General features: G+C 62.0%; 46 protein-coding genes (2 of these 46 running past the window's edge). 23 read left to right on the top strand and 23 right to left on the bottom strand.

All coding sequences use genetic code 11. The features are described from left to right. The 14 genes from QWZ03_RS14010 to QWZ03_RS13945 form a co-directional block, all read left to right on the top strand. Nucleotides 1-1270: the end of an aminotransferase class III-fold pyridoxal phosphate-dependent enzyme gene (locus QWZ03_RS14010; RefSeq protein ID WP_290333290.1), read on the top strand. Its footprint begins 1568 nt before the window's first position; 1270 of the gene's 2838 nt are visible here — the last part of the coding sequence; its start codon lies off the left edge, out of view; the stop codon is at nucleotides 1268-1270. Between the two features lie 14 nt (nucleotides 1271-1284). Next, nucleotides 1285-2421: a nitroreductase family protein gene (locus QWZ03_RS14005; RefSeq protein ID WP_290333289.1), complete on the top strand. Its 1137-nt coding sequence runs from the start codon at nucleotides 1285-1287 to the stop codon at nucleotides 2419-2421. Between the two features lie 65 nt (nucleotides 2422-2486). Then, complete coding sequence (locus QWZ03_RS14000; protein ID WP_290333288.1) at nucleotides 2487-3281, top strand: outer membrane lipoprotein-sorting protein; 795 nt, start codon at nucleotides 2487-2489, stop codon at nucleotides 3279-3281. Nucleotides 3282-3291: 10 nt separating this feature from the next. Beyond that, nucleotides 3292-4716 (top strand): ABC transporter permease, encoded by a 1425-nt coding sequence (locus QWZ03_RS13995; RefSeq protein ID WP_290333287.1) that lies wholly within the window; start codon nucleotides 3292-3294, stop codon nucleotides 4714-4716. Then, nucleotides 4713-5981, top strand: a complete 1269-nt coding sequence (locus QWZ03_RS13990) for an ABC transporter permease (RefSeq protein ID WP_290333286.1) — start codon at nucleotides 4713-4715, stop codon at nucleotides 5979-5981. The genes QWZ03_RS13995 and QWZ03_RS13990 overlap by 4 nt, the downstream gene beginning before the upstream one ends. Nucleotides 5982-6051: 70 nt before the next feature. Beyond that, nucleotides 6052-6768, top strand: a complete 717-nt coding sequence (locus QWZ03_RS13985) for an ABC transporter ATP-binding protein (protein ID WP_290333285.1) — start codon at nucleotides 6052-6054, stop codon at nucleotides 6766-6768. Further along, the gene (locus tag QWZ03_RS13980) at nucleotides 6758-7990 is read left to right on the top strand and encodes a hypothetical protein (RefSeq protein WP_290333284.1); all 1233 of its coding nucleotides are present in this window, start codon (nucleotides 6758-6760) and stop codon (nucleotides 7988-7990) included. The genes QWZ03_RS13985 and QWZ03_RS13980 overlap by 11 nt, the downstream gene beginning before the upstream one ends. A gap of 65 nt (nucleotides 7991-8055) precedes the next feature. Then, a complete protein-coding gene (locus tag QWZ03_RS13975; protein ID WP_290333283.1) occupies nucleotides 8056-9084 on the top strand; it encodes an SAM-dependent methyltransferase in 1029 nt (342 codons plus the stop codon). A 50-nt stretch (nucleotides 9085-9134) separates the two neighbouring features. Next, nucleotides 9135-11873 carry a PEP/pyruvate-binding domain-containing protein gene (locus tag QWZ03_RS13970; RefSeq protein ID WP_290333282.1) on the top strand — a complete coding sequence of 913 codons (2739 nt, stop codon included), beginning with the start codon at nucleotides 9135-9137 and terminating at the stop codon, nucleotides 11871-11873. Beyond that, nucleotides 11867-12175 (top strand): RedY/HapK family protein, encoded by a 309-nt coding sequence (locus QWZ03_RS13965; protein ID WP_290333281.1) that lies wholly within the window; start codon nucleotides 11867-11869, stop codon nucleotides 12173-12175. Before QWZ03_RS13970 ends, QWZ03_RS13965 begins: the two co-directional genes overlap by 7 nt. After that, the gene (locus tag QWZ03_RS13960; RefSeq protein ID WP_290333280.1) at nucleotides 12142-12945 is read left to right on the top strand and encodes a 4'-phosphopantetheinyl transferase family protein; all 804 of its coding nucleotides are present in this window, start codon (nucleotides 12142-12144) and stop codon (nucleotides 12943-12945) included. Before QWZ03_RS13965 ends, QWZ03_RS13960 begins: the two co-directional genes overlap by 34 nt. Before the next feature lie 4 nt (nucleotides 12946-12949). Continuing rightward, nucleotides 12950-14674, top strand: coding sequence for an acyl-CoA dehydrogenase family protein (locus QWZ03_RS13955; protein ID WP_290333279.1), 1725 nt, complete (start codon nucleotides 12950-12952; stop codon nucleotides 14672-14674). Nucleotides 14675-14778: 104 nt separating this feature from the next. After that, complete coding sequence (locus QWZ03_RS13950; RefSeq protein WP_290333278.1) at nucleotides 14779-15333, top strand: hypothetical protein; 555 nt, start codon at nucleotides 14779-14781, stop codon at nucleotides 15331-15333. Nucleotides 15334-15335: 2 nt separating this feature from the next. Beyond that, the gene (locus QWZ03_RS13945) at nucleotides 15336-16007 is read left to right on the top strand and encodes a GNAT family N-acetyltransferase (RefSeq protein WP_290333276.1); all 672 of its coding nucleotides are present in this window, start codon (nucleotides 15336-15338) and stop codon (nucleotides 16005-16007) included. Nucleotides 16008-16178: 171 nt separating this feature from the next. Here QWZ03_RS13945 and QWZ03_RS13940 read toward each other — a convergent pair whose 3' ends face one another. The 11 genes from QWZ03_RS13940 to QWZ03_RS13890 all read right to left on the bottom strand — a co-directional run bounded on the left by QWZ03_RS13940 (nucleotide 16179) and on the right by QWZ03_RS13890 (nucleotide 30796). Further along, nucleotides 16179-16622, bottom strand: coding sequence for a DUF2214 family protein (locus tag QWZ03_RS13940; protein ID WP_290333275.1), 444 nt, complete (start codon nucleotides 16620-16622; stop codon nucleotides 16179-16181). Continuing rightward, nucleotides 16619-17833: a heme biosynthesis HemY N-terminal domain-containing protein gene (locus tag QWZ03_RS13935; protein ID WP_290333274.1), complete on the bottom strand. Its 1215-nt coding sequence runs from the start codon at nucleotides 17831-17833 to the stop codon at nucleotides 16619-16621. The genes QWZ03_RS13940 and QWZ03_RS13935 overlap by 4 nt, the downstream gene beginning before the upstream one ends. After that, on the bottom strand, nucleotides 17830-19629 hold the full coding sequence (locus QWZ03_RS13930; RefSeq protein ID WP_290333273.1) for a uroporphyrinogen-III C-methyltransferase: 1800 nt from the start codon (nucleotides 19627-19629) through the stop codon (nucleotides 17830-17832). Before QWZ03_RS13930 ends, QWZ03_RS13935 begins: the two co-directional genes overlap by 4 nt. Nucleotides 19630-19634: 5 nt before the next feature. Beyond that, nucleotides 19635-20564, bottom strand: coding sequence for a hydroxymethylbilane synthase (gene hemC / locus QWZ03_RS13925; protein WP_290333271.1), 930 nt, complete (start codon nucleotides 20562-20564; stop codon nucleotides 19635-19637). Between the two features lie 106 nt (nucleotides 20565-20670). Continuing rightward, nucleotides 20671-21171: a DUF2199 domain-containing protein gene (locus tag QWZ03_RS13920; protein ID WP_290333270.1), complete on the bottom strand. Its 501-nt coding sequence runs from the start codon at nucleotides 21169-21171 to the stop codon at nucleotides 20671-20673. After that, nucleotides 21171-22505, bottom strand: a complete 1335-nt coding sequence (locus tag QWZ03_RS13915) for a deoxyguanosinetriphosphate triphosphohydrolase (protein WP_290333269.1) — start codon at nucleotides 22503-22505, stop codon at nucleotides 21171-21173. Before QWZ03_RS13915 ends, QWZ03_RS13920 begins: the two co-directional genes overlap by 1 nt. Before the next feature lie 141 nt (nucleotides 22506-22646). Then, nucleotides 22647-24275: an isovaleryl-CoA dehydrogenase gene (locus QWZ03_RS13910; protein ID WP_290333268.1), complete on the bottom strand. Its 1629-nt coding sequence runs from the start codon at nucleotides 24273-24275 to the stop codon at nucleotides 22647-22649. Between the two features lie 234 nt (nucleotides 24276-24509). Continuing rightward, on the bottom strand, nucleotides 24510-24680 hold the full coding sequence (locus tag QWZ03_RS13905; RefSeq protein ID WP_284194891.1) for a YodC family protein: 171 nt from the start codon (nucleotides 24678-24680) through the stop codon (nucleotides 24510-24512). A 212-nt stretch (nucleotides 24681-24892) separates the two neighbouring features. After that, on the bottom strand, nucleotides 24893-29530 hold the full coding sequence (locus QWZ03_RS13900) for a beta strand repeat-containing protein (protein ID WP_290333267.1): 4638 nt from the start codon (nucleotides 29528-29530) through the stop codon (nucleotides 24893-24895). A gap of 234 nt (nucleotides 29531-29764) precedes the next feature. After that, nucleotides 29765-30079, bottom strand: coding sequence for a DUF6916 family protein (locus QWZ03_RS13895; RefSeq protein WP_290333266.1), 315 nt, complete (start codon nucleotides 30077-30079; stop codon nucleotides 29765-29767). A gap of 60 nt (nucleotides 30080-30139) precedes the next feature. After that, the gene (locus QWZ03_RS13890; RefSeq protein ID WP_290333265.1) at nucleotides 30140-30796 is read right to left on the bottom strand and encodes a phage tail protein; all 657 of its coding nucleotides are present in this window, start codon (nucleotides 30794-30796) and stop codon (nucleotides 30140-30142) included. Nucleotides 30797-31273: 477 nt separating this feature from the next. Between QWZ03_RS13890 and QWZ03_RS13885 the strand changes: the two genes are divergently transcribed. Next, the gene (locus tag QWZ03_RS13885; protein ID WP_290333264.1) at nucleotides 31274-32047 is read left to right on the top strand and encodes a substrate-binding periplasmic protein; all 774 of its coding nucleotides are present in this window, start codon (nucleotides 31274-31276) and stop codon (nucleotides 32045-32047) included. Nucleotides 32048-32348: 301 nt separating this feature from the next. Here QWZ03_RS13885 and ftsX read toward each other — a convergent pair whose 3' ends face one another. From ftsX to ftsY, 3 genes are all read right to left on the bottom strand, one after another. Beyond that, entirely contained in the window at nucleotides 32349-33254 is a 906-nt protein-coding gene (gene ftsX / locus QWZ03_RS13880) for a permease-like cell division protein FtsX (protein WP_290333262.1), read from the bottom strand. A 13-nt stretch (nucleotides 33255-33267) separates the two neighbouring features. After that, nucleotides 33268-33921: a cell division ATP-binding protein FtsE gene (gene ftsE, locus QWZ03_RS13875; protein ID WP_284194885.1), complete on the bottom strand. Its 654-nt coding sequence runs from the start codon at nucleotides 33919-33921 to the stop codon at nucleotides 33268-33270. A 93-nt stretch (nucleotides 33922-34014) separates the two neighbouring features. Then, a complete protein-coding gene (gene ftsY, locus QWZ03_RS13870; RefSeq protein ID WP_290333261.1) occupies nucleotides 34015-35238 on the bottom strand; it encodes a signal recognition particle-docking protein FtsY in 1224 nt (407 codons plus the stop codon). A 252-nt stretch (nucleotides 35239-35490) separates the two neighbouring features. On the opposite strand from ftsY, the gene rsmD reads away from it, so the two are divergent. After that, complete coding sequence (rsmD, locus tag QWZ03_RS13865) at nucleotides 35491-36081, top strand: 16S rRNA (guanine(966)-N(2))-methyltransferase RsmD (RefSeq protein WP_290333260.1); 591 nt, start codon at nucleotides 35491-35493, stop codon at nucleotides 36079-36081. Nucleotides 36082-36181: 100 nt separating this feature from the next. Then, complete coding sequence (gene ppnP, locus QWZ03_RS13860; protein WP_290333259.1) at nucleotides 36182-36463, top strand: pyrimidine/purine nucleoside phosphorylase; 282 nt, start codon at nucleotides 36182-36184, stop codon at nucleotides 36461-36463. Between the two features lie 549 nt (nucleotides 36464-37012). Here the strand turns inward: ppnP and QWZ03_RS13855 are convergent. The 5 genes from QWZ03_RS13855 to queG form a co-directional block, all read right to left on the bottom strand. Beyond that, nucleotides 37013-38518 carry a YdgA family protein gene (locus QWZ03_RS13855; RefSeq protein WP_290333258.1) on the bottom strand — a complete coding sequence of 502 codons (1506 nt, stop codon included), beginning with the start codon at nucleotides 38516-38518 and terminating at the stop codon, nucleotides 37013-37015. Nucleotides 38519-38587: 69 nt separating this feature from the next. Then, a complete protein-coding gene (purB, locus tag QWZ03_RS13850; RefSeq protein ID WP_290333257.1) occupies nucleotides 38588-39955 on the bottom strand; it encodes an adenylosuccinate lyase in 1368 nt (455 codons plus the stop codon). 134 nt (nucleotides 39956-40089) lie between these two features. After that, nucleotides 40090-40638: a hypothetical protein gene (locus QWZ03_RS13845; protein WP_290333256.1), complete on the bottom strand. Its 549-nt coding sequence runs from the start codon at nucleotides 40636-40638 to the stop codon at nucleotides 40090-40092. 99 nt (nucleotides 40639-40737) lie between these two features. Beyond that, on the bottom strand, nucleotides 40738-41547 hold the full coding sequence (murI, locus tag QWZ03_RS13840; RefSeq protein ID WP_284194878.1) for a glutamate racemase: 810 nt from the start codon (nucleotides 41545-41547) through the stop codon (nucleotides 40738-40740). 66 nt (nucleotides 41548-41613) lie between these two features. After that, nucleotides 41614-42714, bottom strand: a complete 1101-nt coding sequence (queG, locus tag QWZ03_RS13835; protein ID WP_290333255.1) for a tRNA epoxyqueuosine(34) reductase QueG — start codon at nucleotides 42712-42714, stop codon at nucleotides 41614-41616. Between queG and tsaE the strand changes: the two genes are divergently transcribed. Both tsaE and QWZ03_RS13825 read left to right on the top strand, forming a co-directional pair. Then, the gene (tsaE, locus tag QWZ03_RS13830) at nucleotides 42709-43206 is read left to right on the top strand and encodes a tRNA (adenosine(37)-N6)-threonylcarbamoyltransferase complex ATPase subunit type 1 TsaE (protein WP_284194876.1); all 498 of its coding nucleotides are present in this window, start codon (nucleotides 42709-42711) and stop codon (nucleotides 43204-43206) included. The two genes, queG and tsaE, sit on opposite strands and share 6 nt — an antisense overlap. Continuing rightward, the gene (locus QWZ03_RS13825) at nucleotides 43158-44441 is read left to right on the top strand and encodes an N-acetylmuramoyl-L-alanine amidase (protein WP_290333254.1); all 1284 of its coding nucleotides are present in this window, start codon (nucleotides 43158-43160) and stop codon (nucleotides 44439-44441) included. Before tsaE ends, QWZ03_RS13825 begins: the two co-directional genes overlap by 49 nt. 184 nt (nucleotides 44442-44625) lie before the next feature. On the opposite strand, the gene QWZ03_RS13820 is transcribed toward QWZ03_RS13825, so the two are convergent. Then, nucleotides 44626-45003 (bottom strand): response regulator, encoded by a 378-nt coding sequence (locus QWZ03_RS13820; RefSeq protein ID WP_290333253.1) that lies wholly within the window; start codon nucleotides 45001-45003, stop codon nucleotides 44626-44628. Nucleotides 45004-45071: 68 nt separating this feature from the next. Between QWZ03_RS13820 and mutL the strand changes: the two genes are divergently transcribed. Genes mutL through miaA form a run of 3 tightly spaced genes read left to right on the top strand, consistent with a single transcriptional unit; the run spans nucleotide 45072 to nucleotide 48611 of the window. Further along, nucleotides 45072-46910 carry a DNA mismatch repair endonuclease MutL gene (gene mutL, locus QWZ03_RS13815; RefSeq protein WP_290333252.1) on the top strand — a complete coding sequence of 613 codons (1839 nt, stop codon included), beginning with the start codon at nucleotides 45072-45074 and terminating at the stop codon, nucleotides 46908-46910. Between the two features lies 1 nt (nucleotide 46911). Further along, entirely contained in the window at nucleotides 46912-47682 is a 771-nt protein-coding gene (locus QWZ03_RS13810) for a hypothetical protein (RefSeq protein ID WP_290333251.1), read from the top strand. Beyond that, nucleotides 47679-48611 carry a tRNA (adenosine(37)-N6)-dimethylallyltransferase MiaA gene (gene miaA, locus QWZ03_RS13805; protein ID WP_290333250.1) on the top strand — a complete coding sequence of 311 codons (933 nt, stop codon included), beginning with the start codon at nucleotides 47679-47681 and terminating at the stop codon, nucleotides 48609-48611. The genes QWZ03_RS13810 and miaA overlap by 4 nt, the downstream gene beginning before the upstream one ends. Before the next feature lie 135 nt (nucleotides 48612-48746). Here the strand turns inward: miaA and QWZ03_RS13800 are convergent, their stop codons facing one another. The 3 genes from QWZ03_RS13800 to QWZ03_RS13790 form a co-directional block, all read right to left on the bottom strand. Continuing rightward, nucleotides 48747-50699, bottom strand: a complete 1953-nt coding sequence (locus QWZ03_RS13800; RefSeq protein WP_290333249.1) for an alpha/beta hydrolase family protein — start codon at nucleotides 50697-50699, stop codon at nucleotides 48747-48749. 108 nt (nucleotides 50700-50807) lie between these two features. Continuing rightward, a complete protein-coding gene (locus QWZ03_RS13795; RefSeq protein ID WP_290333248.1) occupies nucleotides 50808-53534 on the bottom strand; it encodes a TonB-dependent receptor in 2727 nt (908 codons plus the stop codon). A 378-nt stretch (nucleotides 53535-53912) separates the two neighbouring features. Beyond that, nucleotides 53913-56729 (bottom strand): TonB-dependent receptor domain-containing protein, encoded by a 2817-nt coding sequence (locus tag QWZ03_RS13790; protein ID WP_290333247.1) that lies wholly within the window; start codon nucleotides 56727-56729, stop codon nucleotides 53913-53915. 695 nt (nucleotides 56730-57424) lie between these two features. On the opposite strand from QWZ03_RS13790, the gene QWZ03_RS13785 reads away from it, so the two are divergent. Beyond that, nucleotides 57425-57671, top strand: partial view of a S9 family peptidase gene (locus QWZ03_RS13785; RefSeq protein WP_290333246.1) — the 5' end (the start) only. 1541 nt of this gene lie beyond the right edge of the window; only the first 247 of its 1788 coding nucleotides appear in the window; it begins with the start codon at nucleotides 57425-57427; its stop codon lies off the right edge, out of view.

Raw genomic sequence — 57671 nt, 5'->3', positions numbered from 1 at the left:
CGAGCCCGGTGCAGCAGGGCGGCAGCCGGCCAAGGCTAGCGCCCCTTTGTTGCATCCGCAGCGCGAGCCGGCGGAGGCGGTAGCCATGGAAAAGGTGGGTTTTATCGCTCACCTGATCGACACCAGCAGTCTGCTGGAATGGGATCCGTCGCTGGCCGCCTTTGACGAGGATGAGCTGGGCCGCCTGCGGGAACAGATACAGTCCACCCTGGAGCCGCAGCGCATCGTACGGCGGCAGGTGCGCTCGCCATTGGGCAAGCAGGTGGAGGTCATACTCTACGGCATCCTGATGGATGCGGAGACGATAGAGGACGATATCCGCTTCAACAAATCGGACCGTATCCGCAAGCAGGTTCTGACTGCCTACGACCTGGCCCGCCAGGATGGCTGCTCCATGGTTGGCTTCGGCGGCTACACCTCCATCGTGACGGCCAACTGCAGTGAATTCGACTACAGCTTCCCTGCCGTAACCTCGGGTAATGCGCTGACCGTGGCGACCAGTCTGGCCACCTTGCGCCATAGTGCCGGCGCGCATGGCCTGCGCCTGGGCGAGGCCCATGTGGCGGTGGTGGGGGCCACTGGGAATATCGGCATGGTGCATGCCGCCCTGATCGCCCATGAGTGTGCCCGTCTGACCCTGGTGGGGCGTGCTGGTGCGGGATCCCGCCTGGCTGCTGTGGCTGACTATGTGGTGCGTGACCTGGCCGAGCAGGTGGAGGCTGAGGCCGCTGGTGGCGGTTTGCTCAAGCAGCGCTTTGCCCAGCATTACCAGCACGCGCTGCGCGATGGCATGGCAACCGAGACGGCACTGGTCGCCGCCATGCATCATCTGATGGCGGAAGGCCTGCTGGCCTACAGCGAGGAAACCCACAGCTGCCGGGCGGCCGATATCGTGGTCAGTGCCTCCAACAGCAGCAAGCCTTTCCTTGATGCCAGCCACTTCGCTGCTGACAAACCGGTGTTGATCAGTGATATCGCTATACCTGGGGATGTAGTCCGCGATCTGTCGCAGCAGGTGCCTAGCCTGCGGCTGATACGGGGGGGCGTGGTCAGCATGCCGCACAACCCCGATTTTGACCTGCCTGGCATACAGCTTGGCCGTGGCCAGGTTTACGCCTGTGCCGGTGAGACCCTGTTGCTGGGGCTGGCAGGCATCAAGTCAGACTACAGCAAGGGGGCGGTGACGACCCGCCAGGTACGCGAAATCGAGGCGCTGGCACGCATGCACGGGTTTGAGCTGAACCGTGAGAAGTTGGTGAGCGTGTTTTGAACCTGCACGACACCATGCTACTTGCTGAAAAGATCAAGCGCGCTGCCGATCTGGCCAGGCTGGCGCCGTCGTCGCACAACTGCCAGCCCTGGCAGGTGTGCAGCTTCGAACCGGACTTCTATTTCACCCACCTGGATCTGGTTGCCGGAGCCCATCGCGACCTGCGACAGGTGTTGGTGCTGGGGCTGGATCGCGAACGCTGCCTGACGGCCTTGCCCTCTCTGCGGCGTGAAATGCGCATGAGTGCAGGGGCCTTTGCCACGCTTTTCTATAACTTCCTGCGCTTGCAGGGCGTGATGGTGGAGGCTCGCCTGGTGCCTGAGCATAGTGCGGCGTTGACCGAGCTGGGCGCCCTGCAACTGCATCATTGCGAGCCCCTGTTGGTGTTGCTGCTGGGGGCGGTGGAGCAAGCGCCGCAAGCGGAAGCGCTGGCACGGCTGCAGCAACTGGTGGAAAGCCGGCGCACCCTGCGGACGCCTTACAAGCGGCCAGTTCGGGGCGGACCGACACCGTCGCTGCCGACCGTGCTGCCTTACCGCCTTCAGGACGACGGCCCGTTACGCTGGACACACTGCGACAACAGCATCGATATCGAGCGGCTGGCGCGGTTCGTGGGTCAGTATGCCGAGCGCGATTTCAGCGACAGCCGCGCCTGGCGGGAGACCTACCGTTATATCGACTTCTCGGCCCGCAGCGGGGCGATAGAGGGCGAGGGATTCAATATTCAGCAGCTGACCGGCCCCTTGCCGGCATGGAAGCGCTGGGCTTATCGCGCTGCGCTGGCACCTGCCCTGCTACCCCTGACGGCGAGGTTTGGCCTGACCCGCAATATCGCCAGCCAGTTGGGCGGGTTGGTACGCAACAGCGCCGCGCTGTGCTACCTGAGCTATGCCGGCAGCCCGGCCAGGGCGGCTGAGCAACAGCTACTGGCCGGCGAGGCCATGCTGGATTTATGGCTGGCTGCCACCGATAGGGGCATGGCACTGCATCCGGTCAGCGTGGTGCTACAGCACAGCGAGATACGCGAGCGGCTGGAATGCCTGCTGGCCGAGCCCGATGAGATCTGGTTCTTCGCTCGCCTGGGTGAGCCGATACAGCCGCCCACCACCGAGTTCCGCTACCGCCGCGCGGTGAGTCCGCTGGCATGTTGAGCCCAGTTTGCCACCTGCGGCGCAGCCGCACCGTGCACCCATCACCATTCCGTTGGAAAGACAGCATGGCTACATATCGCACCCTTACCGTTCCCCTGACATTGCTGCTGAGCCTCGCGGCCCATGCCAGTGCCGCGGACAGCCTGCCCCTGCAGCAATGGATCAAGCAGGCGGAGACCATACTGCGCGGTGATACTTCGGCCGCCATCATGAGCATGAAGATCAAGAAGGAAGCCTATCAGCGCGAGTATGACCTGATGGTGCTGACGGACGACAGGGCAGAGTCGAGCAAGGTTCTGATCAAGATGCTGGGACCGGCACTGTGGCGCGGCAATGCCACGGTGAAGGTGGACGACAAGATCAGTTTCTACGACCCACGCAACAGCCGGGTCACGGTCATGGGCAGCTCCATGCTGGGTGACAACTGGATGGGCAGCCACTTCAGCAATGACGACCTGATGCGGGAGACGGATCTGTCACGCCACTACGACTACCAGTTGCTGCAGCAACAGACCGGGCAGGAGGAGGGCATAGGGGCGGTCCGCCACTACACCATCAAGCTCAGCCCCAAGCCGACTGCACCCGTGGCCTGGGGCAAGGTGGTGTACCAGCTGTACCTGGATGGTCAGCAACGCGCATATCCCAAGCAGCTTGATTACTTCCAGCGTGCTGACGACGCGCAGGCTGCGCGCACGCTCAGCTATTCGGCGCTTAAGGCCATGGACGGCAAGACCGTGCCTACCCGCATGACCATGCTGCTGCCGGCCAAGCGGGGTGAGTTCACCGAGATCGAGTATCGCAAGCTGAAGTTCAACGTGAAGGTGTCCGCCGAGAACTTCGGCGAACGCGCCTTGCAATAGGAGACGGTGCATGAACGCCATTGCAAGGATTGCTTTTCGCAACTTGGGCCGTAACCGCCGCCGCTCCTTGATCACCGGCGCAGGTATCGCCCTGGGGGTAGGCATGTGCATAGCCGTGCTGGGCATCATGGAGGGGCTCAGCGCGGAATTGATCAACGGCACTACTGATGGGCAATTGGGCCATATCCAGGTGCACCATCCCGACTACCTGTCGCGCCGGCAATTGCTCAAGACCGTGCAGCAGGCGCCAGCACTGAGCGAGAAGGTGGCAGCGCAGCCGGGTATTGCGGCAGTCAGTGGCCGCCTGTATGGCTGGGCCTATCTCAGCTATCGCCAGCGTGCCATCGGCGTGCAGTTGTTGGGCGTGGACCCGGTGCATGAGGGGGCGGTGACCCGCATGCCACGGCAGATCGTGGCGGGTGGATTTCTACCAGCCGCCCCAACGCCCTGGCCGGCTGGCAAGCAGCTGACCGAGGCGCAGGCGGCCCAGGACAGGGCGCTGACCGAGCAGGCCATTGCCAGCGCTTTCGACCAGATCGAGCAACTAGATGCGGCACCCACTGCTGCGGCACCGGCCGGGCTGGCGGCGCAGACCCAAGCCATTGTCGAGCAGATAGCCCCTACCCCCAGCAAGCCTCCCGCCGTGGTTTTGGGCAACAAGCTGGCCCGCAATCTGGGCGTACGGCCTGGTGATCTGGTGACGGTGCTGTACGAGAACGCGCAAGGCGCCCAGCTATCGCTGCAGGTCCAGGTGGTGGGGATAAGCCGTACCGGTACCGACCTGCTGGACCGTACCCGCGCCTTGCTGCATCTGGCGGACTTGCAGCAGATGCTGGGCCTGCAGGAGCAGGTGCATGAACTGGCCATACGAGTGCAGCAGCCACAGCAGGCACAGGCGCTCGCGGCCGGCCTGCAGCAGGTATTGAGCGGTGGCCAGGACTTGTCGGTGCAGGATTGGGCGGCGTTGCGGCCGGACATCCTGGCCTTGATCACCTCCAACCGCATGCTGATGGGCAGCCTGGTTTTCATCGTGTTTCTGATTGCCGGCAGTGGCGTGCTCAACACCATGTTGATGAGCGTGCTGGAGCGGCAGAAGGAGTTGAGCATGATGAAGGCACTAGGCTTGTCGGCACCGGGCGTGACCTGGCTGGTACTGCTGGAAACCCTGTTGCTGACCCTGCTGGCCACGGCGGCGGGCCTGGTGCTGGGGTTGGGGCTGATTCTGTATCTGCAGCAGGTGGGCTGGGATATCCGCAGCTTTGGCGAGTTCTCGCTGTCCGGGGTGGAAGTGGCGCCGGTACTGCGGGCTGAACTGACGGCCAGCGGCGTTGTGATTCCCTTGGTAGCCATGTGGCTGATCGCCATCCTGGCAGCGCTGCACCCGGCCATCCGGGCGGCGCGTATCTCCCCAGCTCTGGGCATGAGGTCTGCATGAAACTGGAACGTAAACTTGCCATGCGCAATCTGTTGCGCAACCGTCAGCGCAGCCTGCTGACGTCCATCATGATCGTGGCCACCGTCAGCCTGATGATCCTGTTCCAGGGATTGTCGGACGGCGGTCATCGGGCCATGGTCGATATCGGCATCAAGATGGGCCTGGGTCATGTGCTGGTGTACCAGCAGGGCTATAACGATGATCCCTCGCTGGAGCACCTGCTGGTAGATGCCGCAGCTACGGGGCAGCAGCTGCAGCAAAGTGTGCCCGAGCTGACCCATATGGTGCGGCGGCTGCACCTGAATGGCCTGATACAGGCAGGTGCCAACGGCGTGCCCATCACGCTGGCAGGGGTGGACCCGGGCCTGGAAGTGCAGGTGTCGCGCATCGCCGACCGCAAGTCGATGACGGCGGGCCAGACTCTGGCCGAGCTGCCACGCGAGCGCTCAGGCAATGGCTTGCCCGGCATCGTGATAGGTGAGCAGTTGGCGCGCAATCTGGAAGTGGGGCTGGGCGACCGGGTCACTGTCAGCGTCAAGCCCAAGGGTAGCTCCGATCTGTCGCGCGAGGCCTTCCTGGTCACTGGCATCTTCAAGACCGGCATGCAGGAGCTGGATGCCTTCTGGGCCGAGTTGGACATTGCCGATGCACAGCGGCTGGCCAGGCTTGGGCAGGAGGTGAGCGTGCTGGCACTGTATCTCGATGACGTGGAGAAGGTGGGGCCGGTGGCGGCCAGGTTGTCCAGCCAGTTGCCGGCTGGCAAGTACGAGGTACTGCGCTGGGATCAGGTAGCACCGGAGCTGCACTCGGCGGTGATGCTGGATGCAGCGGGCATGTACCTGCTGATGGTTATCGTCTTCGTGGTGGTGGCCGCTGCCATCCTCAATACCATCCTGATCTCGGTGATGAAGCGTACCCGCGAGTTCGGGGTCATGCTGGCGCTGGGGGCCAGCCCCGCCCTGGTGGTGCGGGTGGTGTTCTGGGAGGCCCTGTTCCTGGCGCTGTTCTGCATCGCCCTGGGCGGTGCCCTGGGGTATGCCGGCCACTATCACTTTGCCACCGAGGGGCTGAACTTCCGCGAGGTGTTCGGTACCACGCTGGAGGCTGGGGGTGTGCTGCTGCCCGATCGTTTCTTCTCCTTCATTTACCCCGGCAAGCTGGCCTTCAGCCTGTTGTTCGTGCTGTTGCTGACCTTGCTGGTCACCATCTATCCGGCCATACGGGCCAGCCGGCTGGCGCCGGTGGAGGCGACACGACATGGCTAGGCCAGAAGCAGGCAAGACAGCAGTGCTGGATGCGCCAGGCAATGCATCCTCAACGAAAAAGGCGACCACTATGGCGAACACAAGCGTGATCAGGCTCGAACAGGTAGGCAAGGTATTCGAGCAGAAGAAACAGCGTTTTCAAGCGCTGAAGCAGATAGACCTGACGGTGGAGTCCAGTGAGTTCGTGGTGATTGCCGGGCCGTCGGGTTCCGGCAAGACCACCTTGCTGAACCTGATCGGCCTGCTGGATCAGCCCAGCTCCGGCAAGCTGTTCTTCAACGGCCGCGATCTGTCGCAATGCTCCAGCACCGAGCTGGCACAGCTGCGCCGCGACCAGATCGGCTTTGTGTTCCAGGCCTACAACCTGATGCCGGTGCTGACTGCGCTGGAGAACACCGAGATGGTGATGGAGTTTCGCGGCATGGCAGCCGACAAGCGCCGCGCTGCAGCCCGCAAGACCCTGACGGCGCTGGGGCTGGGGGAGCTGATGGATCGCTATCCCGACCAGTTGAGCGGTGGCCAGCAGCAACGCGTAGCCGTGGCCCGCGCAGTGGCGGGCGAGCCCATGCTGGTGATCGCCGACGAGCCGACGGCCAACCTGGATTCACGTACGGCCGAGAGTCTGATGGACCTGATGTCGCAGTTGAATCGCGAGCATGGCATCACCTTTATCTTCAGTTCGCATGATCCACGGGTGATCTCGCGGGCCAAGCGGGTGATTTCACTGTGCGATGGCAGCATCGTCAGCCCGGTGTCGCAGGCCGTCGAATTCAGCCATGCCGTTTGAGGTGGTGCTTAGGCGGCATGGCCTGGGGGCGGGCCTAGTCTTGCTGCTGGCGGGCCAGGTCGCCGCACAGGCGGACGATGCCCTGTTTGCCGATGAGCTGGGTGGCCGCGAAGCCCGCCTGGGCGGCGTCTTGAAGCTGGGTAGCACGCTGGTAGACGAGCCGGAACGTGAGCGTGCCTACCTCAGCAGCGGCTTTGCCCGGCTGGAGTATGAGCAGCCCCTGGGGCCGTCCGGCAAGCTGATTGCCCATGGCCAGCTGGACCTGCTGGCCGCGTCGGACCGGCGCCTGTACCAGGCCATGCGTGACCAGCCTGGGCCGGTGGACCGCTCGCTGACTCTGCACAAGCGGCTGGAGCATGGCCACCAGCACCAATGGCGCGCCTCGCTGGACTGGCTTTACTACCAGCACGACTGGGAAGGCGGGCGGCTGACGCTGGGGCGCCAGCCGGTGAGCCTGACCCAGGGGCGTATCTGGTCGCCGGCCGATCTGCTGGCACCGTTTGCCCCCGGTGACCTGGAGCGCTTGTACAAGCCCGGTGTGGATGGGGTACGGCTGGCCTGGTCTGCCACGGCGGATCTGAGTCTGACCAGCATGGTGACCAGTGCCAAGGTGCAGGGCGAGGGTAGCCATGCCAATTTTCTGCAGCAGGCCGACTGGGCAGACGAGCGTGGCAAGACCACTTTGCTGCTGAGCTATCGCGATGGCCAGCGCAGCGTGGCACTGAGTCGTCAGCATAACAATCTGCTGGCTGGGGCCGATGTCTATGGCGAGCTGGCAGCCAGCCGGCTGGAAGCGCGTAGTGCGCAGCTCTGGCGGGATCGCACGGCGGTGCGAGCGGTGGTGGGGCTCAATCGCAAGGTGGCAGAGAACACCTTGCTGACGCTGGAGTACTTCTATCAATCGCTGGGCGTGACCGAGCCCGCCGACTATGCGGCATTTGAGCAGCGCGCAGCCCAGACCGACCTGCCGGCCATGGGGCTGGGCCGCCACAAGCTGGGCGTGGCCTTAAGCCGTCAGGTTTCGACCTTATTGAGCCTGGAAGGGCAGTGGCAGGCCAATCTGAATGATGGCAGTGGCGCGGTGTCTGGCCTGCTCAAATACTCGTTGCAGAAGGATCTGGAGTTGCGCGCTGCATTCAGCCTGGCCCTGGGCGGCAAGCGCGACAGCGAATACCGGCGTCTGGGCAACGCCTGGCAACTGGGCATGTTTTATTACTGGTAGGACCGATGGAAACGTTGGGCTGGCAGCCAAGCCGGCCCTGGGGATGGACAACAACAGGAGGCGCCATGCGGCTGAACACACTAAAAAAACTGGTGTTCGATAAGAACATCTTCGGCTTTCTGGGACTGAGCGGCAATATCAACCAGCTCTACAAGACCAGTTTTGCCACGGCTGCCAGCTCGTGCGGCCTGCTCGACTACCTGCACGCCAGGCCGCGTACGCTGGCCGACATCCAGTTGAAGCTGGCTACCGACCATACCCAGCAGGCAGGCCTGGAGGCCTGGTTGGGCTGCGGCGTGCGGTTTGGCGAACTGCGGCTGAAGGATGGCCACTACACGCTCAAGGGCAAGCTGTCGCGATCGCTGGCGCAGCCGCGCAATGAGATTGCCGCCGCGACGCTGGAGGAGGTGGTGCGCTACCACTACGATGCCCTGCTGAACGCGCCCAGCCGACTGCGCAGTGGCCACAAGTACAGCCTGGCGGACCAGGACGGGGAATTGATCGCCCGCTCCTCGCGCATACTCGAACCCTTTGTGGAAGAGGCCATCGAGTGGGCCTTGCGCGATGGCAAGGTGCAACGGGTGCTGGAGGTGGGCTGCGGCTCGGGCTACTACCTCAAGTATCTGAAGCAACTGTCCCCGAACCTGCAGATAGATGCCATCGATTACCAGCAGGAGGTGGTGGCGTCGGCCAAGGACAATCTGCGCCTGTGGGGCTTGGAGGGCCAGGTCGAGGTGAGCTGTTGCGACGTCATGGACTATTCGGCGGCGGGCACTTACGACCTGATTACCCTGCATAACAACATCTATTACTTCCCGCTGGCCTCGCGGATGGCCCTGCTGCGCCACCTGCATGCACTGCTGGCGCCCGGTGGGCAGCTGTTGCTGACCACCAGTTGCCGCGGTGGCAGCCCGGCCATTGCGGCGCTGAACCTATGGTGGTCGCTGTCGGACGTGAGTGGCGCCCTGCCGCACAGGGATGAACTGGTCGGCATGCTGAGCCAGGCTGGCTTCAGCCGGGTGGAAGCCCGGCAGATGCTGCCCGGCGAGAGCTACTACGGATTTCTGGCCAAGGCTGACAACACCATTCAATAAGGCAGGGGCGGGCGCACGCAGGTGCACCGTACCCAGGAGCAGGAGGCGCTATGAAACAACTGGAGTCGGTAGTGGGGCTGGAGGCCATCCAGGGCTGGGTGTGCGATTTCGACGAGGGCGCTGCGCTCTCGGTGCAGCAGATAGGAGGCAAGGGGTACAACCTGATACGGCTGCGGCAGTTTGGCTTTACCGTGCCGGAGGGGTTTTGCATCAGCACGGACGCTTACCAGTATTTCATCAAGGAAACAGGGCTGGGGCAGGATATCTATCAGTTGCTGCAACTGGGGGATGAAACGGTCTACAGCGAGATTGCCGAGTTGATCTGCAAGACTGCCATGCCTGCGCCACTGGCCGAGGCGATATTGACGGCGTATCGGCGACTGGGGGCGGCGCTGGTGGCGGTGCGGTCGTCCGGTGTGGACGAGGATGCTGCCGAGCATTCCTTTGCCGGCCAACACGATACCTTCCTGAATATTGCTGAGTCGCAGCCGGTACTCGATAGCGTGCGCGCCTGCTGGGCCTCGATGTGGAACGCCAGCGCCATGGCCTATCGCGCCAGGCAGGCAGCGCCGGGCATGCCCCAGGCCATCGGGGTGGTGGTGCAGGCCATGATCAATGGCGAAGCATCGGGGGTGGCATTCAGCGAGAACCCGCTGCAGGGCCAGGCCGATCAGTTGTTGATTGAGGCCTGCGTGGGTTTGGGCGAGGGCCTGGTCTCGGGGCGGGTGGTATCGGACAGCTATGTGCTGGGCAAGTCGCCCCTGCAACTGACCAGCAGCCAGATCAACTACAAGCCGACGGCGTTGCAGCGGGGCGAGGACGGCAGCACGGTGGAGCGCGAGCTGGATGCTGCGCTGGCTGTGCGCCCGGCTTTGAGCGAGGCGCAGGCGCTGGAACTGGGGCGGCTGGTCGTGCTGGTGGAGCGCAGCTATGGCAAACCGCAGGACATCGAGTGGACCTGCCGAGCCGGCCAGTTCTTCCTGCTGCAGAGCCGGCCCATCACCACCACGGCAGTGTCGCTCGATAGCGGCTCGCCCCATGTGGGTGAGCCGGATGAAGTCATCGCCAAGCGCATCCTGTGGTCGCGCATGGACATAGGCGAGATATTCACCGGTCGCCTGACGCCGCTGGGGGTCTCCTTTGCCAAGTACTACCAGTACCGGGTGCATCGCGATTGCGGAGTTGGCCTCGGTTTGCTGGACCTGGGCAAGGAGGACGAATACATGGGCTATTACAAGGGCCATGTGTACCTCAATGTCGCCTATACCGCCTACCTGCTGGCGCAAACCCCGGCGGGCAAGGACCAATCGGTATTCATCAAACGCTTTGCCAGTGCCGAGGTCGATGTAGAGCGCTACCAGAACCCCTACGGCGCGGTACATCACCACGAACGGCACACCCCAGGCAGGACCAATCGTTACTGGCTGCGCAAGACTGCACAGGAACTCCTGGGCGCCAAGGCTCGCGCCAAGCATATGGTGGCATCGCGCTACCAGGAGTTCGACCGGGCCATGGCCATGGATCTGGGGCGGCTCAGCCTGTTTGAGCTGCGCGAGGAAATGACTCATTGCCTGGATTACTTCAAGGCCATGCATGTGGGCTATATGCCGTTCTACATCAATGCCTTCGGTCTGTATGGCGTACTGGAGGAGCTGTGTCACGCTTGGCTGCCGCAGGATGGCAAGCATCTGCAGAATCGGCTCAAGGGCGATATGTCCAATCTGCGTACGGTGGAATCGGCGCGCGACATCTGGCGTCTGTGCAAGGCGCTAGATGCCTACCCCGAGGTCAAGGCGCTGTTCCTGCAGGCCGATGTGGCGGCCATCGAAGTGGCATTGCCGACGTCCAGCCAGGGCCGTGAGTTTCTCAAGCGTGAGATGTCACCGTTCATGCGCGCCAACGGGGTGCGCGGGCGTGAGGAGATGGAGCTGACCTATCCACGCTGGATTGATGACCCAGGCTATGTGCTGCAGATGATCAAGACCTATCTGGAGCAGGGCTATGAGGTGGAAAACAAGCTGCAGGCCTCCAGCCAGGTACGCAGCGTGGACACCGACAAGCTGTTGGACAGCCTGCCCTGGTTCAAGCGTCTGGTCATGAAGCGGGTGATACGCATGTACAGCGCCTGTAGTCGCATGCGCGAAGAGACCCGCATGAGCATGATTACCTCGATCTGGCTGATTCGGCGCATTGTGTATGAGCTGGGCAGACGGCTGACCGAACAGGGTCTGCTCAAGCATATCGACGAAGTGGCCTATCTGGACTTTGGCGACCTGCTGACCCATGTGAACGACTACGAGACGGCGGAAACCCTGTTCAGCCGCGCCAAGATAGAGCAGGCGCGGCGTCAGCATGTCAGCTATCTGGAGCAGCCCGAACCACCGCTGACCTTTATCGGCAGCGCCCACAATGCCGTGCCGGTCAAATTGCCGGAGGCGGGCGAGCATCTGCAAGGCCTGGGAACGTCCAATGGACGGATATCGGGGCGGGCCAGGGTCATTACCGATCTGCGCCGGGAGGCCGGGCTGCTGCAGAAAGGCGAGATCATCGTGGCGCGCTTCACCGATGCCTCATGGACACCATTGTTCGCCTTGGCCAAGGGGGTGGTGACCGACATCGGCTCCATGCTGTCGCACAGCTCCATTGTGGCACGTGAGTTTGGCATCCCGTCGGTGGTCAATACCAAGCTGGCGACCGAGCTGATCAAGACCGGTGACTGGATCACCCTGGATGGCGATAGCGGGGTCGTCATCATTGAAAACGACAAAGAGGAGAACACACCATGCTGACCATCATCGACAAGATCAAGCTAAAGGACCCGGCCTACGAGGACGACTTCGTCAAATGGGTGCGGGAGGTGGACTACCTGACCTGCCATGAGTTGCCCAGCGTGCAGTCGTTTTGCGTGCACAAGGTCATGCGTGGTGGGGATTGCGACTTTGTCGAGACCATTACCGTCAGCTCCTGGAAGGCGTTTGAGCAGGACATGGCAAGCCCGCAGTTTGCCGGCCTGGTGGCACGGTTCAGCCAGATGGCCGATGTGAGCGAGCAACTGGTGTGCGATCCGATAGCGCCCGGCTACCAGAAGTAAGCCTGAGCCGGCACGGTGACCCGGCGGAGGCTGGCGTGGTTTGCGCCAGCCTGCCGCTGGCACCGCTACGCGAGGCCTGGCAGGCTGATGGCAGGTTGGCGGCCGGCCTGCCCAGCTGGCTTTGTGCCGATGAGATGGGCTTGTTGGCACAGTTTCCGGTGCAGAAGCGGCAGCTGGAGTGGCTGGCGGGCCGCCTGGCGGCGAAGCAGGCGCTAAGCCACTACCGCAACTGGCTGGATGCCGCAGTGCCGCACCCAGCGGGCATGGCCATACAGCGGCAGCCGGATGGGCGGCCCTTTGTGGATGAGCGCACCTATCTCTCCATCAGCCATAACCGTTGTCAGGCAGTGGCGGCGGTGGCCAATTGCCCGGTGGGTATCGATGTTGAGTCCTTTGATGCCTTGCAGGCGGGCAGCATTGCCGACCTGCTGGCCGAGCAGGAGGTCGTGGCGGTGGCGGCAGGGCAGGGCTGTGATCGCAGCCAGGCCCGTACCTTGATCTGGTGCTTGAAGGAGGCCTTGTTCAAGGCCTGCGGCCAGCGGGCCTTTGTGCCGTTTGCCAGGGCCATACAGATATTGGACTGGCCGCAGGGAAAGGTGCCGCTTTGGCGGGTGGACAGCCGTGCCGCGGGCCAGGCCTGGACCGAAGAGGCTGCGCCAGCCTGCGACCATTGGCAGGTAGAGACAGCATGGACCGAAACCAGTGCCCAGGTACTGGTGTATCGGCAAGGGCGGCCTGGTGCCGACCCCATAAAACGAGCGGAGGAATGAGGGAATGAGTTTGAACCGTATCAGTGAGAGCGAGCAGCTGGAAGCCCTGCTGGGTGACCCCTACGCAGCGGAGGGGCGTCTGGGTTATGCGCTGAGCCATGAATACGACGAGGCGGAGCGGTTTCCCGAGGCCCATATCGACACCCTGCGGGAATTGGGCTGCTTTGCGCATTTTGTGCCCGAGCGCCTGGGCGGCAAGCTGGCCGAGTTTGAGCAGCTGGCGCTGATATGCCGGGTGATTGCCCGGCGCGACCTGACCACGGCCATCGCCTTTGGCCAGACCTTGCTGGGTGCCTTGCCGGTATGGCTGGCAGGGAATGCCCAGCAGCAGGCCAGCCTGCAGCAACAGATGCAGGAAGGTGGGCTGGGCTGCCTGGCATTGACCGAGAAAGCCCATGGCAGCGATATTTTTGCGACCGAGGTCCAGGCACGGCAGGTGGGCGACCAGTTGTACCTGAATGGCAGTAAATGGCTGATCAACAATGGCAGCCGGGGGCTGTCGGCTACGGTGCTGGCCAAGCGCAGCCAGCCCAGCGGGACATCGGAATTGTGCCTGCTATACCTGCAGAAAGCGCAGATGGACAAGCGGCACTGGCAGCCGCTGGCCAAGATACGGACCCACGGCATACGCGGCGCTGACATCAGCGGGCTGGAGTTCACCGAATGCAAGGTGGCTGCGGACAGCCTGCTGAGCGGTGGCGAGCCGGCGCTGTTTACGGTGATCAAGGGGCTGCAGATATCGCGCATACTGTGTGCCGGTTTCTCGCTGGGTGCCTTGGATACGCTGTTCCGCCTTACCTTGGGTTTCAGCCGGGAAAGAGTGCTGTATGCCCGCACCGTGCTGGAGATTCCTGCTGTGCGGGCCAACCTGGCACAGTGCTATAGCCGTACCTTGATGGCCGACCTGCTGACCCAGGTGGGTAGCCGCGCCATCAGTCATCTGCCAAGCCAGCTCAGTCTTTATTCCGCCATCGTCAAATACCAGGTGCCGACTGAGGCCGAGCAGTTGTGCCAGCAACTGAGCGTCACCCTGGGGGCACGCCACTATCTGCGCGACGCTTACCAGTTCGGCATGTTCCAGAAGTTCATGCGTGACAACCAGGTGGTGAGCCTGTTTGACGGCAGTACCCAGATCAACCTGGGACTGATCGCCAGCCAGCTGAATGCCCTGAGTGCTGGCCTGCTGGCGCGGCAGGCAGCGCCGGCCGGCATGTCTCATCTACAGCAGGTGATACCTTTGTTCCGGGTACAGGCGCGTTGTGCCGGGTTCCCCGAGCAGTCGCAACTGGCGCTGAACAACGGTGGACAGGATGCCATCATGGCGGCTTTTCTGGAGCTGCTGGCCGAGCCTGCGCTTTTGCGCTGCTGTGCCGAGACCTTGCCCTTGGTAACGAAGTTGCATGCCGGCCTGCTGCAGTTGCTGCGCGAGATACAGGCGCTGGCCCAGCCACCCGCCACACCCATCAACTCGGCCTGCTATATGGATCTGGCCAAGCGTTATGTGCAGTATTTTGCCGGCGCCTGCGCAGTATTGGCCTGGCATTGCAATGACGAGACCCAGGCCCAGGAGTTTGCGGGCTTTGCCTTGCTGCAGGAGTATCTGCGCTACCTGCTGGACGTACCGGTGAGCCCGGCTTGTGCCGCCCGCCATAGCGAGATTGTGGAGATGGCCGTCGCCAAGGTGGATCAGCGCCAGCTGCTGTCACTGAATCGGGTGCAGATCAGTTAGCCTCTTAGCCTCTGTTCAAGGCCTTGGGGCGGGGACGGCGGGGAACTATCGCACCGGCTGGCTGGACTGACACTTTAAACAGAACAGCCAGCCGGAGGATATTCATGCGACAGATCGCCATTCCATCCCTGTTTCGAGAAGTACTGGGCGAGTCTCAAAGTGTGGTGGAGGTTGCGGCCATATTGCTGGTGAGCCTGGGGCTTACCGGCCTGTTGTGCTTGCTGCATGCCGAGGCGGTATTTGCAGTGGCCCCTTGGCGCAGCGTGCTGGCCATCTTGCTGGTGCTCGATATCATCGCCGGCTGCATCGCCAATTTCAGTTATTCCACCAACCATTACTACGCTAACAACAGCAAGGCCAGGCTGGTCTTTATTGCCATCCATGTCCACCTGTTGGCGGTTGCCTGGTTGCTGGACCTTGGCTGGCAACATGCGCTGGTGGTATGGGGCTACACCATGGGTGCAGCCCTAGTGGTGAATGCCCTGCACGGCAATCGTCTGCAGCGTTTTACCGCCGGTGTCCTGCTGGTGCTGGGAGTGGCACTGGTGTTGCTGGCACCTGCTGCGCCGTCGTTCTTTATGGTGGTGTCGCTATTGTTCATGATCAAGGTCATGTTCAGCTTCGCGGTTGACCACTACGGCAGCCCGGTGGAGGGCTGAGCATGGATGCCGCACAGGAGATCAGCCGGGCCTTGCAGTGGCGCGATAAAGCTGCGTTCGTGGCACTGATGAACCAGGCTTTTATGCCCGACCCACTGTTCCAGCGCCTGTTTATGGCGGGCCAGACTGAGGTCGAGGCTAGCCGTCGCAGCCGGGCTTTCCTTGCTTTTCTGTTTGACCAGGCCTTTCTGATGGGCCATCGCTTGCGCGGGCGGTTTGACGGCGACCGATTGTTGGCCTGCTATCTGCTGGAGACCCCTGGCACAAACCTGCTCAGGCGGCTGGCTGGGGGCTGTTGCCTGTTGTTCAAGTCGCTAGGCCTGCCCTGGCGGGTATCTTTTGCCGCCTTTGGCCTGATGAATGCCTATATGCGGGCTACCCGTCGCGCAGCGCCTACCGTCCCACACTATTACCTGCGCATGATAGGGGTGCACGACAGTGTGCGGGGCACCGGCCTGGGGGGCAGTCTGCTGCGCGAAATCATTGCCCAGGCAGAGGCGGATGGGCGGGTACAGGGCCTGGCGTTGGATACCGAGAACCCAGGCAATCTGGCGCTCTACTATCGCTACGATTTTCTGCTGGGCGCAGTGCAGGACCTGCGCGGTCTGACTCTCTACTGCCTGTTTCGTCCCAACCGGGGTGTCGGACTGCCCGGCACCAGACCAAATAACTGATTCACATCAGGCAAGCGCCCACGGGCAGGTGGGTATGCCTGAATTCCCCTCAGATGTCATGGGGCTTGCCGAGCAAACCCGCCGCTGTCCTACCCGTCGTAACCTAGTTCAAACAGGTGATTTACCGAGCGCCTGCTTAGGGCTGCAGGTAAATGACGCTGAAGGTGGCGCTCAGAGCCCCACGCCCCGTGCCATCAAGCTGGCCAGTATGGGCAGGGCCAGTAGTAGCAGCAATTGCACCCGTATCAGCATGATGACCCGTTTGTACTCAGTCGGTATCAGCAGGCCAGCGCTGCGGGCGGCACGGCTCCAGGCGATGAAGCGCAAGGTGGGGTAGATAGAGAGCAGGCCCAGCAGCACGAAGACGGTGATCTTGAGGTGGAAGACCGGATTCTGCAGGTAGAGTGCCGTGCCTTTCTCGCTATACATGCGGGCAATGCCGGTGGCGATCTGGGTGATGGCGGTGAGACCGTAGATGGCGTCGATGCGGGCCAGCTTGCGTGCCAAGGGGGCGTCTAGCTCGGGCCTGAGCAGCAGGTGCTCGGCCAGCAGGCAGGCCATCATTACCATGGCGCCTAGGTAGTGCAGGCTGGCCAGCAGGGCATTGCTCATCATGTACGTTTCTCCAGCAGATCCAGGGCCAGGCCCAGGCTTGCGCGGTAGTGTTCCTCGGCGGTCTCGCGCTCGTCCAGCTGTTCCAGCAACTGGCCCAACTCGGCATGGGCCACAGGGGTGGCGGCTACGGCCACGCTGGCTTCCAGATAGTTTCGGGCCTTGCCCCATAGTGCGGCATCGCGGCACATGCGGCCCAGGGCCAGTAGCAACTGATGGTCATTGGGGTGGTGGCGCAACCAGTCCTCGGCGCGCGCCAGGCGTTTCACTGCATCGCCCTTGACCCCCAGGCGGCCCAATTCGCCATAGGTTTCCAGCGGTGCCACATCCCAGTTGGCTTCCAGTGCATCGACCAGGATGGACTCGGCCCGTTCGCCCACGCCCGCCCGGATAAATTGCCTGGCAGCGGCGGCGGCCAGCTTGGGAAGCAGCTTTTCGTCCTTGCGCAAGCCATGCCACCAGCGTTCCAGCTCGCTGGCGTCCATTGGGTCCAGCTTGAGCTGGTTCAGGCGGGCCTGATTGCGTATGCGGGCGGCGTGGCTGGGGTCCAGCGCGTCGCTTTTCTCCAGCATGTCGGTCAGCTCTATCACCCGGGCCGGATGGTTGTCCTGCTGCCGTATCTTCAGCTCCAGCTTGAGGGCGGCGGTCAGCTTGGGCGACTGGGCGTAGACGCGCTGCAGGGCCACCAGGGCTTCGCGGTTACGATATTGCTCGTACATCATCTCGGCTTCGAGCATGTCCAGCGCCAGCGAGCGGCCACCGCAGGCGACACGGGCCTGTTCGATATATTGGTCGCGCGCGTCGAAATCGCGGCCAAAGTGGGCGGCGCGAGCGGCGATCAAGGTATCGATCAGCTGCATCTCACGTTCGTCCTCGGCGTCACGCGCGACTTTGATGGCCCTGACCGACTTGTGGTAACGGCCTTCGATCAGGGCGGTGATGGCTTCGCGGCGATAGCGACGGGCGTCGTTGACACGTTTGGCGGCCTTGTAGCGGCGTACATTGCGTGGCATGGCCAGCAACCAGTCCACCAGCTTGACCAGGCCGTAGCCACCCAGTACCAGCAGGGCGAACAGCAGCACAAAGGCGTTGAGCGATAGCTCCATGCGCCATGGCGGGAAGAACAGCAGGGCGTAGCCGGTATTGAGGCGGGCAAACATGGCCAGCCCCACGGCCAGCCCGAACAGGGCAATCAGCCAGAACAGGATTCTCACTTACCTTCCTCCCTGCTGACCTTGCGACGGGCATCCCGCGCGGCATTGAGACTGTCTGACAGGCTGGGCAGCACCTGGGCCGGCTGGGCCGCCTGCAGCTCGCGCAGGGTGGCGAGGGTGGCGACTACCGGCTTGGAACGGGTGTCGAAGTGCTTGCGCAGCGTGCCGTCTGCCGCCTGCAGATCACGGCGGAAGGTGATTTCATCGCGCTGCAGCAGGGCAAGACGGGCGTTGAGCAGGCGCAGCTTGATCTGCTCACGCAGGTAGACGGCCTGTTCGGGTGCCAGCAGCACCGGGTCGGGTTGGTCTATGCGGCGGATTTCCACCAGGGCGCCCAGTGCCCGGCTTAGATCGCCGAGCAGGCCCTTGCGCTTGTCGGCGTCTGGCTGCACCTGATCCTCGGTCGATTTGGCATCCACGGCCAGTGGCAGTTTATCGATGCCGCCGGCTAGGCTGTCCAGTCGGGCCGACAGGCCGACATAGTCTATCCAGGGCATGCGCTTAAGGGCGTCAAGATCGCGCGCCAGGGCGCGGCGCAGGGGCAGCAGGCGGGGTTGGTCATGGCCTGCCAGCCGCTCGTCCAGGCGATAGAGGGCGGCCAGGGCGGCACCCACATTGCCGGTGAGCTGTAATTGCTGGCTGGCCAGCGAGAGTGTCAGCTCGGCATCGGCCAGCAGGGTTTCCTCCTGATCGCCCATGATGGCGCCGTACAGGGCCTGTTGGTCATCCTGGCGTGCCTGCAGCTCGCCGATACGGTGGTCTATGGTGGCCAGCCTGGCGTCCAGTTGGGACATACGGCCGCCATCGCGGCGCTCGCCAGCTGTGAGCAGGCCCAGGCGGCCCTCCAGCTGACTTAGTTGCTTGTCCATCTCGGCCTGCATGTCCTGCCGCTGCAGGTGCTGCCAGGCCAGCGACACGCCAATGGCAATGGCGGCACCGCCCAGTGCCCAGCGCCATTGGCCGGTACTGCGGGGGCGTACTGCCTTGCGCGGTGGCTCCATGGCTGGCCGCGGGGGCGGCGTCGGCGTGGTGGCGACATTGCTGCCGGCAAAGCATTCGCTCAGCGAGGCGACGATGCCTGTATCGCCAGCGGCGGTGGTAAATACGCTGGACACGCCATTGCGCCTGGCCGCCTCGGCTATGGCCGGGTGACTGGCAAAGAACAGGGTGCTGCGCAGCAGGTCGGTCAGGGGCTCGTCGCACAGGCTGAAGAGGTTCTGCACGGCCTCGCTGCTGGTGACGATGACCCCATCGCAGCCGCCGGCCAGCAAGGTGGCCAGTTCTTCTCGCGCCATGGTGGGGGGCAGGCGGCGATATGCCTCGACGATATTGACCTTGGCGCCACGGGCGGCCAGTGTCTCGGCCAGCAGCTCTCGCCCGCCATTGCCACGGAACAGCACGACGCGGCGGCCTTCCATGCGCTGCATGGCGGGGTGTTCCAGCAAGCCTTCGCTATCAAAACGGCTGTCGGGCGAGATGACATCTAGTATGCCCAGCTCGTGGGCACGTTCGCGCGATGCCGGGCCGATGACGGCAGCGGGCAGTTCGGTGGGCCAGCGTTGGACGCGGGCGCCGACCTGGTCCAGCGCGGTCGGGCTGATGAACACCGCCAGGTCGTAGTCGTCCAGCCGCGTCAGTGCGGCATCGAGCGCGGCTGGTTCGGCTGCCTCGCCGATGGCGATCATGGGCGCCAGCAGGGGTTCGGCACCTGCCTCAAGCAACAGCGCGGTCAAACGATCGGATTGGTTTTCCGGGCGGGTAACGAGAAAGCGGCGTCGGGCAAGAGGACGGGTCATGGCGTTCAGCTTCTTGGTATCAGCAGGGCGCGGGCGCCCTCGGTCAACATCAGGTCGGCCACCTGCCGGCCCAGGCCTTGGGCGGCGGCACGGCTGCCATTGGATTCGGCGCGGAGGATCTCGCTGCCATCGGGTCGTGCCACAAAACCCCGCATGCGCAAGAAATGCTCGTCCACGATCTCGGCATAGCCGCCCAGCGGCGTTTCGCAGGAGCCATCCAGCCGCAGGCTCATGGCCCGCTCGGCGGTGACGCAGTCGGCGGTTTCGGCATGGTTGAGCGGCGCCAGCAGGGCCTGCAGGTCAGCGCGATCCGCGCATATCTCTATGCCCAGGGCGCCCTGGCCGGGTGCGGGCAGGCTCTCATCGGTGCTCAAGAGGGCGCGGATACGGTCGCCCAGACCCAGGCGCTTGAGCCCGGCGGCGGCCAGGATGATGGCGTCGTACTCGCCCGCATCGAGCTTGCCCAGGCGGGTCTGCACATTGCCACGCAGCGGTTTGACCACCAGCTCGGGGTAGCGTGCCCGTATCTGTGCCTCGCGCCGCAGGCTGGAAGTGCCGACCACGGCGCCGGCAGGCAAGGCGGCCAGATTATCGTAGTGCTTGGAGACAAAGGCATCGCGCGGGTCTTCCCGCTCGGTGATGGCGGCGATGGCAAAGCCTTCGGGCAGGCGCATGGGCACGTCCTTCATGGAGTGCACGGCAATATCGGCGCGGCCTTCCTGCAAGGCGGTTTCCAGTTCCTTCACGAACAGGCCCTTGCCGCCTATCTTGTTCAACGTTACGTCCAGTATGCGGTCGCCCTGGGTGGTCATGCCCAGCAAGGTAACCGTCAGGCCGGGGTGGAGGGCTTCCAGCCGGGCGGCAATGTGGCGAGCCTGCCACAGGGCGAGGGCGGATTCACGGGTGGCAATGACTAGGCGATCGGGGACAGACACAGCGTAAAGTCTCGCAGGGATTTGATTTGCGGGAATTCTAGCACGCGCGCCGCCTCAGGCTTGGCAGGACGGCGTTGTGGTTTTTCCGCATATGTGTGCCTGTGACCTAGTCGTGCATCATTAGCGCGTAGAGTTCTGCCGCCCGCTCTGGGCTTATCCCGCTTCTCTGCTCCTGCGCCAGCGGGTGGTCGGTAGGCTCCAGTTCGATATAGGGGCGTATGCCATCATTGCGCAGGTGCATCCGGGTTTTCAGGTTGATGGTATTCGGGTACGGCGATAGGTGGGCGTTCAGCCAGCCGAAGAACGGGCCGAGATGGTCTCGCGCTGCGAGATCGAATGCACCGCGCCATGTTTGGTAGCTAGCCTCGCTAAGTGATACCCAGACACCCCAGGAAAAGGGCTCGATTTCGCCATGAACCGGTATTTCGATGCAACCCCGTACAAAGAACGACGCTTTATCAATGATGCAATCATCGCTGCCTAGTTCACAGCGGGTTTCGCGCTCATTTTGGGGGATGGCGTAGTAACTTATCGGCGCGGCTGCATCGAAACTTGGCATGCCATGATGAATCTCGCCACAGCTCTGGCAGTGAAATTGGAATCCCATTATCTACCCATCCCGCCCACCTGTTGGGCCAGATAGGTGGCGTAGTTGTCGGTCATGCCGCCGATGAAATCCAGCACCCGCATATAGCTCTCATACAAGGGCCATTCCTTGTTCGGCGCGTTGTATTCCATCAGGTCCAGGATGCGCTTGTTGCGGAAGCTCAGCTTGTCCGGCTCGGTACGCAACTGGTAGGCGGCGCCGCAGAAGGCTTCCAGCAGGATGTCGAGGCAGGTGAAGCTGCCGACTTCGATCTCGACCTTGCGGCGATTGTTGAAGATACGGTCGCGCGCCAGCTGCTTGGCATCTCGGATGCCGTGGCGGACAAAGTCGGGGCAGGCTGCGATCAGGTCGCCTTCGTATTCGCCCCGCAGCATGGATTCGTGGTGGCGCAGGAAGGCGGCGGTGACTTCACGCACGCAGCGATCCACTGCCTTGGAGCGCAGCAGCGACATCTTGCGCCGCACCGATGGTGCACCGGCCACTTCCAGCGCCAGCAGGTCGTCATCGATGCCGGCCAGTCGTATCAACATGGGGGCGATGGTCTCGAACGGCAGCATGCCTATCTCCACACCGTCTTCCAGATCCAGGATGGCGTAGCAGATATCGTCGGCGGCTTCCATCAGGTAGCTGAGCGGATGGCGGCAATACACCCCCGACCCCTTGGTGATCAGCCCCAGTTCGCTGGCAACTTCGTCCAGCAGGGACTTCTCGGCCTGGTAGCAGCTGAATTTTTCCTTGAAGCCGGCGTGCTCGCTGGTCCAGGGGTATTTGAGGGTGGCGCCCAGCGTGGCGTAGGTCAGCCGCATGCCGCCGTCGAAGCGGTGGTTCTCCAGTTGGGTTACCACCCGGAAGCCTTGCGCGTTGCCCTCGAAGGTCTGCACATCGCGGCGCTCGTCGGCGCTCAGGTTTTGCAGCATAAAGGCGTTGGATGACTGCCGAAACCAGTCGCGTATGGCGTATTCGCCAGCATGGCCAAACGGGGGGTTGCCGATGTCGTGGGCCAGGCAGGCCGCCTGCACGATGGCGCCCAGGTCGTAGGGAATGATGTGGGCTGGCAGTTTGTCGCCCAGCGCCTGGCCTACCATGATGCCCAGAGAGCGACCTACACAGCCGACCTCGATGCTATGGGTCAGGCGGGTATGCACATGGTCGTTCTCGGTCATCGGATGCACCTGGGTCTTGCGGCCCAGGCGGCGGAACGGCGACGAGAAGGCGATGCGGTCGTGATCCTTGTGGAAGTCGGAGCGGCCTATGGCTGGGCCGGTCTCCGGCAGGCGGCGTGGTGCGCCGAGACGATCGGCCGACAGCAATTGCAGCCAGTTCATTTGCGACATGGTACGAACCCCGGTGCTTCTAGGCGAAAGAATCGCACCTTAGCGGTTTTGGCGCAGCGCCGCCATGCACAGCTGCCGCAAGCTGCCATGGCAGCGCGGCCAGGATGGGTGCAGGCGGGCAGCGCCCCTGCCTGGCGGCGGCTAGATCGCCAGTGCCCGCGCGATCAGCGCCTCCTTTGCTACCGAGGCGCCCAGGGTGCCGAAGCTGTCGCCCCAGTCGCCTTCCAGCCGGGATGCCACAAAGGCTTCGGCCACGAAATCGGGCGCATGCTGCAGCAACAGACTGGCCTGCACGGCCAGCACCAATTGCTGGGTCAGCCGGCGGGCGCGGGTTTCCAGCGCTGCGGTATCGGCAAACTGGGCCTGTAGGCGCGCCACATAGCGGTCGTAGCCGGGGTGCCGGCCCAGGGCCGGGGCCAGCTCGGCCTGCAGGACTTCGACGGTGCGTGGGCTTTTGCCTATAGCGCGCAACACATCCAGGCACATGATGTTGCCTGAGCCTTCCCAGATGGAGTTCACCGGCATCTCGCGGTAGATGCGGGCATGCACCCCTTCCTCGACATAGCCATTGCCACCCATCACTTCCATGGCCTCGGCAGCCAACTCTGGCCCGCGCTTGCACACCCAATACTTGGCCGCAGGGGTCAGCAGCCGGCGTAGCAGGGTTTCAGCTTCATCGTCCTGGGCGTCGAATGCCCTGGCCATGCGCAGGCTCAGGGTGATGGCGGCCTCGGTCTCCAATGCCAGATCGGCCAGTACGTTCTGCATCAGCGGTTGTTGGGCCAGCAGTTGGCCAAAGGCGCTGCGATGGCGGCTGTGGTGAATAGCCTGCGAGACAGCCTGGCGCATCATGCCGGTAGTGCCCAGCACGCAGTCGAGCCGGGTATAGGTGCCCATCTCCAGTATGGTGGGCACGCCTCGCCCCGCTTCGCCCAATAGCAGACCATAGGCCGCATGGAACTCCACTTCGCTGGAGGCGTTCGATTTGTTGCCCAACTTGTCCTTGAGCCGCTGTACCAGTACCGGGTTTTTGCTGCCATCAGGGCGCCAGCGCGGCACAAAGAAGCAGCTCAGGCCTTCCGGTGCTTGCGCCAGTACCAGGTGTGCGTCGCATTGTGGCGCCGAGAAGAACCACTTGTGGCCGGTAAGGGCGTGGCTGCCGTCTGCCTGGGGCTGGGCTAACGTGGTGTTGGCACGCACGTCCGAGCCGCCTTGTTTCTCGGTCATGCCCATGCCGATCAGGCCGCCGCGCTTTTGCGGCAGCGGCAGGTCGCGGGCGTCATATTCGCGGCGGTAGAGGGTGGGCAGCCAGTCGCGCGCCAGTTGCGCATGCTTGGCAAGGGCAGGGATGGCGCCGTAGGTCATGGTGGTGGGGCAGAGCGTGCCGGCCTCGACCTGGGCCTGCAGCAGATAGCCGGCGGCGCGCGCCACATGGGCGCCCTCGCGCGGCTGTGCCCAGGGGGCACTATGAAAGCCCCGTGCTGCGATGCCTTGCATCAGCGTGTGCCAGGCCGGATGAAACTCGATCTGATCACGTCTGTGGCCCTTGGCATCGAAGGCGCGCAACTGCGGCGCATGCTGGTTGGCCAGGCGCCCCAGCTCCAGGCTGTCGGCACACCCCAATTCGGCGCCGGTAGCATTCAGTTCGCCTACCGCCCAGGCAGCACCTTCGCGCTGTACGCCTTCCTGTAGGGCGGCATCGCTCTGGTAAAGATTGTAGTCGGCCAGGACGGGGGATTGGTTCAGGACTTCGTGGGTGGGCCAGTGCATGGTTGTCTCCAGTTATGCATGGAGACTAGCCATTCATACCAATTCAAGCAAGCGCTCGAATTTGTCGCGTACAGCCCGGCGAGTTGCGTCTATTGCTCGGCTGTTTATCAGATCATCAGAGCGGGCTGGCCAGAGGCGAAAAGACTTTGAACAGGCTTCTTAAGCGCACCGCTTCGACTCGGTTGGCGGAGGCGCCGGTTACCCCTGCCCTGCAGCCTGTTACGGCTCACATTCTTACTCAGTGCTCGCCGGTTTCAGTGTCTCCAGCACGAAGTAGCCTTCGTAGCGGATGGGGCCGTCGAACCAGATGCAGAAGGCCTTCATGGCTTGTGAGAGTGATTCGACGGTCATCAGTGGTCCACCACTCTTCAGCATGACTACGTCGCCTACCTTGATAGTTGCCATTTGCTACTCCCTGGGCGTGATATGCGGCGCATGTTTTGCACCGTCATGACAATGGTATGCCAAATTGCATGATAGGTAAAAAATCGATTGCGTGGGGTGTCAGGGGACGTGACGCCGCACGATGGGGGATCTCCTCACGGGGCCATCTTGGCAGCTCAAAGAAAAGCGCCCTCCGAAGAGGGCGCTGCGTGAGTGGCCGGCCGGCGTGAGGTTTACTGCTGGCGCCTGAGCAGTTTGCTGAAGCTGGATACCTCGCCTGGCTGGTAGGTCAGGCCATATGCCTGGGCATGGTTGTTGGTGTAGCGCAGGTAGATGAGTTGATTGTTACCTACCCACCAGGCGTCGTTGGCGTGCTCTGCCGGGATGGTAGAGAGCGCGTAGTCCGGCCGCAGGTAGTAGATGCCGTTCAACAGCTTCAGCTTGATGCTGCCATCGTCCGCGACCTGTGCGCGGGCTTGTGGGTCGAGTGTGGCGAGCACGCTTTCCAGGGCGGTGAATTCGACGATGGCGGGGTAGATGACCTTGCAGTCGCCATTGGCATCACCGTAGCGTACCCAGCCAGCGGCTGTGGTGGTAAAGCCTGGGGCGTTGCAGGCCAAGGTATCCCAACCTGGGCGGCCGGCGTAATGCTGGTTGCCCAGTTCCAGCATCAGCAGGCCGGTCTTACCTATGGTGGCTTTGCCTTGGCCTTGGGTGAGGCGGTTGGCGAAGTCGGCATAGTCGATCAGGCCGGCAGCGTAGGTCACGATAAAGCCGCGATGGGCAACGTCATACATGCCGTCTGGCCGCCAGGTGATGCCATCGGCCTTGGCCATGTCGATATGGACGCGGCCCACTGGAACCACCGTGTAGTGTTCGAGGTTGTGGGCCAGCGTGACCACACCGGTGGTGCTGATGGGGTTGCTGTAGGCCAGACCCAGGCTGCTGATGTAGTCCTGCATATCGTTGCCGACATGGCGCAGATTGCGATTGCTGATGCCCTGCAGTTGCGGGCTGTGCAATTGCAGCACCAAGGTGCTGGTTGGCGCAGCTTGCGTTCGGGCATCACCCAGCAGGCCATCGGTGCCTGTGCCGGAACCCAGGTAGGCAGCAGTCAGCTGACCCTGGCCGTTCAACACGACAGACTCGCCGGTATAGACGATGCCATCCGGCAGATAGGGTGTGCTGGATGCTGCTTGCTGCCTAGCCGGGACGGCTGGATTGGAGGAAGGCAGCCTGGCGGAGCCGGCGCGCACCGTCAGGGTTTGTTGGCCAGGTACGCCACTCACGGTTAGGCGGCTGCCCGAGTCGGCCGCCACAGGCTGGCTACCGGCGGCGATGCCGGTGTTGCCTGATATCGGCACGTTGATCTGCACATCGCCACCTGTGACGACCAGGGCGCTGGTCTGGCCACCGCCGGGTAGATTGACAGGCTGTACTGCAAACACGGTGCCTGAGCTGCCGGGTGTCAGTGTGACGGGTTCGCTGCCTCGGCTGGCCTCGAACCTGACGGACTGACCCCCCGCGCTGCTGCCCAGCAACTGCAGCGTGGAGCCGGCAACCTGCTGGGGGGTACCCAGTATGGTTACCGTGGTATTGCCGCCGGTGTTGACCACAGGGGCGTTGCTGCCTAGTGAAGTGATGGTTGTACTGGCGCCGCCGCTGTTGGCTGTCACCAGTATCAGGCCGTCGGCGGTCCCTAGGGGCTGGCCCGCCCTTGCCGAGGTGAAGGTGGCGCTGCCGCTGTTGACCGACAGCACCGGCTGGCTGCCGCCGCCGGTGGTCGGCACGTTGACGACGCCCAACTGGGTGCCACCACTGCCGCTGACGGTGATGGTGCCGGTATTGGGCAACTGCACATTGCCGATGATCACCGTGCTGCTGCCGGTGCTACCCAGGGTGATGGTGGAACCAGTGCCGCCGTTGTCGGTGACAAAGATGGTTTGATCCGGCGCGAGGGTTGCCGATCCGCCACCGGTGGGCAGTGTGTCGCTATTGCTGCTGGCGGCTGCTGTAGTGAGCGTGGCGGTGGCGACGGCTGCCACTAGGTTTCCTGCCGCGTCTTCGGCAACCAGGTACAGGGTGTAGCCTGTGCTGGCGGTCAGGTTGCTTAGGGTAAAGGTGGCTGTGCTGCCGGCCGGCATGACACTGCTGCTGGCGGCGGCTACCACCACGGCGCCATAGTTGACGCCTGCCTTGACCTGGTTGACGGTGGGGGCGGTGGAGCCATTGGGCACCGCTATCCAGTAGCCACGGGCCTTCTCGTTAGACGATGCCGACAGGGTGCCGCCGGTATCGGTGGGGCTGCTGCTGGCTACGCTGCTGAGCGTGGGTGCTGTGGTGTCGAGTACATGGGTGGCACCTGCTTCGGTGACCAGGCCTGCTGCATAGGTGTTGCCTGCTACATCTGCCAAGGTGGCGGGTGGTGTGACCTTAAGATGAGCATTGGCAGCAGCATTGGGGATGTAGCTAGTCGTGCCGGCCAAGTTGACGGCTGCCAGTGTCAGGGTCACTTCGTTACCGGAGGCCAAGGCGGCCGATGCGACATCGTAGGCAGGGGTGCCGCCATTGGCGGTGACGGTCCAGGCGCTACCGCTGCCCAGGGTTGCGGCATCCAGGTTCTCGCTGAAGGTCAGCACTACCTTGTGCGGGTCGGCTTGGTTGTTGACGACGATATTGGCCACCGGCAGGGTGGGGGCTACGGTTTCGACCAGCACGGCCGTTGTGCTGCCCACGCTGTTGAGCGTGAGCGTGGCATTGACCAGGGTACTGCTCTGTATGGTGCCGCCGTTCAGGGTCAGAGCGCCGACGGCAATGCCGTTGCCGTCGGTCTCACCGGCCTGCACGGTGTAACGGAACAGGGTGGTGGTGGCCGTGGGCGAGGAGATGTAGCTGGCCTGTACGGTGGTGGCGCCTATGGTCAGGGCGATCTGCGGTGTGCCGGTGACGGTGACGTTTTGGTCCCAGGTAATGGTGAAGTCCAGTTGCCGGCCTACGCCATAGCTGGCATTGGCAGGCACTGCGACGCTGGTGACTGCCGGGCCAGCAGCGGGGGTGACGCTGTTGGAGGCCGCCGAGGCGGAGCCCGTGCCGGCCGCGTTGGTGGCGGTGACCGTGAAGGTGTAGGCCACGCCATTGGTCAGGCTTGTCACATCTATCGGGCTGCTGGCGCCGGTGCCGGTGAAGCCGCCAGGGTTGGAGGTGACGGTATAGCCGGTGATGCTGGTACCACCGGTAAACGCGGGTGCGGTGAAGCTGACGGAGGCGAGGGTATCGCCAGCGGTTGCCGTCGCGCTGGTTGGTGCCCCGGGCGCCACAGGGGCCACGGTGAAGGAGCGGCTGACCTGGCTGGCTGGCAGGTAGCTGCCATTGCCAGCTTCATCGGCATTGATGGTACAAGTGCCGGTGGTGACAAAGGTCAGGGCGCCGCCACTCGTGATGGTGCAGACACCTGTGGTGCTGGAGGTGAAGGTTGGCGTCAGGAGCGAATCGCTGGTAGCAGTTAGCGTAGGGGTGGTGCCGAAGTTCTGGGTGCCTGGGTTGGCAAAGGTAATGATCTGGGCGGCTTTTGGGGTGACCGAGTTCGAGGCTGCCGAGGCCGCGCCCGTACCAGCCGAATTATCGGCAGTGACGGTGAAAGTATAGGCTACCCCATTGGTCAGGCCAGTCACAACGACTGGGCTGGTCGCATTGGTACCCGTTGCACCGCCAGGGTTGGCGGTGGCGGTGTAGCCGGTGATGGCAGCACCGCCGGTGGATGCCGGGACGCTGAAGGCCACCGAGACCTGGGTATCGCCGGCCGTTGCCGTGCCTATTGTGGGGGCGCCAGGGACGATGGCGTTGACGGTAAAGGTTTGCGATACCGTGGGTGCGGCGTTAAAGGAAGCGTTGCCCGCTTCGTCTGCATCGATGGTGCAACTGCCAGCGGTGACAAAGGTCAGGCTGCCGCCGCTGGTGATGGTGCAGACACCGGTGGTCGAAGAACTGAACGTGGGGGTCAGGCTTGAGGTGGCGGAGGCAGAAAGGGTAGGCGAGGTGCCGAAGTTCTGTGCGCCTGGGTTGGCAAAGGTGATGGTCTGGTTGGCCTTGGGGGTGACCGAGTTGGATGCTGTCGAGGCAGAACTGGTGCCGATGGCATTGGTGGCCGTCACCGTAAAGGTATAAGCCGTGCCGTTGCTGAGGCCGGTGACGGTGATCATGCAGGCCGCGGGGCCGGCACAGTTGCCGGTGGCACCGCCGGGGTTGGCGGTAGCGGTGTAGCTGGTGATGGCAGAACCGCCGTTGGAGGCCGGTGCGGTGTAGGTGACGGTCGCTTGCGTGTCGCCCGCCGTGGCCACGGCGGTGGTGGGGGCACCTGGGGCGGTGGGCGGGGTGATGTTATTGAGTATGACGTTGTCGATGGCTATGGCGAAGATGCCACCACCTTGTTTGGTGATTTCGACGTAGGTAACGCCCTGTAGCTCTGTGTTGCTGAAGGTTTCTACTTCGGCACTGGTTCCGCCATCGAGTGACTTGTTGACACTGCCCTTGCTGGTGGTCAGGGTGACATTGAAACTGCCGCCATCGATATCGAACCAGCTCAACCCATCCAGATCGAAGACCGCGCCGCCTGCAACGGTCAGGGTCAGCTTGGTAGTGGCGGTGCTGAATGGATCGTTGACTATTAAGGCATTGCCGGCGAGGTTGGTGATACCTCCGAGTACAACACCTTGGTCATCGACATCGACCACGTCACCTGTTGGTACGATAGTTAGTACATCGCTGCCTACCGTATCGGTTGCGCTAACGGTGTTGCTCTGGATGTTGGCGAAAGGAAAGGTGACCTGTGCAGCCAACGTTGGTATGGCCAGCATACTGATCAAGAGCAGCATGCATAGGCTCGCCAATTGGCGCCATGGCAAGCCGCTGCTGCCGGGTTGGTCTAGCCTTGAACAGTTTGCTGTATGAGCCATGACAACTTTCCTTGCAAAGAATCGAGACGAGGGGCGGCAGCCCCCAGCCTAAATGGGTGATAACGGGTATTTCACAGTGTTACAGCTCAGCCGGTACTTTCCATCCTTCAAATGGAGGATGGACGGTTGGTAAAACTGAGTTAAAGCAAAGCCCTAATTGAAATTGACTTGATAGCAATGCCCGTCTTGCCTACTTCCGGTCGCATGCTGCGGCGTGACCAGCACGCCCTCCAGTCGGCCTATGGCCGGGTGCGAGAGGATATACAGACCCTGGGGGATGATCGGTGCGAGCGGCCCCAGGAAGGACAGCAGAAAGGGTACGCGTGGACTGAGCTGCGGTGCGTGCCAGGTGGGCTTCTCCACGGCAGAGATCAGCTGCAGGGCGAGGGTGTTGCCTTCGCTGTCCTCCAGTGACCAGTCCTGGTTGACCGTGGGGGCGAAATCGGCGTGGCTGAGTTTGTCCAACATATAAGTGTGCCTACGGTAGATGCGCGCCCGGCTCGTGGGACGAGCAGGGCGCGCGGTGCATCAGGGGCGGCTGGGGAAAATACCGTTGATGGCGATGATGTAGTTCAGGGTGACGAAGGGTGGCACGGTGGGCACCGTGACTGGCACGGTTACCGCCACCGGCAAGGCTTGGCCGCCACCGGTATTGGCATTGGCCACCGTACCGCCACCGGCAGGCACACTGACCGAGAAGGGCTTGAGCGTGGCATTTGCGGCTGCCGAGCTATAGACCTTGGCGGGGGTATTGCCGGTCAGGCCTTTGCCCAGCACCAGGGTATTGCCCGGCGTGTTGTTGTCGGCATTGTTGGTGGCATCCACGGGTATGGCGATATCCACATTGCTGCTGCCACCACCAGGGGTAAAGGTGGCGGTATGGGTGTGTGCAGGCAGGTTGTTGACGCCGATGGTGACGCTACCCGAACCGGTGGCTGCGACGGTGGCGCTGGCCGCGCCGCCGATCTGGCCTACGGTTGTCATGTTCTGGGTGCCCATGGGTACCTTGTTGCGCAGATCTGGCAGGGCAAAGGTGGTGGTGCCATTGCCGCCGTAGGTCACGCCCAGCAGCGCAAACAGGGCCTGGTTCTGGCTGATGCTGATCAGCGAACCGTCGCAGAGTGCCCAACCTTGGGGCACCCATGGTATGGGCCACAGTATGATTTGACCGAGTATGGGATCCATCTTTCCTCCATCTAGTGGTTTGTTGCGGGTGGGAAACGGGAAGCGGCAGTAAGGGGCTTACGCCATGGCCTGGGCGCAGCGCGACAGCGATAGACGCTGGCGGCGCCGGTATCAGGCCTGGTGGCGGGCAAGGTAATGGGGGTGTGCGTGCAGTGGACGCGGGTGTTCGCAGAACCGACAGGTATGCATGACCTTCCTCCCAGACTTGGCGACTCTACCGGTGGTGAGTCGATCTCTTTTCCGCGCATCAAGCGGGATGCGTGGTACTGCGGGCTGGTGCACCGACAGCGTATGCCGGGTTTAGCCCCTACCTTGATAGTGCAGACCCGTATGGATGGCAAGGTGGCCTGTGGGGAATCGCGCGGTGAGTCTCGTCGGCCTGCTGCGGTGGTGGGCAGCAATTGTGCTGCCTGGCTGACGTGGCGGGTCTATTGTTAATCTAATTCATTCTGTTAGCTGTGGGCGGCGGGAGGAGAGATGGACAGGCGTCGGTTTCTGGCCTGGGCTGCCTGCGCGGCCCCTGGCCTGATGGCAGTGGCAGAGCCGCTGCGGCCTGTGGTCATGGCCACGGGCGAGTGGCCGCCCTATACCTCGGCCTCGTTACCTGGCAATGGCTTGCTATGCGATCTGGTCGAACAGGCCATGGTCAGGGCGGGGGCTAGGCCGGTGTGGCGGTTTGTCAGCTGGCCCATGGTGGAAAAGCTGGTGCTGGAGGGGCAGGCGCTGGCGGGACTGCCCTATGTGCGTACGCAAGAGCGGGCACAGCGCTTTGATTACAGTGTGCCCTTGCACGCGGGCCGCACCATGCTGTTCTACCGTGTGGGCTCACCTGCCCAGCAGGGACATCCCAAATCGCTGGCAGAGCTGTCGCGCTACAAATTGGCTGGGCCGCGCGGCTATTGGTGGGAGGCCGAGCTGAACCGCATGGGCGCCGAGTTGCTGTATACCTCGGACGAAGCGGCGGCTTTCAAGGTGCTGGCAGCTGGCCGGGTGGATTTTGTGCCGCAGGATGAGCTGGTGGGCTTGTCGGTTATCGCGGCGACTTTGCCGGGTAGGGTGCAGGAGTTCGGCGCCATGCCGCTGCCTGTGCCCCAGGCCAATGAGCAATTGCATCTGATTCTGTCCCGGCGCTATCCGCAGGCGGCCGAGTGGCGCCTACGCCTGGACAAGGCACTTACCGAGGTGCTGGCGGAAGGGCAGCTGGACACGGCCATTGCGGCCTACAAGGCCAGCCAACAGACCGCGCCCTAGCGGTTCATCGCGCCTGCGGGCGTGCGCATTGCGGCGGCCACTGTCGACACGGCATTGCCTAGGGTGGATCGTGCTCAGGGCCAGTTCATGGTCTTGTCACCGTGTTGTTCGCCGCCTTGCCGGATGAAGGGCAAGGCGCTTAGAGCCTGTTCAAAGCCTTTTCGCCACGTCGTTCGCAGCCTTGCCGGATGAAGGGCAAGACGCAAGCCGTGCAGCGGTACGGGTACCGTAAGCGGCTTGCAACGCCGCCGTTCGCCGGCAAGGCTGCGAACGACGTGGCGAAAAGACTTTGAACAGGCTCTTAGGTTTCCAGGGCGCGCAGGTGCTTGCGTACTGAGAAGATTGCCCCCGTCAGGCTGAGAGCCACCACCACGATCAATGCCATCAGCAGGTCATGCCATTGCGGCAGGCCCAGCTTGAACTGCTCGCCATACAGTGCCGCCAACTGGTCTACCGGGGTCGCCAGGCGCCCCAGGCTGATGGCTACCAGCCCCAAACCCACCAGGCCACCCAGCAAGCCTTGCAAGGCAGCGAAATACAGGAAGGGGCGGCGGATAAAGCTATCGGTGGCGCCAATCAGCTTGCTGACCTCGATTTCTTCGCGGCGCGTCAGTATCTGCATCCGTATCAGGTTGGCGGTCACCAGCAGCAGGCCTGCGCCAAACAGGGCGGCAATGGTCACCGTGGCTTCGCGACCCAGGTTGATGAACGAGGCCAGGCGGCGTGCCCATTCCGAATCCATCTGCACATGCTCTACCGCCGGGTCGGCCTTCAGCCGGTTGGACAGGGCCTCCAGCGTGGCCGGATTGCCGTCCTTGAGTGTCAGGCTGAAGGCGTCGGGCAGGGGGTTATCGCCCAGGCCGGCCAGTAGCTCGGCCATGCCGCTGGATTGCTCCAGATCACGCAGGGCCTGCTGCTTGCTGATATGGCGTACTTCGGCCACGCCGGGCTCCTGGCCCAGCAGGGTCTTGATGCGATTGATATCGGCCTGGCTGGCGGTAGTTTGTAGAAACACGCTGGCCTCCGGCTCGGTAGGCAGGCGGCCGGCAAGCTGGCTGAGGTTGCCGATCAGGGTGTACAACCCCAATGGCAGGGCGACGGCGATGCCGACCACCAGCAGATTGAGGCTGGAGGCCAGCGGGCTGGTGGCGAACAGGCGCAGGGTGGAGCCCAGCGCCAGACGGTGCAGATTGAGCCAGTGCTTCATGCTGGGTGATTCCTCACTGGGTGAACTGGCCTTGGTTGAGACGCAGGATGCGGCGGCCATAGTCCGCCATCAGGGTTTCGTCGTGGGCCGAGATGACGATGGTGACACCTACCTGGTGGAAGCTCTTGAACAGCTCCATGATGTCCAGCGCATAGGCGCGGTCCAGGTTGCCGGTGGGTTCGTCGGCCAGGAGTATGCTGGGACGATGGACAACGGCACGGGCAATGCACAGGCGCTGCTGCTCGCCGCCCGAGAGCGAGATGGGGCTCATCTTCTCGCGGCCCAGCAGGCCAACCTTGTCGAGCGCCGCACGGGCACGGCGGGCGGCCTCGCGGCGGTCGTAGCCGACGATATCGAGCGGCAGCATCACATTGTCGAACACACTGCGGTCGAACAGTATCTTGTGATCCTGGAAGATCAGGCCGATATGGCGGCGCAGATAGGGCACGGCGCCGCGACGTATGGCGGCGAGATTCTGGCCGTTGACCACCACCGAGCCGGCGCTGGGCTTGTCTATGCCGGCGATCAGCTTGAGCAGGGTGGATTTGCCGGCGCCGGAATGCCCGGCCAGAAACACCAGCTCCCCGGTTTCTATCTGGAAGCTGAGGTTCTTCAAGGCCTCGTAGCCGCCGGGGTAGCGCTTGCTGACTTGGTTGAACTGGATCATGGGCGGGTCAGGGTCTGGGCTCGGTGTAGGTCAAACGGGGCCGTGGCAGGCGACCGGGCGGCGGCGCACTGCGCTGGCGGCTTGGAGCGGCTCTTACTCTATCAGGGCGTCCACATAATCCTTGGCTTCAAACGGGCGCAGGTCATCAATGCCTTCGCCCACACCGATAAAGCGCAGCGGTATGGCTTTCTGCTTGGCGATGCCGGCAATCACACCGCCCTTGGCCGTGCCGTCCAGCTTGGTCAGTACCAGGCCAGTCAGGCCCAGGGCATCGTCAAAGGCCTTGACCTGTTGCAGGGCGTTCTGGCCGGTATTGGCGTCCAGTACCAGCAGTATCTCGTGCGGGCCACTGGGGTCCGCCTTGGCGATCACCCGCTTGACCTTGGCGATCTCGTCCATCAGGTGCAGCTGGGTAGGCAGGCGGCCTGCCGTGTCTGCCAGCACGATATCTATGCCGCGGGCCTTGGCTGCGTTGATGGCATCGAAGCAGACGGCGGCGGAATCGCCGCCATCCTGGGCAATCACGGTGACGTTGTTGCGCTCGCCCCAGGCCATCAGTTGCTCGCGCGCAGCGGCGCGGAAGGTATCGCCCGCTGCCAGCAGCACGCTCTTGCCCTGGCCCTGAAAGTACTTGGCCAGCTTGCCTATGCTGGTGGTCTTGCCGGCACCGTTCACCCCGGCCACCATGATGATGTAGGGCTTGTGGCCCTCGACCTGCAAGGGTTTTTCCAGCGGGGCAATCAGGTCGGTCAGGGCGCCCTTGAGCGCGCCGCGCAGCTCGCTGGCATCCTTGAGGCCAGCCAGGCTGACCCGCTGCCGCACATCCTTGAGCAGGTGCACGGTCGCATCCACGCCCATGTCGGCGGTCAGTAGCACGGTCTCCAGTTCTTCGTAGAGGTCCTCGTCGATCTGGCCTCCGCCGAACAGGGCGGCCAGCTCCTTGCCCAGCTTGTCGCGGGTCTTGGCCAGGCCGGCCTTGAGCTTGTACTGCCAGACTTCACGCGAGGCCTGTGCCACATCCTTGGCCAGCACCGTCACATCGGTATTCAGTACCTCGACGGTCTTTTGCCAGAACGACTTGTCTTCTGTGCTGGTGCTGGCGGCGGGTGCCGGGCTCGGCACCGTAGCTGGCGCGGCTACCGGAGCCGCTACTGGCGTGGCGGCAGGTTCTGCGGGCGCGGCATCGGGCGTAGGTGCGGGCTGTGGGGTGGCGGGTTTCTCGCCGCCCACCAGTTCGCCGATATCGGTATTGAGCGCTTTCCAGAGCTTGCTGCCCCAGCCGGCGGAGGGATTCTGCGTATTTTGATTGTCGGACATCTATGGGTGCATCTGATTGATATTGCGTATGAAACCGGGAGTGCCGGCAAGATGGGGTAGGATTCTAGCTTTCCTGAGCCCTGTTATGAACTATTTCGCCTTGTTGCGGGGTTTTCTATGCACGCCCTTGCACTGGTGCGGTGCCCCATAAAGGGCCAGGAATACGGCGCCAGGTGGTTTGCTGGCGTTGTAGCAGCGGTCCTTGCCTTATGGCAGGTGCCGTTAGATTACTGACTTTTTCGACAGCCCAGCATGCCCAAGCTCGCGCCCAAGACCTCCAAGCCGGTACGTGGTACCAATCAGCTACGCATTATCGGCGGCGAGTACCGCCGCCGCATCCTGCCTTTCCCTGACAGCGAGGGGCTACGCCCAACGCCGGACAGGGTCCGTGAAACCCTGTTCAACTGGCTGGGGCAGGAGCTGCATGGGCAGCGCTGCCTGGACCTGTTTGCCGGCTCCGGCGCCCTCGGCTTCGAGGCTGCATCGCGGGGGGCCGCCAGGGTGGTGATGGTGGAGCAGGCTAGGCCCGTGCTGCAGGCCCTGCGCAGCAACCAGCAAAGCCTGGGGGCGCAGGCGGTCGATATCGTGGCGGCTGACGCACTGGCCTGGCTGGCGCGCTGTACTGAGCAGTTCGACGTGATCTTTCTCGACCCACCCTTCGCCGGCGATCTGCTGCCCAAGGTACTGGCCCTGCTGCCGCCCATCATGGCGGTGGATGCACATGTCTATGTAGAGACGGCAAGCTGGCCTGTTCTGAGCGGCTGGACACGCTTGCGCGAGGGCAAGGCAGGCGTGGTGCAGTATGGTTTGCTGCAATGGGGTGGTGAATCGGCAGCGAGCTAGCGGGCAGGCTTGCGGGCATAAGTGTGGGGAGCACAAGTTATGAAGCACGGGCTCTCCCTTGGGCATACTGGTGCATCCCCAACCCCAGGAGCATTGCAGCATGTTCAAGGTCAATGAGTATTTCGGCGGCACAGTAACGTCCATCGCCTTTGCCATGGCAGAAGGGCCCGCCACCATTGGTGTGATGGCCCCCGGTGAATACGAGTTCGGCACCAGTCAGCTGGAAATCATGCACGTGATAGCCGGCGCCCTGTCGGTGAAGCTGCCAGGGCAGGACGCCTGGGAGACGTTTGCGGCAGGGAGCCGGTTTACTGTGCCGGCGGACAGCAGGTTTCAGTTGAAGGTGGGGCAGGAGACGGCCTATCTCTGCGAATACCGCTGAATTAACAGGGCATAGGCCTACTGCGCGCCCCCATCCCGGCCCTGTGATGCTCGCCGTACTCAAGTACGGCTGTGCTTCTCGAACCGGCCTGGCGGCGCTCGCTACGGCCTCTGCCCTGTTATTGTGGGTTTGCCTAAGTGACCTAAGGCGCGGCCCCATCCCGGCTCTGCGATGCTCGCTGTACTCAAGTACGGCTGCGCTTCTCGAACCGGCCTGGGGGTGCTCGCTACGGCCTCTGCCCTGTTATTGTGGGTTTGCCTAAGTGACCTAAGGCGCGGCCCCATCCTGGCTCTGCGATGCTCGCTGTACTCAAGTACGGTTGCGCTTCTCGAGCCGGCCTGAGGGCGCTCGCTACGGCCTCTGCTCTGTTATTGCGTGGGTGCGTTGAAGAGCAGGTCGATCGCACGTCTCCATCCCGGCCCTGCGATGCTTGCTGTACTCAAGTATGGCTGCGCTTCTCGAACCGGCCTGGTGAGCCTCAGGTCGCACACACAAACAAAAAACGCCCAACTCGATTGAGCGGGCGTTTTTTTGTGGCTGCGGTCCGGCTTATTCCACTGCGGCTTCTTCGGTTTCCTCTTCCAGCGCCGCATCGGCGGGCGGAATGGCCAGTTGCCATGGCAGCGGGATGTGGGTGCCGTTGACTTCCAGGCGGCCGTTCTTCCATACGGCACTGCTGCTGAGCAGGTCGCCATCGGCACGGATAAGCTTTTGTTCCAGCAGCTTGCGGATCTGGCTTTCCATCAGGTTGCGTGCCAGGTTGTCCAGCTCTTCGGTCTCGGGCTGTTCGCCTTCCTCGGTGTCGATGGCGATGGCGCCGCGAGCCTGCCAGAGGGCGACGGTTTCGATGACCTGCTTGGGTACTTGCAGATCGGCATTGGCCTGGAGTTTTTCCAGCAACAGCAGGGGGCTGTCCAGGTCTTTTTCCTCGAAGCCCTTGAGCGTGACGTTGGCCTTGAGCTTGACTTCGCCCTCGGGCAGCTTGACCGACAGCTCGTTCAGCGACAGCTCTGGGTTGTTCTTCAGCAGGGGCAGGCCGTCCTTGCGGAACAGGGCCAGCATCTGGGTGGCCTGCTCGCCGGGATCCTTGACCTCGCGCTGGATCTTGTTGGCGGCTAGGCTCAGCTTGGCCAGGGTAGGGCCATGCAGATGGTTGGCCGAGACAGACAATTTGGCCGGGCCATAGGTCTTGCTGTTGAGCGCCAGGCTGCTGACAACCACGTCGCCGCTGGAGTTGATGAACTCGCCCTCGGCGACAGTCTTGACCTGATAGCTCAGGCCGGCCAGCTTGACGTCAACCGGCTGCTCACCCTCGGTTTGCTTGAAGGTGGCCGAGGCTAGGCTCAGTTTGCCCTCGCCCAGCATCAGGCCGGCTTGGCCGCGGGTATTGTGCGATTCGAAGCGCAGATCCTTGATATCCAGCGTGCCCTTGGGGCCGGCTTCAAAGTGCAGGCCAGGGGCGACGGCGACGATGTCTATCTTGTTGAAATCACCGCCATAGCTGATGGTGGCATCCAGGCCTTGCCAGACCGATTTCACCTTGGCCAGGGTTTCTTCGTAGGTGAAGCTCGGCACCTTAATGGCGAAGACACCATCGTCGTTGAACTTGATGCGGTTCTCGATCTGCAGCGGACGCTGGTCGCCGAACACCTTCTTGAGCAGGGCCTGGGTGTCGGCGCTGAAGGCGATATCTGTGGTGACGGCGGCCTTCAGGGGCGAGAAGTCGCCGGACATCAAGAGCGGCAGCGGGCCGTGCTTGATGGTCTGGGTGTAGGTCAGTTCCAGCTTGGCGCCGCCCATTTCTTCCAGCTTGAGCATCTGGTAGGGGGCCAGCAGGTTGGGGGCAACCGCGATGGTGGTGCGCTCGGTCGAGCTGAATACGCCACGCTCGTAGACGCGCGATTTCACGACAAAATAAGGCAGGTCGGCGATCAGCTGGTGTTGCTTGGCCAGCGTGGTCTCGGCTTGCTTGCCGGCCCACCAGCTGGTTCCGGTGTAGGCGGCGGCTGCGCCGATGACGACGGCCAGGGCAATGACTAAGGGCTTCTGCTTCACGGTACGACAGGCCTTTCTGCACAAATGAATGGAAGCGGGCTGCTTGGCAGCCCGCAGATAGCGTATGGCTTAAATATTGCGGGCAAGTTCGACGGCGCTGCCGATATAGCTGGCCGGTGTCAGCGCCAGCAGGCGTACCTTCTCGGATTCAGGGATAGCCAGGGTCTTGATGAAGGCGTGCAGGGTGTCGCGATTGATGCCGGCCTTGCCGCGCGTCAGATCCTTGAGTTGCTCGTAGGCATTGGGGACGGCATAGCGGCGCATCACGGTCTGGATGGGTTCGGCCAGGACTTCCCAGTTGGCGTCGAGGTCGGCGGCCATGGCATTGGGGTTGGCTTCCAGCTTGTCCAGGCCCTTGCTGGCCGAGGCGTAGCCCAGCAGGGTGTAGCCCAAGGCCACGCCCATATTGCGCAGCACGGTCGAGTCTGTCAGGTCGCGCTGCCAGCGGGAGATGGGCAGCTTCTGGCTCAGGTGGGTCAACATGGCATTGGCCATGCCCAGATTGCCTTCGGAATTCTCGAAGTCGATGGGGTTGACCTTGTGCGGCATGGTGGAGCTGCCTACTTCGCCTTCCTTGACCTTCTGCTTGAAGAAGCCCAGGGAGATGTAGCCCCAGATATCGCGGTTCATGTCGATGAGGATGGTGTTGACGCGGGCAAAGTCGTCATACAGCTCGCTCATGTAGTCATGCGGCTCAATCTGGATGGTGTAGGGGTTGAAGCTGATGCCCAGCGATTCAACAAAGCGGCGGGCAAAGCCGGGCCAATCCACATCAGGGTAGGCCGACAGGTGCGCGTTGTAGTTGCCTACCGCGCCATTGATCTTGCCCAGCAGCTCGACCTCGGCGATGCGCTTGTGCTGGCGCTCCAGCCGGTAGGCGATATTGGCCAGTTCCTTGCCCATGGTGGTTGGGGTGGCAGGCTGGCCGTGGGTGCGCGACATCATGGGCTTGTCGGCCAGTTCGTGCGCCAGGGTCTTGAGACGGGCAACGATATCGGCGAGCTTGGGCAGCATGGCTGCGCGGCCGGCTTTGAGCATCAGGGCATGCGACAGGTTGTTGATGTCTTCCGAGGTGCAGGCAAAGTGCAGGAACTCGGTGACCGGGCCGATTTCGGGATTGCCTGACAGGCGTTCCTTCAGCCAGTACTCAATGGCCTTGACGTCGTGGTTGGTGCGGCTCTCGATGGCCTTGACCTCTTCGGCGTGGGCCTCGGAGAAGTTGCTGACGACTTCGTCCAGCTCGGCCACGGTGGCGTCAGAGAAGCTGGGCACCTCGACGATGCCGGGTTCATTCGACAGGGCTTTGAGCCATTCGACCTCCACCTTGACCCGATGCTTGATCAGCGCGTACTCGCTGAAGCAGTCGCGCAGGGCATTGACCTGCTTGTGATAGCGGCCGTCTAGCGGGGAAAGGGCAGTCAGGGTGGAAAGCGTCATGGGGGCAGAAAATCCAATCAAAACAAGCGCAGGATTCTATCACGCCAGGGCGTGCCGCCGGGCGTGACACCATGTAAAAAGCGGCCCTTGGGCCGCTTTTTAATCCGGGATTAATGCCGATTTAATCCACGGCCTTATTTTTTGCTGACCCGGATATTGCCGTTGTAGGTGCCGGCCTCGGTGATGTAGACCAGTGGCCCAGACAGGCGCATGGCGCCGTCCTTCTCGCCTAGCGTCAGTACGTAGCTGGCGTTGTTCTGGTGTTTGACATTGAGCTTGCTGCCATCAAAGGTGGCGGGCGCAAAGGCTTCGGTCAGGTCGCCATAGGGGGTGTCGAACATGGTGGCGCGGCCGACCACATTGGCGCCATCCAGCTTCTCGATGACGATGACGGTCTTACCTTCGTAGCCCATGCTGTCTATGGTCCACTTGCCTTCCCAGTTGCCGACGATGGGGGCGGTGGCCGTGGCGGGCTGGGTTGGCTCCACCTGTTTGACGATCTCGGCGGGCTTGGAGCTGGGGGCGGGCGTGATGGCTGCGGGTTCTACAGGCTTGGCGGGCTCGACCGGCTTGGGTGCCGTCACGACAGGGCTGGCGGGTTTGGCGGGCTCGGACGGGGTGGTGGCACAGCCGGCCAGCAGCATCAAGGCGGCGACCAGGCTATAGGCAGAAAAACGGGTCATGGTGGTGTCTCCTGATAAGGGGAATGTCATGCCGTGCATGATGGCATGACGGCCGAGCGCTTGCTAGACCGTGCCGCCTCGGCGGGCTTGATGCAATGGTTATAGCTGAACCATTTCCAGGTGCTTGAGGCTGCGGCCCAGAAAGCGTTCGCCCACGGTCTGAAAGCGCAGGGGGATATCGGTTACATAGTAGCGATAGGTGGGTTCCTGCCGCTGTGGATTGGCCAGATCCAGCTCCACCAGCTTGGCGGCTACCTGCTCGGCCACGCTGACTGCGGAGTCCACCAGCCGTATCTGGCTGCCGACTTCCTGCGCCAGCAGCGGCTTGAGCAGCGGGTAGTGGGTGCAGCCCAATACCAGGGTGTCGATTCCTTCCGCCAGCACGGGCTTGAGGTATTCCTGCACTGTCATGCGGGTGACGGGATGATCCAGCCAGCCCTCTTCCACCAGGGGGACCAGCAGCGGGCAGGCCTGGGAGTAGACGCGGGCCTCGGCGTTCAGCGTGTGCACGCCACGGGCATAGGCATTGCTGTTGACGGTGGTCGGCGTGGCGATCACCCCGATGGCGTGATTGCGGCTGACGGCCACGGCATTGCGGGCGCCGGCGTCTATCACGTCGATGACCGGGATATTGACGCGGGCTCGTATCTTGTTGGCCGCCACCGCCGAGATGGTATTGCAGGCGATGACCAGCAGCTTGACCTCCTGCTGCATCAGGAAATCGACGATCTGCTGGGTGAACTGTTCTATCGTGGCAACCGATTTGACCCCATAGGGGACGCGGGCGGTATCGCCGAAATAGACGATGTCCTCAAACGGCAGGCGCTCCATCAGCGCCCGGGTGACGGTGAGCCCGCCTATGCCGGAATCAAAAACACCTATGGGTCGGGAGGCAAGCTGGGAGGGCATGGGGCAGTCTGGCGGGAGCGGGTTGCGGTAGGCGCGGGATTCTACGCCTGCAGTATAGGGGGTCAATCAGGGCTCGCTTGCCGTGCGTGCCTGGTGTTGCTGCAAGGCCCAGGCGACATGCTCGCGCACCAGCTCGCTGGGGTCGTCCTGACGCTGCTGCAGGGAGGCCAGTACGGCAGGTGTGCTGGGGGCGTTACCCAGACCAACGGCAATATTGCGCAGCCAGCGCTCGTGGCCTATGCGATAGATGGCGGTGCCGGCCAGGCGCTGGTTGAACTCGGTCTCGCTCCAGCCAAACAGCGTCACTAGGCTGACTGCATCAAGCCCATTGCGGACCGCGAAATCGGCCTCGCTGCTATCGACGGCAAAGCGGTTCCAGGGACAGACCAGTTGGCAGTCATCGCAGCCATAGACGCGGTTGCCTATCAGTGGGCGGAACTCGGCCGGAATGCTGCCCTTCAGCTCGATGGTGAGGTAGGACACGCAGCGGCGTGCATCGACCCGGTAAGGGGCGACGATGGCGCGGGTGGGGCAGATGTCGATGCACTTGCTGCAGCGGCCGCAGTGCTCCTGCACCAGGGGCGGATCGATGGGCAGGGGCAGGCTGACAAACAGTTCGCCCAGAAAGAACATTGAGCCATGCTCGCGGGTCAGCAGCAGCGTATGCTTGCCCCGCCAGCCCAGGCCTGCCCGCACGGCGGCTTCGACTTCCATGACCGGGGCGGAGTCGACAAAGGCGCGGTAGCCCAGGGCATGGCCGGCGGCCTGGATGCGCTCCGCCAGTTTCTGTAGGCGATTGCGCAACACCTTGTGATAATCGCGTCCCAGCGCATAGCGCGAGATGAAAGCCGCTTCGCCGTCGGCCAGTACCGCTTCGCTGTCGAGCGCGTGCGGTGCGCGGTAGTTCATGCGTAATGAAATGACGCGGCGGGTGCCCGGCACCAGTTCCGCAGGCCGGGCACGTTTCAGGCCGTGACTGGCCATATAATCCATCTCGCCATGCTGGTCGGCAGCCAGCCAGGCTTGCAGGTTTTGTGCTGCGGCCGGGCCGAGGTCGGCGTCGCCTATCTGGACCGCATCAAAGCCCAGCTCTGCGGCCCAGCGTTTGATGTCGCTGGCCAGTGCTGTCCAGTCCTGTTCGTCCTTAGTTGGAATATCCCCATGCATAGCCAAGATCATACCCTGACTGCCTACCTGCCCGATGAAGCTGCGACCCTGGCCATGGGCGAGGTGCTGGCGCAAGCGCTGCGGGGCGGGCTGGTGGTGTTTCTGGAAGGCGATCTGGGCGCAGGTAAAACCACGCTGACGCGGGGCATACTGCGGGGACTGGGCCATTCAGGCCGGGTTAAGAGTCCGACCTATACACTGGTTGAACCTTACGTGGTTTCTAACTTATACTTCCATCACTTTGATTTATATAGGTTTGCCGATCCGCTGGAATGGGAGGATGCAGGCTTTAGGGAAATGTTCAATCCCGACAGCATTTGCATGGTGGAGTGGCCGGAAAAAGCACAGGGTTTATTGCCTGTGCCGGACTGGACCATCAGCCTTGTTCCCCAGGATGAAGGACGGGCATTTCGCCTCCTTACCGGTACCTTGCTCGGAGCATCATGTCTCGCAACCTTGACCGCTTCCGCCCAGACGCGACCCGCCGCTTGATGCTGCAGGGCGCCGTGGCGACGCTGCTGTTTGGCATCGCCCCTCGCGCCTTTGCTGGCAGCGCCGTGGTGGCCGTCCGTGTCTGGCCGGCCAAGGCCTATACCCGCATCACGCTGGAATCCAGCGCGCCGCTCAAGTTCAACCAGTTCATGGTGCCGGATCCGGCGCGCCTAGTCGTGGATCTGGAGGGGGCCGACTGGGGCAGTGAACTGGACAAGATAGCCCAGCGCATCGGTACCGATGATCCCTATGTGCGCCAGCTGCGTGCCGGCCGGTTCAAGCCGGGGACGGTGCGGGTGGTGCTGGATCTCAAAACCGAGGTCAAGCCCCAGGTGTTTACCCTGGAACCATTTGGCGAATACCAGCACAGGCTGGTGATCGATTTGTACCCCGCCCAGCCGGATGATCCACTGATGGCCTTGCTGAACGACGGCAAGGGCATGCCCGACAAACCGGCAGCAGCCCCCGAGAAGCCGGCGGCCAAGCCGCAGGGTGAGGCGACTGAGCGGGACAGGCTGGAAGTCAGCCGGCTGGTGACGATAGCCATCGATCCCGGCCACGGTGGCGAGGACCCGGGCGCAGTGGGCGCCGGCGGAACCTATGAAAAGACGGTCACGCTGTCCATAGGCAAGAAGCTCAAGGCGCTGATAGACAAGCAGCCCAATATGCGGGCAGTGCTGACCCGTGATGATGACTATTTCGTGCCCTTGGCACAGCGTGTGGGCAAGGCGCGCAAGGTGGGGGCGGATCTGTTCATGTCCATTCACGCCGATGCCTTCGTCAAGCCCAATGCCCGTGGCTCGTCGGTGTTTGCCCTGTCGGAGCGCGGTGCGACCAGCACGGCGGCACGCCTGCTGGCGCAAAAGCAGAATGAGTCGGACCTGATAGGCGGCGTGAAATTCGATGTGCGCGACCGCCACCTGGCCCAGACCCTGCTGGACCTGACCCAGACGGCGACCATCAACGACAGCCTCAAGCTGGGCAAGGCCATGCTGACCGAGCTGGGCGAGATCAACCGGCTGCACAAGCCCCAGGTGGAGCAGGCCGGTTTTGCCGTGCTGAAGGCGCCCGATATTCCCTCAGTGTTGGTGGAGACGGCCTTTATCTCCAATCCCGAGGAAGAAAAGAAACTGGCCGACGAGGGTTACCAGGACAAGATGGCGGAAGCGCTGCTGAGCGGCATCAAGCGCTATCTGGCTAAAAACCCGCCCCTTTCGCGCAACAAGATGGCCTGATCACCTCCCGTGCCGCCCGTGGCTGCTGCATTGCACGCGGGCGGTGTCCAGATTCCCTGCTAGGACTGTTCCCATGTTGAAACCAGGCAAGCTGTTTGCCGTCGCCACCATCTGCACGCTGGTCGTGATGCGTGCACTGCTGATGGGTGCCAAGCCCCGTACCAGGCCCTGAGAACGTTTTTGTCTACGATCCTCTGAGGGCGTTATCGACGGCGGCGATCAGCTTGGCAGCGGTGAAGGGTTTGACCACAAAGCCTGCTGCCCCCAGGCTCATGGCGGACTTGACCCGGGGTAGGGTGGCTTCGCTGCTGATCATGATGATGCGTGGCGAGCGCTTCATGCGCTTGAGGGTGGCCAGCACATCCATGCCGCTGGAGCCGGGCAGGTTGATGTCCAGCAGCACCAGATCGGGCTGCTTGTCCTGGCAGCCCTTCAAGCCCTCTTCTCCCGAGCCGGCCGCGCCTGCGTGATCGAGCCCGGCATCGGTCAGTATGCCCCGTATCAAGGAGCGCAACACGCTATCGTCATCAATGACGTAGAAGGTGGGTTTGTTCCCGGTCATGCGCTTCTCCCAAAGCGGCCTGAGGCCGGCTGATATACTGCGGGCTCAGCCCCGAGAATCGATTTCTGATGTCACGTATACGCCCCTTGCCCGACCATCTCGTCAACCAGATCGCTGCTGGCGAGGTAGTGGAGCGACCCGCCTCGGCTCTGAAGGAGTTGCTGGAAAACAGCCTGGACGCGGGTGCGACCACTCTCAGCGTAGACTTGGCGGAAGGGGGAAGCAAACTGATACGGGTGACCGACGATGGCGCCGGCATTGCCCGTGACGAATTGAGCCTGGCGCTCAGCCGGCATGCCACCAGCAAGATAGCCAGCCTGGAAGACCTGCACCGGGTGCGCACCCTGGGTTTTCGGGGTGAAGGCCTGGCCAGTATTGCGTCGGTGTCGCAACTGCTCTTGAGCAGCCGCGAAGCCGGCTCGTCCCAGGCCTGGCGGGTCGAGGCGGACAACGGCAGCATCCATGAGGCGGAGCCGGCATCGCTGTCGGCAGGCACTTCGGTCGAGGTGCGCGACCTGTATTTCAATGTGCCGGCGCGCCGCAAGTTCCTGAAAACCCCCGCCACCGAATACGCCCATTGTGAGGATGCCTTCAAACGCATTGCCTTGTCGCGCCCCGACCTGGCCTTGACCTTGACCCATAACGGCAAGGTGCAATGGCGGTTGAAGGCAGAGACTGCCAGCGAGCGCATGCGTGCCGTGCTGGGCAATGAGTTTGCCGACACCATGCTGACCATAGAGGCTCAGGCGGCCAGCCTGCGTCTGACGGGTTTTGCCGGTTCGCCCACCGTGTCGCGGGCCAGCCGCGATGCCCAGTTTGTCTTCGTCAATGGCCGGTTTGTGCGTGACAAGGTGGTGCTGCATGCCGTGCGCGAGGCTTATCGCGACGTGTTGCATCTGGATAGGCAGCCCCTGTATGTGCTGTTTATCGAGCTGGACCCGGAGGCAGTGGACGTGAACGTACACCCCACCAAGACTGAGGTGCGGTTTCGTGAGTCGCAGGCCATCCACCGTTTTCTGTTCCACGCCCTCAACAAGGCCTTGGCCGAGACCCGGGCGGGTGCAGCTGTATCCGCTGAGGCGCCGGCCCAGCCCGACGGTGGCCCTAGCAATGTCGCCTATGCGCCCACTTTCCAGCAGATGCGCATGCCGCTGGGCGTGCAGGAGTCGGCTGCAGGCAATTTCTACGGCACCCTGTTCGCCGGAGTGCGTGAGGCGGAATGGGCGGCGCCCCTAGAGGCGCCCGCCAGCTCGGCGTTGCAGCCGCAGGCACCGCCACTGGCTGGCTATCCTGCCCGACCTTTGCCCAGCAGCGACGACGACCTGCCGCCGCTTGGCTTTGCCCTGGCGCAGTTGCATGGCGTGTATGTGCTGGCGCAGGCCCGCGATGGCTTGATCGTGGTGGATATGCATGCGGCACATGAGCGGGTAGTGTACGAGAAGCTCAAGACCGCCCTGGATACCGACAGGCTGCCTACCCAGCCGCTGCTGATACCGCTGGCCTTCCCGGCAGACCGGCTGGATGTGGCGACCGTGGAAGAGCACGCCGAGGCGCTCGGCCTGCTGGGGTTTGAAATGGCCGTCATGGGGCCGACCCAGCTGGCAGTGCGCTCCATTCCCATGCTGTTGCGCGACGCCGACCCGGTAGAGCTGGCTCGCTCGGTGCTGGCCGATATCCGCGAGGTAGGCGCCAGCCGCGTACTGACCGAAAAACGCGATGCCCTGCTGGCCAGCATGGCTTGCCACGGGGCTGTGCGGGCCAACCGCAGCCTGACCCTGCCAGAGATGAATGCCCTGCTGCGCGAGATGGAGGCCACCGAGCGCAGCGGCCAATGCAACCATGGCCGGCCGACCTGGTTCCGGCTCAGCATGAACGAGCTGGACAAGCTGTTCATGCGGGGGCAATAGCATGAGCGTGCTGTTGCTGACCAAGCTGACCTTGTCGCCGCTGCTGATCGGGCTGGCCAGCCTGGCGGGCAGACGCTGGGGGCCGAATGTGGCGGGCATGCTGGGTGGGCTGCCCATCGTGGCGGGGCCGCTGGTGGTGGTGCTGTGGCTGACCCAGGGCGAGCACTATGCCGCCCAGGTGGCTTTATCCTCACCCGCCGGGGTGTGGGGCAATGTGGCCTATATGCTAGGGGTGGGCTATGCCAGCGCCTATCTGCGCTGGCCCGGTGCCATCCTGGCCGGCTGGGGGGCTTATCTGCTGATGGCCTTCGGCGTTTATGGGCTGGGCCTGGCGGAATCGCGCTGGGTGGCCGTGCTGGTGGTGGCCGGGCTATGGCTGGCGGCCACCCGGCTCTTGCCCAAGCCGCGCGCCGCGCCCCCTGCGGCGACCTTGCCGCGCAGCGAACTACTGGTGCGCATATTGGCGGCGGCCTGCCTGGTGTTCGGTTTGTCTACCGCCTCGCCCTTGCTGGGGCCTGCGCTGACCGGTGTGTTTGCCGGTGCGCCGGTTGCCGCTACGGTCATCCCGGCCTTTACCTATGCCAATGCGGGCCGCGATGCATTGCTGCTGGCCTTGCGCGGTTTCTTGACCGGCCTGATGGGGTTTGCCGTGTTTTTTCTGGTGCTGGCCGAAACCATCGCGCCACTGGGCTGGTGGGCCTTGCTGGTCTCGGCGCTGGCTGGTGGTGCGGTGGGCTGGCTAGCCACACTTTGGGCGAGGAGATCGGCATGAGTACTCTGCCACCTGCAATTTTCCTGATGGGCCCGACGGCCAGCGGCAAGACGGCGCTGGCGGTGGAGCTGGCGCAGCGCCTGCCCGTCGAACTGATCTCGGTCGATTCGGCCCTGGTCTATCGCGATATGGACATCGGCACGGCCAAGCCCGATGCGGCCACGCTGGCGGTGGCGCCGCACCACCTGATTGACATCATCTCGCCGCTGGAGACTTACTCCGCCGCGCAATTCCGCCACGATGCCCTGCAGCTGATGGCCGAGATCACCGCTCGCGGCAAGGTACCGCTGCTGGTTGGGGGCACCATGCTGTACTTCAACGCCCTGCAGCACGGCCTGCACGACCTGCCCTCGGCAGACCCGGCCATACGCCAGCAACTGGAAGCCGATGCGGCAGCCGAGGGGTGGCCGGCCATGCATGCCAGGCTGCAGCAGATAGACCCGGCTACCGCCGCGCGGCTGGCCCCCAATGACAGCCAGCGCATAGGCCGGGCGCTGGAGATTTTTCTGGCGTCGGGACGCACCATGGCCTCCTTGCTGGCGGAGCAACGACAGGTGGAGCCGCTACCTTATGCCCTGACCCGGCTGGCCTTGATGCCGCCAGACAGGGCGGAGCTGCATGCACGCATCGCGCTACGGTTTGAGCAGATGCTGAAGGAGGGGCTGATCGACGAAGTGGCAGGCCTACGCCGGCACTACCCCGAGCTTGAACCAGAGATGCCATCAATGCGCTGTGTGGGCTACCGGCAAACCTGGGACTATCTGGAAGGAAGGCTGGACTACAAGGAACTGTGCGAGCGGGGCATTTATGCCACGCGGCAACTGGCCAAACGGCAGATTACCTGGTTGAGGGGGATGGCGGCAGATGGTGGGGTGATCCCCCTGGAATCTGCTTCGGCGATACAGGGTATAGAATTGCCGACGCCGTGATCGTGGGTTAGTCAGCTGACTTGATGCTTAGTAAACAAAATGCCACACATGGTGTGGCATTTTGTTTTGGTGCGACCACCCAAAGCAAAACCGGGCAATGGCGGTTTCGCTTGGGTTGATGACTACGATGCCTTTTTACTTCTTGTCGCCGATGTATTTGCCCAGGAAGTTTTCAACCTGCTTGGCAAAATCGACCTGATTTTCCAGTTTGGTCCAACCATGGCCTTCGCCAGCATAGACTATCCACTCGACAGGCGTGCCTTGCTTGCGCAGCTTGTCCCGCATCTTCTCGCCATGAACCAGTGGCACGCGGATGTCTTCGGAGCCGTAGGCCATCATGACGGGTTTGGTGATACGCGATGCATTCTCCAGGGCAGAAGATTTCTTCATGTACTCCACATCTTTATCTGGATCGCCATGCAGGTCCTTTTGACGATAGCGTGACCAGGCACTATCGGCAGTATCAGACCAGGCAACGCTGAAGAGCATGTTGATGTCCGTCACGCCAACAAAGTTGATGCCGCATTGATAGAGATCAGGGTCTTTCACCAAACCGTACATCGTGGCGTAACCACCATAGCTGGCGCCCATGATGCAAACGCGCTTGGGGTCGACTATGCCTTGTTTGACCAGCCAGTTCACACCGTCGGTAATATCATCCTGCATGGCTAGGCCCCATTGCTTCCAGCCCGCGCGGTGCAGCTTCCAGCCCAGTCCTGTGGACATACGGAAGTTGGGTTGCAGCACGGCGTAACCACGCGAAGCCATGTGCTGTACAGAAGGATCGAAGCCCCAGCTATCGCGGGCGTGCGGACCACCGTGGATGAATGCTACCAAGGGCAGGTTCTTTGCTGCCTTGTCCTTGGGTAGTGTCAGGTAGCCGGGAATGGTCAGGCCATCACGGGCGACATACTTGACAGTCTGCATCGGTGACATCTGCTCGGGGTTGATCTCTGGCTTGTAGGACAGCAATGGCTCCAGCGTGCTGGTTGCTGCCTCATAGAGGAAGGCACGACCCGGTTCGATATCCGATGAAGTGGTGACCAGCATGCGCTCGCCACGTTTTTGGATGGTATTGAGGCTGCCAGGGAAGGTGGCATCGAACTCTGCCTGCCATTTGGCCCATTGCTCATTGAAATAATGGATCTCTGGCTTATGCGCATTGATGCTGATGCCTACTATCTTACGGCTGGCTGCGTCACGGATGATACCCTGCTGGAAATCGGCTTCGGGGTGGCGGAACAGTAGTTCCTTGGGTTTTCCAGCTTCGAAGTCCCAAGTGTAGAGACCGTCGGTGTCCTCCTTGTTACGGCCCACGACCAGCATGGTCTTGTCGTCGGCATCGAAGGCGATAGGCGCATAGCCTTCATCGTCCATCAGGTATTCCGTGATGGTCCGCCATGCAGCATCGTTGTTCTCGCGATAGCTGACTTTGTATTTGAACCTGCCGGTTGCCTTGTCACCGTAAAAAGATACGGCGGCACGTACCTGCTTCTTGCTGTCCACCACCCATTCGGCAACCTTGCCTGGATTGTTGAAGGTCAGCAAACGAGTACGACCATTGCTCGTGTCCATCAGGTAGACGTCGCTATTGCCAAAGTCATCCTGCCCTGCGCCGGGACTGCGTTTGCTACTGGTCACCAGTATGTCGTTGCTGCCATCCTGGGGGACATCCAGCACGCTAATAGACATCTTTTCGGCAAGATTACGGAAACCGCTACCGTCCGCATTGATGGCGAACGGGCCCTGACCGCGGGCTTGTTCCATGGTGCCCTTGGTATCCTGGACGTGGAACATCAAACGGTTGTTATTGATCCAGCGGACACCGGATGCATCCCACAACTTGCTGGAGGCCAGGACATTGGCTTCGCGTGTTTTCAGGTCGATTACTGCCAGAGCCAGACGACCGTTAACCGGGGTAATCACCGACAGCTTGTCGCCGTTGGGTGACAGTACGGGGGAGCCATATTGCGGGCGAGTGAAAAAGTCCTCGATGGGGACGAGCTTGGGCTCGGCTGCTGCATATGACAACGGGGCGGTCGCGAGCAGCAGGCCCAGGGCAATGCTGTGCAGGATTCGGTGTTTCACCGTGCTTCTCCAATCAGGTGCCGTGATGTGTAGGGGCATCAAAATCATGCGGCAGAATAAAAGATGGCGCCGAAACAGAGTTCCGGCGCCTATCGTTACAGCGTGCTCTTAGTAGAAGGTGTAAACCGCGCTGGCTTGGAAGTAACGACCCATGGAATCATGCAACGGGGCGTAGTAATTCCGGCCATTGGTGTAGGGGAAGAACGGTGGCTTGCGGTCGAAGGCATTCTTCACTGCACCGCTCAGTATCACGTTCTTGAAGCCCCTGTAGCTGCCGCCGATGTTCACCGTGGTGAAGCTGGCGATATCACGGCAAAGTTCCTCGTAACCTTCCGCGATAAAGCGGCAGGTTTCGTTCGGCGAGCCAACGGCGCCCATCTTGCCAACATAGCGTGCATCGGCAGACAGCGACCATGGACCCTGCTTCCAACCCACGCCCAGGCTACCTTGCAGACGAGGCTGGCCCGAGGTGCCGATGTACTGCAGCATTGGGTCATTCGGCGTGGGGGCCGTGCGATAGGACTGCACATATTGCAGGTTCAGCGAGGGTTCGATCTTACCGTAGGCGCCCAGGTTGAAGCGGCCGCGAAGATCCATGTCCACGCCCTTGACGTCGGTCACGGAGACGTTGGTCAGCAACAGCTTGACTAGAGTGATTTCGCCCTTGGTAGCGCCGTTGGCAGCGTCTGCAGCTGTCAGCGGATCGCGCACGATGACCGTAGCAGGGTTATTGGCAAACAAGGCTTCGTTAGCCAGTACTGTGGTCAGGTCGTACGTCGAAATTTCATTCTTGCGCTTGATACGCCAGAAGTCGACCGACATATTGAAGGACTGGTTGGGTTCCCACACAAAACCGTAGGTGAAGCTTTCACCCTTTTCTGGCCCGAGGTTGGGGTTGGAGCCACTCTGGTAGGGGCTTTGCGCATTACAGCCTTCCTTGAAGCTGGCATTGCAGCGTGCCGGATCCTGGAAGGAAATAAAGGCGTTCGAGATAGCTGTCGAGTTTTCCACCAGGGTGGGAGCGCGGAAGCCTTCTGCATAGGTGCTACGCAGAACCAGCGACGACCAGGGGGTCCACTTCAGGCCCAGCTTGGGGGTGGTCGACTTGCCGTAGTCCGAGTAGCGGTCGTGGCGTGCGGCCAACTGTGCTTCCAGATTGCTCAGAATAGGAATATTCAACTCGCTATATATCGAGCGGATATTGCGGCTATTCGACATGGGCGGCGGCAGTTCGGCGCTATGGTACAGCTCACCGGCTACGGCGTTTGGATCTGGATTGGTCTCCAGGCTTTCGCGACGTGCTTCCACACCGACTGCCATGGACAAGGGACCAGCAGGCAGTTCAAGCAACTCGCCGCTAGCCTTTGCGTCCCACAAGCTCATGGAGGACTTGTAATGACTGGCACTGTTTGTGACCAGGCTGGGATAGAGAGCAGCATTGCCGGCTACATCGCCGAACAAGAACTTGCCGGTCTGTACGGCTTCGATGAACTTGGAGTTCAGCAGACCGCCAGTGGCACGTGATTCCACTTCGCTGGAGTTGGTCAGGATGGCAGTTTCCCAATCCCAGTTACCCAGTACACCCTTGGCACCAACCAGGTATCGACCGAAGTCAGTGGTGTTCTGCTGGCCCTGTGCCGGCAGGTTCTTCAGCTGCGAACGCAGGCGTACCGTACCGTTGCCACCGGCCAAAGTCTTGCCATCAGGGCCGATCAGCTCTTGTGGATATTGTGGGTGGGTAATGGGCAGGGCACCAATTTCCTGGCCCAGTTGCATGGCAACCCAGTGCAACTGGCCGGTTACGCGTGCCTTGTTCTGGGTGCGCATGACTTCGGCCCATACCTTGGTATCAGCATTCGGCTGCCAGTTGAATACCGAGGTCAGCGAGAAGCGATCGCTTTTGCCACCAGAGTTGAAGTCAGCGTCCTTCAGGTCATCGAATACACAGACCTTGCCGCCAGGCATGCCGCTGGCGCCGAAGAAGTCAGCGGCATCGACCTGCTGATCGGCCGGGCAGGCTTTGCCGTCAATGGGGCGGGCATTGAACTTGCCGGTGGCCTTGTCGGTCCAGTAGATATTGCCTGGTGCGGTATACAGGTTACGCTGGTCGGAATACCCATAGGCGCGCAAATCCTGCGTGCCAATGTAGCCGCCGCGGTTCTTCAGGAAGGAAGGCTTTTGCTGGCGGATGTCCAGGGTGGCGAAAGCATTGAAGTGCTGTTCCGTCAGGTTGCCGTAGCCAAAACTGGCGGTTGCTCGGGCAGTCTCGCCGTCGCCGACTTCGGATTCGCCATAGGAAGCGCCAATTTCCAGGCCTTCATAGCTTTCCTTCAGAATGATGTTAACCACGCCGGCCATGGCTTCCGAACCATAAATAGCCGATGCGCCGTCCTTCAGCACTTCGATGCGATCAACCGCACCCATGGGCAGGGTGTTCAGGTCAACGAAAGTGGTCTGGAATTCGGGTTGGGCGTAGGCAGCAAGACGGCGGCCATTGATCAGCATCAGGGTGGCTTGGCTACCCAGACCACGCAGGTTGAGACCGGAAGCGCCTGCGGTAAAGCCGCTGGTGCGGTTCTCATCGATACCACCAACGTTGACGGAAATGTTGCGCAGCACTTCAGTCAGCGTCGTGGCACCACCACGCTTCATCTGCTCATTGGTAATGATCATTACCGGCGAAGCGGTCTCGCGCGAGATGCGCTTGATGTTGGAGCCGGTAACAGTGATCTTTTCGACCTTGGGCTCAGGTGCCGCAGTGGCGGGATCGGCCGCATGGGCGGCGAGGCAGAAGCCAACGCTGGATAAGGCGATGGCAAGGCAGTTGAACTTCATCTGGTGATACTCCCCTAAGGTGTGCGAGGCGGGTTTTCCTGAATTGCCAGATAGGCATTCGTGCGTATTCCGCAACCCGTGCAAGCTACCATTCAGGTGTGGTTCAGGAGAAATATTGTCTCCTTATTGCAGTGGTAGTGTTGGGTAATCGCGACGAACCGATGGCGCCCGCGAGGCTTGCTGCCGACTGCAATCACGAAGCACTAAAGGGGTGAGTTGCTGCCTGCTTGGGTCAAGATGCTTTCGTATTTTGTCATGCAGATTCTGAGCGCATCTGATGCACTGCATAAGGATGTGGTAAATAAAATGGCCCTCGAATCCGAGGGCCATTTTTTAAGCGGAGTGCTGCCTAGGGCCTTTGGTGGCCCTTTGACTTCATCAATAGAACTTGTAGTCGGCGCTGACCTTGACCATACGCAACTGACGGGCGTTCGAATGCGTGTCAGTGGCGTCGCTGCGGTACTGGCGCAGATCCAGCGGCTCATCGCGGTTCATCAGGTTCTTCACGTTCAGCATCAGGCTCAGGTTCTTGATGCCTGTGTAACCCAACGCCAAGTCCACTGTGGTGTGCGAACCAACACGGCATTGCGCTTCGGTATAGCGCAGGCGTGCGCAACCTGCTGGTGAGTAGGTCGTATCCGTGTAGTCTTCCTGCAGTGCGTAACCCGAAGCAAAGTTGGTTCGTACGCCTACCGAATACACACCGTAAGACCAGTCAGCCGACAAGATGGACTTCAGGCGGGAGTATCGATAGCGGCCAGCCAGATTGTCGCCATAGGCCTTCAGCTCATCAGACCAAGAGTACAGATCCTTGGTGTAGGTGGCGCTGAGGTCGACATCCAACTTGCCCAGGCCTGTCGGGCGGAAGGAGGTCTGCAGGTCGATGTCATAGCCGGAGGTCTTGGTCTTGGAGATGTTCTCGTAGACACGGGTAATACCAGTCAGCTTGTTTGCAGTGATCTGGTGGTCTGCACGGCCTGCATAGCGCTGGTTCATCTCAATGTCCAGGGCGGACAAAGCGGCTGAGCGGGTAACCTGTCCTGGGAAATTGCTCTCATTGTTGAGCACTTCCTGAGCGCTGCGGCTATTGATCTCGTTCTTGCGAGCGATATGCCAATAGTCGACCGAGACACTGAAGCCCTTGGCTGGTTCGAACACGAAACCCAGGGTCTTGCTATCCGAGGTCTCGGGTTTCAGGTTCTTGTTCGACTTGGTGCGCGATGCCAGAGAGAACGAGCAGCTGTCGCCGTACACCGATTCCGCCTTGGCGCGCAGTAGTGCCGCTTCGGTAGGGTTGGTGGAGGCATCTGCATCCGCGTTCAGTGAGTTGTAGACGCGGGTTGCGGCATCACATCGCTGAGGGTCGGATAGGTCGGGGGCAAAGGCGCGCAGCTCTGAATCGCTGGACTCCAGCAGGTTGGGTGCACGGAAGCCGCCAGCAAAGGTGCCGCGCAGGATCAGGCTGGGGGATGCCTGGAAGCGCAGGCCCAGCTTGGGCGAGACGTGGGCATCAAAGTTCTCGAACTTATCGACGCGTGCGGCCAACTGGGCTTCCAGCTTATCCACCACAGGCACATTCAGTTCGACAAAGGCTGCGCCATAGGTGCGCGAGCCCTGTGCGGCAGAGGAGCCACGACCAACCAGATCAGCTTCCTTGGCCAGAATATCGCTATCCTTACTTTCGTAATCCTCGCGACGCAGGTCGAAACCAGCTGCTATGCCCAGCGGGCCGGCGGGCAGCTCGGCCAGGGCCGAGTTGGAGAACTTGCCGTCAATGAAGGACTGCGAGGTCTCGCCTTGGGTCACATATTGCGGGAAGAGCGTGTTGAGGACTTCACGGCTGTTCTGCTGGCCAATTTTGTAGGCCTTGTTGAAGAACAGGGGATCATCCATGTCGTAGTCGCCGATGACTTCCTTGAAACCCTTGCGGCTGTATTGGCTGCGTTGGGTCATGACTGTCTTGGCAAAGGTGTAACCGGCAGCGGTTTCCCAATCCCAGTTTCCGGCAATGCCCTTCAGGCCGCCCATGAAGCGGTACTGGTCGGAATCAACCTTGGTGCCCAGCAGCGGCTCGGCATCGGCAAAGCGATAGCGGAATTCGATCTCGGAGCCGGACTTGTTCAGTGGGTGTTGCGCAGGCAGGCCGCGTGGAGTGAATACCTGGATAGAGCCGTCAGCAGCTGCCCACTCGGTGGTGCCCAAGGCAGCGCCGTAAGCGGGAGGGGTGCCCTTGTACTTGGTCTGAATCTTGGAGTAGCTGATGTCGCCGAACGCCTTCAGTTCGTCACTGAAGCGGAATTCGCCCGAGCTGAAAAAATTTGCGCGTTTGGACCTGGGAACTGCACCGATACGAGCCCACTGGTCAAAGCGGCACAGGCCACCCTGTACCATGCTGGTGTCGCAACCTGCCAGAGGGCCTGTCTGACCACCACCAACCAGGTTGCCGGGGAAGGAGAAGGTGGAGAAAGTACCGATGCTGGGATTCAGTGCCAGGGCGGTCTTGTTGCTCTCGCCAAACAGCTCGCGGAAAGTGTAGTCATCGCGCTGATAGAAATCTGCGTTGATCAGTACGTTGTAGCGATCTTCGTTCGCATTGCCAAAACCGGCCGTGATGCTGGCGTTCTGCTGCTCCAGCTTGCCCTGGTCCACGGACTGTTGATGCGATGCCTTGAGTTTGAGACCAGTGTAGTTACGGCGGGTAATGATGTTGATCACACCTGCGACGGCATCGGAGCCATAGATGGCAGATGCGCCATCCTTGAGGATTTCGACGCGCTCGATTGCTTCGGTAGGCAAAGCGTCAAGGTTGACGAAGTTTTCTTGCGCGCCATCGCCTAGGGCATAGTTGGAGACGCGGCGGCTGTTCAGAAGTACCAGCGTGGAGGCCTTGCCCATGTTACGCAAGGAGGCGCCGGATGACCCACTGGCAAAGGAGCTGCTGCCACCTATATCGCTGAGGGCACTAGAAGAAGACGATGACAGGGTGTCGATGAATTCGCGGAAAGTGTTGGCGCCGGTGCGTTGTATGTCTTCACGGGACATAACCTGTACTGGGGATGCAGTTTCCTTGCTCAGGCGCTTAATATTGGAACCGGTGACTTCGATTTTCTCGATCGGCGTGGCGGTATCGGCTGCGTGGGTGTGACCGGTATAGCCCAGAGCTGCTACGGCCAGGGCCAGGTACTTCATTTGCATAACAGAATAACTCCCCAAAAACTACAAAATGTCCGCTGTTCCTGCTGCTGACCGATAGCTACAGTCAATCAACAGGGGGGCGGATATTACGTAGTCATGAGGCTTGCGTCATCATTGGTGCGGCATCAGTGGTTTTATAGTGCTACCTGTTTCTTATTTGCAACATTTATTGACTCGGCGTTGGGTATGGCATGCCTGCCTGAGGAGAGGGCTGGCCCTGTGTCGCAGGAAAGCAATAGGCATGTGCGGTAGGCAGGAATCTTCTGCGGAAATTCGCCTGCAGGGTTGGTGCCTGCACCGAGAGTTCGCGGGGGGCATGGTGTGTGGCCATGCCGGTGCTATACTTTTCCGCACCAATCGCCGCGCGCTGCGCGGCGTTTTCTATGGCATCGGCAGCGAGCGTTCGCGGTCTATGCCCGTTCGCGTGAGGCGTCTAGGTGGGTTGATAAGAGCCAAAGGTTGTCGGCTTGCGGCGCTGACTAAATATATATGTTGGTCTTGTGAGAGTTGAGGGCAAGGTAATGAAGCAAATCTTTCCGGCGCTGTTGGTGGGTGCATTGTGTGTCGCGCCTGTTGCAGTGAATGCCGCAGCAGATAGCAAGGCAGAGGTTGCAGTGAAGCCTTGGAGCGCCATCGAGAAGCTATTTGCTCGGCCTAGCTTCATGCAGATGCAATTGTCACCGGATGGCAAGAGCATGGCGGTGCTGGTGCCGGTTAACGACAGGCGCAATCTGGCGGTGATCGATCTGGAGGGAAAGGCGATCAAGGTGCTGACTAATCTCAAGGAGATAGATGTCGCACGTTTTTTTTGGGTCAACAATGACCGCCTGATTTTTACCCAGGGAGACGCCCTTGCTGGCTCCGGCGAGCCGCAGAACTGGGGGGGCGTGGTGGCAGTGAACAAGGATGGCACTGAGCTGCGGCGATTCAAGTCGGGCCATA

Source organism: Chitinimonas viridis (assembly GCF_030409555.1).
GTDB lineage: Bacteria > Pseudomonadota > Gammaproteobacteria > Burkholderiales > Chitinimonadaceae > Chitinimonas > Chitinimonas viridis.
The sequence above is the reverse complement of the archived record's forward strand: the minus strand, read 5'-3'. Positions and strand labels throughout refer to the sequence as shown.

Bases quoted from the DNA above. Each gene is read 5' to 3' on its own strand.
- QWZ03_RS13950 (WP_290333278.1), top strand. From the start codon at position 14,779: ATGCGACAGATCGCCATTCCATCCCTGTTTCGAGAAGTACTGGGCGAG.
- QWZ03_RS13980 (WP_290333284.1), top strand. From the start codon at position 6,758: ATGCCGTTTGAGGTGGTGCTTAGGCGGCATGGCCTGGGGGCGGGCCTA.
- ftsY (WP_290333261.1), bottom strand. From the start codon at position 35,238: ATGTCCGACAATCAAAATACGCAGAATCCCTCCGCCGGCTGGGGCAGC.
- QWZ03_RS13845 (WP_290333256.1), bottom strand. From the start codon at position 40,638: ATGACCCGTTTTTCTGCCTATAGCCTGGTCGCCGCCTTGATGCTGCTG.
- QWZ03_RS13985 (WP_290333285.1), top strand. From the start codon at position 6,052: ATGGCGAACACAAGCGTGATCAGGCTCGAACAGGTAGGCAAGGTATTC.
- QWZ03_RS14005 (WP_290333289.1), top strand. From the start codon at position 1,285: ATGCTACTTGCTGAAAAGATCAAGCGCGCTGCCGATCTGGCCAGGCTG.
- QWZ03_RS13885 (WP_290333264.1), top strand. From the start codon at position 31,274: ATGGACAGGCGTCGGTTTCTGGCCTGGGCTGCCTGCGCGGCCCCTGGC.
- QWZ03_RS13990 (WP_290333286.1), top strand. From the start codon at position 4,713: ATGAAACTGGAACGTAAACTTGCCATGCGCAATCTGTTGCGCAACCGT.
- tsaE (WP_284194876.1), top strand. From the start codon at position 42,709: ATGCATAGCCAAGATCATACCCTGACTGCCTACCTGCCCGATGAAGCT.
- queG (WP_290333255.1), bottom strand. From the start codon at position 42,714: ATGCATGGGGATATTCCAACTAAGGACGAACAGGACTGGACAGCACTG.
- QWZ03_RS13995 (WP_290333287.1), top strand. From the start codon at position 3,292: ATGAACGCCATTGCAAGGATTGCTTTTCGCAACTTGGGCCGTAACCGC.
- miaA (WP_290333250.1), top strand. From the start codon at position 47,679: ATGAGTACTCTGCCACCTGCAATTTTCCTGATGGGCCCGACGGCCAGC.
- QWZ03_RS13905 (WP_284194891.1), bottom strand. From the start codon at position 24,680: ATGGCAACTATCAAGGTAGGCGACGTAGTCATGCTGAAGAGTGGTGGA.
- murI (WP_284194878.1), bottom strand. From the start codon at position 41,547: ATGCCCTCCCAGCTTGCCTCCCGACCCATAGGTGTTTTTGATTCCGGC.
- ppnP (WP_290333259.1), top strand. From the start codon at position 36,182: ATGTTCAAGGTCAATGAGTATTTCGGCGGCACAGTAACGTCCATCGCC.
- QWZ03_RS13930 (WP_290333273.1), bottom strand. From the start codon at position 19,629: ATGACCCGTCCTCTTGCCCGACGCCGCTTTCTCGTTACCCGCCCGGAA.
- QWZ03_RS13900 (WP_290333267.1), bottom strand. From the start codon at position 29,530: ATGCTGCTCTTGATCAGTATGCTGGCCATACCAACGTTGGCTGCACAG.
- QWZ03_RS13790 (WP_290333247.1), bottom strand. From the start codon at position 56,729: ATGCAAATGAAGTACCTGGCCCTGGCCGTAGCAGCTCTGGGCTATACC.
- ftsE (WP_284194885.1), bottom strand. From the start codon at position 33,921: ATGATCCAGTTCAACCAAGTCAGCAAGCGCTACCCCGGCGGCTACGAG.
- QWZ03_RS13970 (WP_290333282.1), top strand. From the start codon at position 9,135: ATGAAACAACTGGAGTCGGTAGTGGGGCTGGAGGCCATCCAGGGCTGG.
- QWZ03_RS13915 (WP_290333269.1), bottom strand. From the start codon at position 22,505: ATGTCGCAAATGAACTGGCTGCAATTGCTGTCGGCCGATCGTCTCGGC.
- QWZ03_RS13895 (WP_290333266.1), bottom strand. From the start codon at position 30,079: ATGTTGGACAAACTCAGCCACGCCGATTTCGCCCCCACGGTCAACCAG.
- QWZ03_RS13955 (WP_290333279.1), top strand. From the start codon at position 12,950: ATGAGTTTGAACCGTATCAGTGAGAGCGAGCAGCTGGAAGCCCTGCTG.
- QWZ03_RS13820 (WP_290333253.1), bottom strand. From the start codon at position 45,003: ATGACCGGGAACAAACCCACCTTCTACGTCATTGATGACGATAGCGTG.
- QWZ03_RS13910 (WP_290333268.1), bottom strand. From the start codon at position 24,275: ATGCACTGGCCCACCCACGAAGTCCTGAACCAATCCCCCGTCCTGGCC.
- QWZ03_RS13975 (WP_290333283.1), top strand. From the start codon at position 8,056: ATGCGGCTGAACACACTAAAAAAACTGGTGTTCGATAAGAACATCTTC.
- QWZ03_RS14000 (WP_290333288.1), top strand. From the start codon at position 2,487: ATGGCTACATATCGCACCCTTACCGTTCCCCTGACATTGCTGCTGAGC.
- QWZ03_RS13795 (WP_290333248.1), bottom strand. From the start codon at position 53,534: ATGAAGTTCAACTGCCTTGCCATCGCCTTATCCAGCGTTGGCTTCTGC.
- QWZ03_RS13940 (WP_290333275.1), bottom strand. From the start codon at position 16,622: ATGATGAGCAATGCCCTGCTGGCCAGCCTGCACTACCTAGGCGCCATG.
- QWZ03_RS13890 (WP_290333265.1), bottom strand. From the start codon at position 30,796: ATGGATCCCATACTCGGTCAAATCATACTGTGGCCCATACCATGGGTG.
- QWZ03_RS13965 (WP_290333281.1), top strand. From the start codon at position 11,867: ATGCTGACCATCATCGACAAGATCAAGCTAAAGGACCCGGCCTACGAG.
- ftsX (WP_290333262.1), bottom strand. From the start codon at position 33,254: ATGAAGCACTGGCTCAATCTGCACCGTCTGGCGCTGGGCTCCACCCTG.
- QWZ03_RS13945 (WP_290333276.1), top strand. From the start codon at position 15,336: ATGGATGCCGCACAGGAGATCAGCCGGGCCTTGCAGTGGCGCGATAAA.
- rsmD (WP_290333260.1), top strand. From the start codon at position 35,491: ATGCCCAAGCTCGCGCCCAAGACCTCCAAGCCGGTACGTGGTACCAAT.
- QWZ03_RS13920 (WP_290333270.1), bottom strand. From the start codon at position 21,171: ATGGGATTCCAATTTCACTGCCAGAGCTGTGGCGAGATTCATCATGGC.
- mutL (WP_290333252.1), top strand. From the start codon at position 45,072: ATGTCACGTATACGCCCCTTGCCCGACCATCTCGTCAACCAGATCGCT.
- purB (WP_290333257.1), bottom strand. From the start codon at position 39,955: ATGACGCTTTCCACCCTGACTGCCCTTTCCCCGCTAGACGGCCGCTAT.
- QWZ03_RS13825 (WP_290333254.1), top strand. From the start codon at position 43,158: ATGTCTCGCAACCTTGACCGCTTCCGCCCAGACGCGACCCGCCGCTTG.
- QWZ03_RS13810 (WP_290333251.1), top strand. From the start codon at position 46,912: ATGAGCGTGCTGTTGCTGACCAAGCTGACCTTGTCGCCGCTGCTGATC.